Origin of the sequence: Sphingobacterium sp. MYb382, assembly GCF_037572665.1 — a bacterium.
Taxonomy (GTDB): Bacteria; Bacteroidota; Bacteroidia; order Sphingobacteriales; family Sphingobacteriaceae; genus Sphingobacterium.
Map to the genome: position 1 here is coordinate 643,584 of NZ_JBBGZT010000028.1, position 57,671 is coordinate 701,254.

General features: G+C 38.6%; 58 protein-coding genes, 2 tRNA genes and 3 pseudogenes (1 of these 63 only partly in view). 39 read left to right on the plus strand and 24 right to left on the minus strand.

Features of this window, described 5'->3' with window-relative positions; genetic code table 11:
• Position 1 precedes the first annotated feature (1 nt).
• Both WH223_RS17330 and WH223_RS17335 read left to right on the plus strand, forming a co-directional pair.
• Positions 2-637, plus strand: coding sequence for a P63C domain-containing protein (locus tag WH223_RS17330; protein ID WP_340049100.1), 636 nt, complete (start codon positions 2-4; stop codon positions 635-637).
• A gap of 316 nt (positions 638-953) precedes the next feature.
• Complete coding sequence (locus WH223_RS17335; RefSeq protein WP_340049101.1) at positions 954-2,213, plus strand: hypothetical protein; 1,260 nt, start codon at positions 954-956, stop codon at positions 2,211-2,213.
• Between the two features lie 241 nt (positions 2,214-2,454).
• On the opposite strand, the gene WH223_RS17340 is transcribed toward WH223_RS17335, so the two are convergent.
• From WH223_RS17340 to WH223_RS17350, 3 genes are all read right to left on the minus strand, one after another.
• Positions 2,455-2,712, minus strand: coding sequence for a tyrosine-type recombinase/integrase (locus tag WH223_RS17340; protein WP_445265622.1), 258 nt, complete (start codon positions 2,710-2,712; stop codon positions 2,455-2,457).
• Positions 2,713-3,074: 362 nt separating this feature from the next.
• A complete protein-coding gene (locus tag WH223_RS17345) occupies positions 3,075-4,151 on the minus strand; it encodes an AlbA family DNA-binding domain-containing protein (protein ID WP_340049103.1) in 1,077 nt (358 codons plus the stop codon).
• A complete protein-coding gene (locus WH223_RS17350) occupies positions 4,138-7,245 on the minus strand; it encodes a sacsin N-terminal ATP-binding-like domain-containing protein (RefSeq protein WP_340049104.1) in 3,108 nt (1,035 codons plus the stop codon). The genes WH223_RS17345 and WH223_RS17350 overlap by 14 nt, the downstream gene beginning before the upstream one ends.
• A 972-nt stretch (positions 7,246-8,217) precedes the next feature.
• Between WH223_RS17350 and WH223_RS17355 the strand changes: the two genes are divergently transcribed.
• The 3 genes from WH223_RS17355 to WH223_RS17365 all read left to right on the plus strand — a co-directional run bounded on the left by WH223_RS17355 (position 8,218) and on the right by WH223_RS17365 (position 9,655).
• On the plus strand, positions 8,218-8,463 hold the full coding sequence (locus WH223_RS17355) for an ISAon1 family transposase N-terminal region protein (RefSeq protein ID WP_340049106.1): 246 nt from the start codon (positions 8,218-8,220) through the stop codon (positions 8,461-8,463).
• A 27-nt stretch (positions 8,464-8,490) separates the two neighbouring features.
• Positions 8,491-9,213 (plus strand): hypothetical protein, encoded by a 723-nt coding sequence (locus WH223_RS17360; protein ID WP_340049107.1) that lies wholly within the window; start codon positions 8,491-8,493, stop codon positions 9,211-9,213.
• An 85-nt stretch (positions 9,214-9,298) separates the two neighbouring features.
• On the plus strand, positions 9,299-9,655 hold the full coding sequence (locus WH223_RS17365; protein ID WP_340049108.1) for a hypothetical protein: 357 nt from the start codon (positions 9,299-9,301) through the stop codon (positions 9,653-9,655).
• Between the two features lie 489 nt (positions 9,656-10,144).
• Here the strand turns inward: WH223_RS17365 and WH223_RS17370 are convergent.
• Positions 10,145-10,217, minus strand: a tRNA-Lys gene (locus WH223_RS17370).
• A gap of 136 nt (positions 10,218-10,353) precedes the next feature.
• A complete protein-coding gene (gene prmC, locus WH223_RS17375; protein ID WP_340049110.1) occupies positions 10,354-11,214 on the minus strand; it encodes a peptide chain release factor N(5)-glutamine methyltransferase in 861 nt (286 codons plus the stop codon).
• A 64-nt stretch (positions 11,215-11,278) separates the two neighbouring features.
• On the opposite strand from prmC, the gene ribD reads away from it, so the two are divergent.
• Complete coding sequence (ribD, locus tag WH223_RS17380) at positions 11,279-12,328, plus strand: bifunctional diaminohydroxyphosphoribosylaminopyrimidine deaminase/5-amino-6-(5-phosphoribosylamino)uracil reductase RibD (RefSeq protein ID WP_340049112.1); 1,050 nt, start codon at positions 11,279-11,281, stop codon at positions 12,326-12,328.
• A 7-nt stretch (positions 12,329-12,335) separates the two neighbouring features.
• Here the strand turns inward: ribD and WH223_RS17385 are convergent, their stop codons facing one another.
• Positions 12,336-12,716 carry a hypothetical protein gene (locus WH223_RS17385; protein WP_340049113.1) on the minus strand — a complete coding sequence of 127 codons (381 nt, stop codon included), beginning with the start codon at positions 12,714-12,716 and terminating at the stop codon, positions 12,336-12,338.
• A gap of 245 nt (positions 12,717-12,961) precedes the next feature.
• Between WH223_RS17385 and WH223_RS17390 the strand changes: the two genes are divergently transcribed.
• The 3 genes from WH223_RS17390 to WH223_RS17400 are packed head-to-tail and all read left to right on the plus strand — an operon-like array spanning position 12,962 to position 16,960.
• On the plus strand, positions 12,962-14,839 hold the full coding sequence (locus WH223_RS17390) for an Nramp family divalent metal transporter (protein ID WP_340049114.1): 1,878 nt from the start codon (positions 12,962-12,964) through the stop codon (positions 14,837-14,839).
• Between the two features lie 8 nt (positions 14,840-14,847).
• Positions 14,848-15,636 carry an SDR family oxidoreductase gene (locus WH223_RS17395; protein ID WP_340049115.1) on the plus strand — a complete coding sequence of 263 codons (789 nt, stop codon included), beginning with the start codon at positions 14,848-14,850 and terminating at the stop codon, positions 15,634-15,636.
• A gap of 46 nt (positions 15,637-15,682) precedes the next feature.
• The gene (locus tag WH223_RS17400) at positions 15,683-16,960 is read left to right on the plus strand and encodes a DUF2851 family protein (protein WP_340049116.1); all 1,278 of its coding nucleotides are present in this window, start codon (positions 15,683-15,685) and stop codon (positions 16,958-16,960) included.
• Here WH223_RS17400 and WH223_RS17405 read toward each other — a convergent pair.
• Positions 16,957-17,610: an ankyrin repeat domain-containing protein gene (locus WH223_RS17405; protein WP_340049117.1), complete on the minus strand. Its 654-nt coding sequence runs from the start codon at positions 17,608-17,610 to the stop codon at positions 16,957-16,959. The two genes, WH223_RS17400 and WH223_RS17405, sit on opposite strands and share 4 nt — an antisense overlap.
• Before the next feature lie 428 nt (positions 17,611-18,038).
• Between WH223_RS17405 and WH223_RS17410 the strand changes: the two genes are divergently transcribed.
• The 8 genes from WH223_RS17410 (at position 18,039) to WH223_RS17445 (ending at position 24,541) form a co-directional block, all read left to right on the plus strand.
• A complete protein-coding gene (locus WH223_RS17410) occupies positions 18,039-18,605 on the plus strand; it encodes a UbiX family flavin prenyltransferase (RefSeq protein ID WP_340049118.1) in 567 nt (188 codons plus the stop codon).
• A 211-nt stretch (positions 18,606-18,816) separates the two neighbouring features.
• Positions 18,817-20,085 carry a dihydroorotase gene (locus WH223_RS17415; protein ID WP_340049119.1) on the plus strand — a complete coding sequence of 423 codons (1,269 nt, stop codon included), beginning with the start codon at positions 18,817-18,819 and terminating at the stop codon, positions 20,083-20,085.
• A 3-nt stretch (positions 20,086-20,088) separates the two neighbouring features.
• On the plus strand, positions 20,089-20,757 hold the full coding sequence (locus WH223_RS17420) for a hypothetical protein (protein ID WP_340049120.1): 669 nt from the start codon (positions 20,089-20,091) through the stop codon (positions 20,755-20,757).
• A gap of 8 nt (positions 20,758-20,765) precedes the next feature.
• Entirely contained in the window at positions 20,766-21,395 is a 630-nt protein-coding gene (locus WH223_RS17425; protein WP_340049121.1) for a DUF4199 domain-containing protein, read from the plus strand.
• A gap of 104 nt (positions 21,396-21,499) precedes the next feature.
• Positions 21,500-22,450 carry a glycosyltransferase family 2 protein gene (locus WH223_RS17430; protein WP_340049122.1) on the plus strand — a complete coding sequence of 317 codons (951 nt, stop codon included), beginning with the start codon at positions 21,500-21,502 and terminating at the stop codon, positions 22,448-22,450.
• Between the two features lies 1 nt (position 22,451).
• A complete protein-coding gene (locus WH223_RS17435; protein ID WP_340049123.1) occupies positions 22,452-23,447 on the plus strand; it encodes a glycosyltransferase in 996 nt (331 codons plus the stop codon).
• Positions 23,448-23,504: 57 nt separating this feature from the next.
• The gene (locus WH223_RS17440; RefSeq protein WP_340049124.1) at positions 23,505-23,771 is read left to right on the plus strand and encodes a hypothetical protein; all 267 of its coding nucleotides are present in this window, start codon (positions 23,505-23,507) and stop codon (positions 23,769-23,771) included.
• 2 nt (positions 23,772-23,773) lie between these two features.
• Positions 23,774-24,541, plus strand: coding sequence for an MBL fold metallo-hydrolase (locus WH223_RS17445; RefSeq protein ID WP_340049125.1), 768 nt, complete (start codon positions 23,774-23,776; stop codon positions 24,539-24,541).
• A 76-nt stretch (positions 24,542-24,617) separates the two neighbouring features.
• On the opposite strand, the gene WH223_RS17450 is transcribed toward WH223_RS17445, so the two are convergent.
• The 5 genes and pseudogenes from WH223_RS17450 to WH223_RS17470 form a co-directional block, all read right to left on the minus strand.
• Complete coding sequence (locus WH223_RS17450) at positions 24,618-25,301, minus strand: 2-C-methyl-D-erythritol 4-phosphate cytidylyltransferase (RefSeq protein ID WP_340049127.1); 684 nt, start codon at positions 25,299-25,301, stop codon at positions 24,618-24,620.
• 38 nt (positions 25,302-25,339) lie between these two features.
• Positions 25,340-26,842: pseudogene (gene putP / locus WH223_RS17455) on the minus strand (sodium/proline symporter PutP).
• Between the two features lie 56 nt (positions 26,843-26,898).
• On the minus strand, positions 26,899-29,934 hold the full coding sequence (locus WH223_RS17460; RefSeq protein WP_340049128.1) for an SMC family ATPase: 3,036 nt from the start codon (positions 29,932-29,934) through the stop codon (positions 26,899-26,901).
• 2 nt (positions 29,935-29,936) lie between these two features.
• Positions 29,937-31,163 carry a metallophosphoesterase family protein gene (locus tag WH223_RS17465; RefSeq protein ID WP_340049129.1) on the minus strand — a complete coding sequence of 409 codons (1,227 nt, stop codon included), beginning with the start codon at positions 31,161-31,163 and terminating at the stop codon, positions 29,937-29,939.
• 78 nt (positions 31,164-31,241) lie between these two features.
• Positions 31,242-31,529 carry a SelT/SelW/SelH family protein gene (locus WH223_RS17470; RefSeq protein WP_340049130.1) on the minus strand — a complete coding sequence of 96 codons (288 nt, stop codon included), beginning with the start codon at positions 31,527-31,529 and terminating at the stop codon, positions 31,242-31,244.
• 253 nt (positions 31,530-31,782) lie between these two features.
• Here WH223_RS17470 and WH223_RS17475 point away from each other — a divergent pair, with 253 nt between their 5' ends.
• Positions 31,783-32,469: a carboxylesterase family protein gene (locus tag WH223_RS17475; protein ID WP_340049132.1), complete on the plus strand. Its 687-nt coding sequence runs from the start codon at positions 31,783-31,785 to the stop codon at positions 32,467-32,469.
• Between the two features lie 101 nt (positions 32,470-32,570).
• On the opposite strand, the gene dapA is transcribed toward WH223_RS17475, so the two are convergent.
• From dapA to WH223_RS17495, 4 genes are all read right to left on the minus strand, one after another.
• The gene (gene dapA, locus WH223_RS17480; RefSeq protein WP_340049203.1) at positions 32,571-33,452 is read right to left on the minus strand and encodes a 4-hydroxy-tetrahydrodipicolinate synthase; all 882 of its coding nucleotides are present in this window, start codon (positions 33,450-33,452) and stop codon (positions 32,571-32,573) included.
• A 22-nt stretch (positions 33,453-33,474) separates the two neighbouring features.
• The gene (gene ligA / locus WH223_RS17485) at positions 33,475-35,499 is read right to left on the minus strand and encodes an NAD-dependent DNA ligase LigA (protein ID WP_340049133.1); all 2,025 of its coding nucleotides are present in this window, start codon (positions 35,497-35,499) and stop codon (positions 33,475-33,477) included.
• A gap of 124 nt (positions 35,500-35,623) precedes the next feature.
• On the minus strand, positions 35,624-36,655 hold the full coding sequence (locus WH223_RS17490; protein WP_340049134.1) for a glycosyltransferase family 2 protein: 1,032 nt from the start codon (positions 36,653-36,655) through the stop codon (positions 35,624-35,626).
• On the minus strand, positions 36,652-37,518 hold the full coding sequence (locus WH223_RS17495; RefSeq protein WP_340049135.1) for a lysophospholipid acyltransferase family protein: 867 nt from the start codon (positions 37,516-37,518) through the stop codon (positions 36,652-36,654). The genes WH223_RS17490 and WH223_RS17495 overlap by 4 nt, the downstream gene beginning before the upstream one ends.
• 75 nt (positions 37,519-37,593) lie before the next feature.
• Between WH223_RS17495 and WH223_RS17500 the strand changes: the two genes are divergently transcribed.
• Positions 37,594-38,202, plus strand: coding sequence for a WbqC family protein (locus WH223_RS17500; protein ID WP_340049136.1), 609 nt, complete (start codon positions 37,594-37,596; stop codon positions 38,200-38,202).
• Positions 38,203-38,274: 72 nt separating this feature from the next.
• Here the strand turns inward: WH223_RS17500 and WH223_RS17505 are convergent, their stop codons facing one another.
• Positions 38,275-39,123, minus strand: a complete 849-nt coding sequence (locus WH223_RS17505; protein ID WP_340049137.1) for an alpha/beta fold hydrolase — start codon at positions 39,121-39,123, stop codon at positions 38,275-38,277.
• A 167-nt stretch (positions 39,124-39,290) separates the two neighbouring features.
• Between WH223_RS17505 and WH223_RS17510 the strand changes: the two genes are divergently transcribed.
• Positions 39,291-39,364, plus strand: a tRNA-Arg gene (locus WH223_RS17510).
• A gap of 144 nt (positions 39,365-39,508) precedes the next feature.
• Here WH223_RS17510 and WH223_RS17515 read toward each other — a convergent pair.
• From WH223_RS17515 to WH223_RS17525, 3 genes are read right to left on the minus strand one after another with little or no spacing between them, the layout of a single operon-like run.
• A complete protein-coding gene (locus WH223_RS17515; RefSeq protein ID WP_340049138.1) occupies positions 39,509-40,492 on the minus strand; it encodes an ISAon1 family transposase in 984 nt (327 codons plus the stop codon).
• Entirely contained in the window at positions 40,485-40,838 is a 354-nt protein-coding gene (locus WH223_RS17520) for an ISAon1 family transposase N-terminal region protein (protein ID WP_340046147.1), read from the minus strand. Before WH223_RS17520 ends, WH223_RS17515 begins: the two co-directional genes overlap by 8 nt.
• A gap of 40 nt (positions 40,839-40,878) precedes the next feature.
• Complete coding sequence (locus WH223_RS17525) at positions 40,879-41,037, minus strand: hypothetical protein (RefSeq protein WP_340049139.1); 159 nt, start codon at positions 41,035-41,037, stop codon at positions 40,879-40,881.
• Between the two features lie 317 nt (positions 41,038-41,354).
• Between WH223_RS17525 and WH223_RS17530 the strand changes: the two genes are divergently transcribed.
• The gene (locus WH223_RS17530) at positions 41,355-41,624 is read left to right on the plus strand and encodes a hypothetical protein (RefSeq protein WP_340049140.1); all 270 of its coding nucleotides are present in this window, start codon (positions 41,355-41,357) and stop codon (positions 41,622-41,624) included.
• Positions 41,625-41,655: 31 nt separating this feature from the next.
• Positions 41,656-42,177 (plus strand): hypothetical protein, encoded by a 522-nt coding sequence (locus WH223_RS17535; protein ID WP_340049141.1) that lies wholly within the window; start codon positions 41,656-41,658, stop codon positions 42,175-42,177.
• Between the two features lie 109 nt (positions 42,178-42,286).
• Here WH223_RS17535 and WH223_RS17540 read toward each other — a convergent pair whose 3' ends face one another.
• Entirely contained in the window at positions 42,287-42,919 is a 633-nt protein-coding gene (locus WH223_RS17540) for a 4'-phosphopantetheinyl transferase family protein (RefSeq protein ID WP_340049142.1), read from the minus strand.
• 697 nt (positions 42,920-43,616) lie between these two features.
• Here WH223_RS17540 and WH223_RS17545 point away from each other — a divergent pair.
• From WH223_RS17545 to WH223_RS17605, 13 genes are all read left to right on the plus strand, one after another.
• Entirely contained in the window at positions 43,617-45,332 is a 1,716-nt protein-coding gene (locus WH223_RS17545) for a thiamine pyrophosphate-dependent enzyme (RefSeq protein WP_340049143.1), read from the plus strand.
• Positions 45,333-45,346: 14 nt separating this feature from the next.
• Positions 45,347-45,835, plus strand: coding sequence for an MEKHLA domain-containing protein (locus tag WH223_RS17550; RefSeq protein WP_340049144.1), 489 nt, complete (start codon positions 45,347-45,349; stop codon positions 45,833-45,835).
• A gap of 428 nt (positions 45,836-46,263) precedes the next feature.
• Positions 46,264-46,422 (plus strand): hypothetical protein, encoded by a 159-nt coding sequence (locus WH223_RS17555; RefSeq protein ID WP_340049145.1) that lies wholly within the window; start codon positions 46,264-46,266, stop codon positions 46,420-46,422.
• Between the two features lie 18 nt (positions 46,423-46,440).
• Entirely contained in the window at positions 46,441-46,809 is a 369-nt protein-coding gene (locus tag WH223_RS17560) for a hypothetical protein (protein ID WP_340049146.1), read from the plus strand.
• Positions 46,810-46,900: 91 nt separating this feature from the next.
• Complete coding sequence (locus WH223_RS17565) at positions 46,901-47,260, plus strand: hypothetical protein (RefSeq protein WP_340049147.1); 360 nt, start codon at positions 46,901-46,903, stop codon at positions 47,258-47,260.
• Positions 47,261-47,516: 256 nt separating this feature from the next.
• The gene (locus WH223_RS17570) at positions 47,517-47,723 is read left to right on the plus strand and encodes a hypothetical protein (RefSeq protein WP_340049148.1); all 207 of its coding nucleotides are present in this window, start codon (positions 47,517-47,519) and stop codon (positions 47,721-47,723) included.
• Positions 47,724-47,977: 254 nt separating this feature from the next.
• Positions 47,978-48,691: a hypothetical protein gene (locus WH223_RS17575; RefSeq protein WP_340049149.1), complete on the plus strand. Its 714-nt coding sequence runs from the start codon at positions 47,978-47,980 to the stop codon at positions 48,689-48,691.
• Positions 48,692-48,856: 165 nt separating this feature from the next.
• The gene (locus WH223_RS17580; protein ID WP_445265627.1) at positions 48,857-49,249 is read left to right on the plus strand and encodes a YWFCY domain-containing protein; all 393 of its coding nucleotides are present in this window, start codon (positions 48,857-48,859) and stop codon (positions 49,247-49,249) included.
• Positions 49,250-49,357: 108 nt separating this feature from the next.
• Positions 49,358-49,822 (plus strand): hypothetical protein, encoded by a 465-nt coding sequence (locus tag WH223_RS17585; protein WP_340049151.1) that lies wholly within the window; start codon positions 49,358-49,360, stop codon positions 49,820-49,822.
• Positions 49,823-49,960: 138 nt separating this feature from the next.
• Positions 49,961-50,134, plus strand: coding sequence for a hypothetical protein (locus WH223_RS17590; RefSeq protein ID WP_340049152.1), 174 nt, complete (start codon positions 49,961-49,963; stop codon positions 50,132-50,134).
• Positions 50,085-51,023 (plus strand): hypothetical protein, encoded by a 939-nt coding sequence (locus tag WH223_RS17595; RefSeq protein ID WP_340049153.1) that lies wholly within the window; start codon positions 50,085-50,087, stop codon positions 51,021-51,023. The genes WH223_RS17590 and WH223_RS17595 overlap by 50 nt, the downstream gene beginning before the upstream one ends.
• 524 nt (positions 51,024-51,547) lie before the next feature.
• A complete protein-coding gene (locus WH223_RS17600) occupies positions 51,548-51,856 on the plus strand; it encodes a hypothetical protein (protein ID WP_340049154.1) in 309 nt (102 codons plus the stop codon).
• A 179-nt stretch (positions 51,857-52,035) separates the two neighbouring features.
• Positions 52,036-52,485 carry a hypothetical protein gene (locus tag WH223_RS17605; protein WP_340049155.1) on the plus strand — a complete coding sequence of 150 codons (450 nt, stop codon included), beginning with the start codon at positions 52,036-52,038 and terminating at the stop codon, positions 52,483-52,485.
• Positions 52,486-52,564: 79 nt separating this feature from the next.
• On the opposite strand, the pseudogene WH223_RS17610 reads toward WH223_RS17605, so the two are convergent.
• Positions 52,565-52,879: pseudogene (locus WH223_RS17610) on the minus strand (helix-turn-helix domain-containing protein); the annotation flags it as partial.
• Between the two features lie 387 nt (positions 52,880-53,266).
• Here WH223_RS17610 and WH223_RS17615 point away from each other — a divergent pair.
• Positions 53,267-54,310, plus strand: coding sequence for an RHS repeat-associated core domain-containing protein (locus WH223_RS17615; RefSeq protein ID WP_340049156.1), 1,044 nt, complete (start codon positions 53,267-53,269; stop codon positions 54,308-54,310).
• A gap of 13 nt (positions 54,311-54,323) precedes the next feature.
• The gene (locus WH223_RS17620; protein ID WP_340049157.1) at positions 54,324-54,776 is read left to right on the plus strand and encodes a hypothetical protein; all 453 of its coding nucleotides are present in this window, start codon (positions 54,324-54,326) and stop codon (positions 54,774-54,776) included.
• On the opposite strand, the gene WH223_RS17625 is transcribed toward WH223_RS17620, so the two are convergent.
• Positions 54,756-55,214, minus strand: coding sequence for a helix-turn-helix domain-containing protein (locus tag WH223_RS17625; RefSeq protein WP_340049158.1), 459 nt, complete (start codon positions 55,212-55,214; stop codon positions 54,756-54,758). The two genes, WH223_RS17620 and WH223_RS17625, sit on opposite strands and share 21 nt — an antisense overlap.
• Before the next feature lie 484 nt (positions 55,215-55,698).
• Between WH223_RS17625 and WH223_RS17630 the strand changes: the two genes are divergently transcribed.
• Positions 55,699-56,454 (plus strand): hypothetical protein, encoded by a 756-nt coding sequence (locus tag WH223_RS17630; RefSeq protein ID WP_445265623.1) that lies wholly within the window; start codon positions 55,699-55,701, stop codon positions 56,452-56,454.
• Between the two features lie 8 nt (positions 56,455-56,462).
• Positions 56,463-57,071 carry a hypothetical protein gene (locus WH223_RS17635; RefSeq protein WP_340049159.1) on the plus strand — a complete coding sequence of 203 codons (609 nt, stop codon included), beginning with the start codon at positions 56,463-56,465 and terminating at the stop codon, positions 57,069-57,071.
• Between the two features lie 371 nt (positions 57,072-57,442).
• Here the strand turns inward: WH223_RS17635 and WH223_RS17640 are convergent.
• Positions 57,443-57,671: pseudogene (locus tag WH223_RS17640) on the minus strand (IS256 family transposase); it runs 1,003 nt beyond the window's last position.

The window sequence follows — 57,671 nt, forward strand, 5'->3', positions numbered from 1 at the left end:
TATGGCGAAGAATATCAAAAAAAAATACCTGGACCGTAAAGAGGAAAAGACTAGTCAGAGTATCGATCTAGACAAAGAAGGGCTTTTACAGTTCTTGTTTGATTCAACAGAGGCTTTTATTCATGATAAAATTAAGGATAAGAATCTGGATCGCGAAAGTGAAAAGATACTACTAACTGGAGGACTAATAATTGATTTATCGGAAATCAGAAAGAATCTCGATACATATTTTACTGTTGAGGCTACTATTTACGAAAAGCGCTTTCCACAATCTTTTTATGATGAAATATATCGATTAAATAAGTGGCCAATACCTAAGAATAAAACTATGCGTAAATATATCGTAGCGAGGTATACCAATGAAATTATTTATATGAGGTTTACTAAAGACGGTTTATTGAAATTGCAGGCCTTAAATCCCTATTCTCAAACTTTCATGCGTTCATATAAGCATTTTCAATTTTTAACGGATAATGGAAAGATGATGTTAAACCAATTTATATATGAAGCTACTGAATGTATGATGGAGTGTACAACTTGGTATGAATTCAGATTGAAGTACGGACAGAAATATAATCTTAACGTACAGATGAGATTATTTGAGGATGGATATAATTTAAATGATATGGAAAGTTAATTGAGGATTATAAGAGACGATAAACAAATACAAAATAAAAAACTCAGGAAGATCCTACCCAACCTGAGTCCTTATATGTTTTTACTTTGTCGTCAAATCAATCAGCTATGATTAAAAAGAAGATTAGTAAATGGTGTTTCTATTAAAACGGTGCAAAGGTATGATTTGTTTCATCTAGTGCCAAAAATATTCCTAATTCTTCTTCTGATTGATTTCATAGTCGCTTTATAGCGAATGCTGTGAATTCACAAGATATTCATGGTTAGTCATCTGTGTCTTTTGTAATGACTTTTTTTTACATTTAAATTTATTAAAAATGGAAACAAGAGAATATTTTGTTCAGCGCCCTATACGTTTAGCTGAACTAGGAGAAGGAAAAGGTTACGTTTCATCGGTAGACCTTTTAGCACTAATAAAAGACGAAGAAGTTAAGAAATATATCATAAATAAGTATGATTTGAAAGAGTCTGTGAATATAGAATTGCCAAAAATTGATTTATTTACTGCCATTGTTGCTAGATATGTTGCTAGATTTAATACGCAACGACTTGAGGTAACTGAAGATAATGTCACCACTTCATTCTTGGACAACGAAGAAAAAGATGTGTTGTTTACGTTACAAAATGGAACCTTGGATGGTCTAGAAATAGATGAGTTAAATGCGGTTGCACTGTATGATTCTATACGCTTGTTCTATGACAATAGAAAATTAAGTCAATATATTACTTATTTAAGAAAGGAAATACGGGATAAGGCGCTTTTGAAAGCTGTAAATCATTCTTGGGAACAACGATTTTTAGAAGAAAGGGCTACTCCGGCTAGTAAGAGTTTTAGACTTTTATATGATAAGGTTGAAGAACAATATTATGTCAAAGCTATAAATTCGGAAAAATTCCGCGAATATGGAGTTGGTGAGACCTTTGTTGTGGCAATTCTAGAGTTAGCAAAGTTAGCAAAGCAGAAAGGCAATACATTCTTTGTTAGCTCGTTCGCAATAAGTGAGTCTAAGATAGATATTATTTTAAGGAGCTCAGTTGATAAGTTCATTTCAAAATTAGGTGTAGTTTATCCATCAATCACGATTCGTAATGATGATCAAGGTAATGCATCTTTTGGCTTATATAGTTCTTTAGAGTTCAAGTTAGCCAATATGGATGACGATGGGAAACTGCATCTTTTTCCAAATAAGAAGTTAGAACAGATTGAAACAAATAAAACATATACCCATACAGTCACTACTCAAACCTTCGTAGATAGTTATAAGCAAATCGAAGAATTTTTCATGGATGTAGAAAATTTTGAAGATAACTTCTACTTTATGAAGGAGGCAGTAGAACCGGACCAACTGAGGGCTAAAATTGCGGAAAAAGTTCTTAGTGATCGAAGCCCGTTTAAAGGTATTAAAGAGCTTAAAGACTTGTTTGATCGTGGGACAACATCTCATGTAGATAATTTAGCGACACTTTTGAAATTATGCGGTCGAGCAGAGTTGATCGATATGAATTTTGATCTCAAGTTTCAATTGCGTTATTTAATATCTAATGTGTTGTTGTATGGTAAAAATGGAATTGATTGATAATTAAAATTCAGAAAAGCTAGTCAACTTTCTTATTTTGAATAAGTTAGTATGTGTTGGATTGTGTCAATTCACTCCTTTCTTGTCCTGAATATTGTTTCAAAAATATGAGGCTTATTATTTCATTCTAAATGAGTGTAGATTTATAACTTATAGTTTTCAAGAATTACTAAAGCTCTTAGTCTAAAAATTATTTAGCCTAAGAGCTTTACAAGATCACCTTGCCTCCCTAATAAGCCCCTTACAACTTTTTCTTAAGAACGGCCATATCCGCACTAACTTTTTGATCTAGGACCTTGGCATAAATTTGTGTTGTTCGAATATTGGTATTTTCAAGCATTTTAGATACACTTTCAAGAGGGACACCATTAAGTAAAGTAACCGTTGTAGCAAAAATATGCCTTGCAATATGTGAGCTTAATTTTTCTCTAGTAATCGTCCTCGTTTGCAACGAGGATGCTAGGGAATAGGGGTGCAAAGCCGCTTGATTCCTGCACACAATCGCTGAGCCTCCTACGGATCAGTTAAACTAACCTATGCTATCAAGCAATGGAATTTTCCAAAGTGAGTATGAAAGGTATTGTTTGACCATAAAGAAGAAGTAGGTTTGCAAATGTTATACACTTAAGTATACTAAAAATGCTGTCAGAAACGGCACTAAATAATAAAGTATCCCCGGAGAATACCTTAAATGCCCTTTACAGGGCATAAAACAAGAAAAGTGGGGCTATGCCCAACTTCTGCTTGCTCTAATAGATTCGGGAATCCAAATTGCACGAGTTGGAACACGTAATAATTCGATTTCTCTTATGTTTAACAAATAAATGAGCGGGGATAGCCCAGCCGAAGGATATGCTCTGATTAGAGTGTAGAAAGATTATATTTTGTGATTGCTGCAATATCCACCATGTTTGCAAGTCCCGAAAGATAATTAAGTTTCATCAACACATCTTCCGTACTTAACAAATAATCATCACCAACAGTAAGTGAACCACGGTAAGATTTCAGGAAATGCTCATCGATAATCCCGTTGCTATGCGCATAAAGATGACGTATCTGAAGAATGGATTCCACATCATTTATGTGTGCCGGATTAAAGACGTTAAGATCGCTAATCAATTTATTATCTTTAATAAATGTCTTGACACTTCCTTTTTTCATTTTGGAGATTTTATCTTTGGCATAAAACTTTATAAAATCTTCAATATCGGAACAGTTGAGCACCTGTTCTAAGGTAACCGTTGCAGGACCTTTCAACGTGTTTGGATTGGCAAGCCAGATTTCATATAAAAGATCTGATAGATAAATTTCAAAATTATCAACCACTGAAGAAAAAAGTATACGTGTAAGAATTTTTCCCTCGTAGGAATCTGTGGGTTTGTTAAGACCATTGGGATAAAGTAACATTGCAAGGTTATCCATGATTTTTAATGCCCCCTGATAATGTGCAATTACTCGAGACTTCGCATCGGTCATAATTGCTTTGTAACTAGTAAGCCGATTGTTTAACTCTATGAACTTAGGCTGACCGGCAGTATTAAAAGTAAATAACTGCTCGTCTGCGTCCATGGTCTTTCCTGCGTTCCTGATGTATTTTTTTCCTTCCAAAAGTATCTGGACGGGTGAAGAATGAACTGCTATTATAAAAACTTGTCGTCCTCCGAGATTATGAAAACCGTAATCTACGTGTGGCCTTGGTACTAAAAGATCAAGGGCTTTACTTGTTATCGCGCTAACATTAAAGTCAGAAGTTAATCCCATTATCTCATAACCATGCTTAAGTTTTTTTTTCGCACCAAACACAATATATCCTGCTTCGGTATTAGAAAAACCAGCTACTAATTGGGCTAATTGACGGGAGGGAGCCAGAATTGGACGCAGTTCAAGTGAAGCACTACCCTCATTCAATAATTCTTCGATGCGTTTAGTTGATACCATCAATAGGGATTCTGTTTATACCTGTAGTTTGCAATATTCGGCCTAAGGTAAGGCGAAAAGGTTTATTCTTACCATCATCGACCCAAAGTTCTGCGTTATCAAGGTCAAGTGTTGCTTTTTCAGAAGGATAAAAAAATAACACTTCCCCATTATCACCTGGTCGAAATACTATATGGACATTTACAGTACCTTTTGTTATTCCAGCGAGTACGGTCGGTGCAATCAGCTCTATAAATTCTGTATTATACTCTTCGCTTTCTTTTAAATATGTTGTGATATTTAGTTTTGCGCGTTCAATTAGTTCCTGCGCTCGGTCAAACATCATTGTCGTTGGCATGGAGTAATGCTTAAAAATGTTTGCGGTAACCTCGGATCCCATAAGCATGTTGTACTCTTCCTTTGTGGTAATGCCCCAACTTGCAAGAATTTCAGTTGTTATTTGCTTTATTTCCTGTTCCGGTCCGGTACTGTCAGGTATATTTTTAGATATTAATTTGCGCAATTGTTCCAGTGATATTATGTCAAGTTCATTCATAAGTTGTTTTATATCCTCGGCTTGTTTCATATTATTGGCTATTTCCTCGTCATTATAAAGCTTGTGCTTATGGTTGTATAAATCTGAAAATAACGCGCTAGCGAGTTCCGGATGTTCTATAAAGTACAGTAACAGCAAGCGACATGCCTCTTTTGTTTCTTCAGAACGCGGACGTATTGCGGCTGCAGGTACGATCCTGGAGCTTATTTCTATCCCAACTGCTTGAGGGGTCATAGTGCGTGTTTCAGGAAGCTCAAGATAAATAGCCGTGTCCAAAAGCATGGCTTTTATATCATATCTTAATTTTTCTGCAATTATTTTCAATTGCTCCGGAATCTCGCCATCATCAAGATTTAAGGCATCTTTGATCTGGAAATTACCATGCTGGTCTGGAAGAATTGGTTTCTGGGTAAGGTTCAACAGTCCTTCCATATCATTAGTTACTAGAAAATCTACAACGTTGTTGAGGAAGGTTAAAGACTTTGTCTTGTCCTTGAAAAAATAAGCTGCGCTAAAATCTTCAATATTTTTCTTATCTGCTATATTCGCTACAATAGCTCTGATTTGAATTTTATCTGCCTCTTTCCATATGTCTGCGTTGTGACTGACGAATTTTTTCTCTCGTACTACAGTAGGAAACATTATTTCCGAGAAGTCGTAGAGTTGGTTTCTACGGATATTTTCACGATCGTCAGAAGGAAAAAGTGACATTAAATAGTCACACGTAGAATATTTTTGGGTTGGGGATATGTTACTTCCGGTAAGAAGAAGGTTCATTTCATCAATATAACTTTGTTCAGAACTTAAGGTGAATTTTACACGGATACCTGTATATACTTTTTCTGATATCAGCTGGCCTCTTACATTTGTACCCAAAAGATATAGAGCATCTTTTATTTCCTCTTGAATAGTGCGTTCCCTATCGAGTTTTAAATCACTCTTTGCTAAGAAAACCCCTGACTGATTTGGTAGAACGGAATATTTCCCTGCGATTACATCGTCTTCGAAACTTTCATCTAAACTCATTGCCTTATAGAAATTGTTCAGCCACGCTAAAGGATCTATTTTTTGTTTAAGGAAAGTTTGAAGGTTTTCAAGATTACCTGCATTCTCAATCTCACGAGCGAGCACTGATAAGGTGATAGATAAACTCGGCATCCAAAGTACTTTTACCCATTCATTGATTTCTTCAAAAAGAGGGAGTGTATAAGAGTATTTGCTAAGTTCCCAGATGCTTTTGCGGATTTCATCGCTAACGCCGTTTGGAAAGAATACAATAGGATTATCTGAATCATCCAAAATAGCTTTTTTTCCCGAGGAAGTAGTAATAAGTGGTGAGGTTAAAATAGTCCGCCTCAATGACTTTAATATTACTTCATCGAACCAAGGCTTTGACAACCAGTCGGATGATGTTGCAGTATGCATTTTGCATATCTCATAGAGGTTCATCCAGTTGTTGACCACAGCGTAGTTAAGTAGCTTTTGAAAGAGTAAAATGGCTTCATCCATTATATCCTCATTATCCTTTACTCTTTTGTCATCCTTGTCCGTTAGCCAGATCCCGTTCCTGGGTTCATTGATATTAAAGTCAGGACAATTTAAGATTACCGGGAAAGGAAAATCATGTGATCCCACTAAAGGGAAGTCGCAAAACAGTCGTGGTGTTAATTCGTTAAAAGGTTTTATTCTTATTTGTTCGTTATCACGAAATATTTCCAATGCTATTGCTGCTCTGCTACCACTAATAACAACTATACTTCGCGTTGGACTAACAGCATCTTTGCCGATATCCTCTGTGATTGTAATTTCTTCGATCCCATCATCTAATGTGTGCCTTTGTGTAACCCTATATACAATATTCTCATGGCTTATCGAAACCTGTGCGATTTCATCAGTAAAGGCCAGCGTATAAGGTAATGAGATATGTAGGTCTGAAATCCCTTTTTGAGCGGTAGCAATTTTTTTATCCTGTAAATAATAGATAAACTTCGTATTATACCGGGCGGTATCAAATTCAATATATTCCTTTTCCGAATTTAGTAAATTACTAACGGCATCCAAGGATTTACTAACCGACTTCAAAACTTCTTCTGGATCAGTAGCACTTCTATCTAGCGTTATACAGAATTCCTTATATGGGAGTGCTTCTTCTTTTACAACCCCATATACTTCTACTTTTTCAGATAACAGATGTGTGCTCAAAAAACCTGTGCCAAATTTGCCTGTCGGTCTCTTTTTTACACCCTCTACTTTTTTTCTTTTCTTGGAAGAGACTTGGTGGATCAGAGAAGTGATATTATAACTGCTAAAGGGCTGTCCGTTATGTTTAAATGTTAGAGTTGCATTATCATGCCCCTTATTATAATCTACCTCCACAGAAACGGGCTTGTTATCATAGGAAACATCCTTTGCATTTTGCAGCAGTTCCCAAATCCAGCGCCTGGCGGCATTTTCGGTATCGCCGAGGCGAAGTTTATCCATCAAGTCAATAATTTTTGTAGCGAGTAACCCTTCAGCTGCTCGGCCTCTTGAATCTTTTAGTATTTCTGCGTAGTTCATGTTTGTTGGTTAATCAGCTGCAAGATAATATTTTTTACAAACAACGTATGTCTTGGTCTGTAGGGAAATTACCAAATTTTTTAAAATGTTAACAATAGGTCGTAAGAATATTTGGACACATCACTATCCATGGATATTATTGGAATTACTTTATTAAATCTGTGGATGATTGACCGTTAAACGTTTATTCCCCCCCGTCGTCTATGATTTACCAAAGGCGGATTCAACTTATCAATGTAAACCGTGGTGCTGCGTATGTAAATCGAGGGTTTTATTTTCAATATCTTACCATACTGGACCAATGGGTATTCAACTTCATTTCAAATAATGATGTTACTGTTTATACAGAGGTCGGCAACGATATTAAAGAAATAGGAAAAAAACTGGGATTTACCCAAGTCAAGTGTTTTTACGTCAAGTTTCAGCTTTACAACAAGAACTTGAGAAACGAAATACTTATTTTTTTTGTGCAATATTTACAGGAGAAGGAGGAAAATCCGTCTGTGGAATTCCATTTCCTGACCAATACTTCTTATAGCAAGCAGCGAAAGATTACTCCAAAGATGTATGGATGAACAAGGTCCTATGGAAATAGAACTTTTCGAAAAACGCTGTGACAAGGTAGAAGAGATATTAAATAACGAGCTCAAGCTTATCATGGGACAGTGACTGTATAAGAAATTACTGACCACAAAGGATCTGGAAGACATCAAAAAAGAATTTATAAGTCTTATTGAATATTTTAAATCATTCGTTCTAATAGAAGATTTTGTAAAGAAAATAAGATGATACTTTGCAGCGGAAAATCCTGAGAAACATATCAATTCGTTACAGAACAAGATCCTCTCAGGCCTAGCGTATCCCCACTTTAATAGTAGACCGCCGAAACTGCTTATGGAAGTCCTGGATCATACGGAATTCTTGGGGGGTAAATTTAATTATTGTTAGTTTAGCGTTTTAAATAGTTATACTTTGCAAGACGCTGAACGTAAACTTCTGACTTTATTGATGCCCGAAGGGCTATTAGAATATTCTGATATCATGGATGTTGTCTCAAAAGACAACGAACTTCATATTTATCTCGATGAAAAGAACATAGCTCCTTCAGGTTATGAAAATGCTAAATTAGAATCAAAAGGTTTTATGCCGTCCGCTGAGATTAAGGATTTTCCTGTTCGCAATCAGAAAATTACACTTCATATTAAACGGCCAAGGTAGTCCAATGGAAACAAAAAGCAAACAATAATGATGAAATATTTCCTGATAATATTAAGCGTCTTATTTATAGATAGCTTGTTTGCACAGACTCAAAGAGGAGGCTACTGCGGCTGTAAATCAGCGGATCACTATGTCTCAAAAGACAAAATGATTCGAAAGGATATCTATGCCATTACTAAAAAGGATTCAAGTAATATAATTGTCTCTATTATTAACCCAACCAAGGATACGCTGTTCCTTTTTAGTAGTTATTTGTACCCCCAATTCTATGGTTCAAAACACCTACACAAGGTCAATATTAGAGCGCATATTTACAACGTTTCTTTTTTATCTATTATACCTCACCTTTTCGTGAAATATGCAGATAATATAACAGGTGATCCTATCATGGGACAAAATCAAGTTGTCTATGATTTTATTAAATTACCGCCTAACTCTAAACAAGATATTAGCATCAATGTCAGTGTTCTAACTGAACGGGTAAAAGAAAACAACAATGTTTCTGAAGATTACGATGTCAAAAAACTGCATAAGTATACCAAAGACATCCCTACAAAGTATCGGATGGCTAATTTACTAAAATCAAAGCTGCATAAACAATTTGAATTTGCTATATACCAATCAGTAAATCTATTATGTGATCAAATGTCATTTTATACAAATGAGTACGCATTTGATCAACAATCCAAAGCGTTTAAAATACTCACGGTTCCTTTCCAATTAAACGCTGCTGTTCAGAACAAAAAATGATTGGGTTATCAGTGTATGAAATGTATGTTCTTTGGACTCGTTTATAGATGAAAAATTTATTGTGAGTGATAATTAAAGTAAGGAAATGATAAAAAAATATGTGTTGATGGTATTTGGATTTTGTGCAATTCTTTACATCATAATTGTGAGCAGGATAATTAGCCCAAGCTCCTCGTCAGGTCTATGGCATATGTATATACCTATCCTATTAGTTGTGTCAGCCTTTTTGTTTGGTGTTAAAAAATATAGATATATTCAGATCATCAATTCATTATGTATTAGTTTTATTTTATACGGAATTTTATTCTTATTGGTGGAGCGTGCAGGTATATCGACCGGTTGGAATGGCTTAGGAGCAATCATGTATGCTTTTTATGCAATGCTAATTACTCTAGTAACTAATTTGATTTGGTGGATTAGAAAAGATAAAAAATCCAATTAGTAGTTTCACCGTTTTGTTCCTATTGATTCTTTGGATTGAAATACTCTATTTTTAAGTAAGCTTTGGTTGCAAAAAAGATAATAGAGAATAGCGTTTGTAACGCTATTTTAAATAAGATCCCGCCGGGGTTTACTCAGTCCCGCTACCCCAAACTCTACCCTGAGCGAGAAAGTTGGCTCAGCCGATCGGTTCCCGCACACATTGCTTGAGCCTCCTCCGGATCGAACCCAGTCCATCGCTTCTGTTCTCATCCCGAGGGAAAACAAAAAAAGCAAATTCGTTGGAGTAGGATAGTAGATCCCGCTGAGGTTTACTCAGTCCCGCTACCCCAAACTCTACCCCAAACTCTACCCTGAGCGAGAAAGTTGGCTCAGCCGCTCGATTCCCGCACACATTGCATGAGCCTCCTCCGGATCGAACCCAGCCCAGCGCTTCTGTTCGAATCCGGCGGAAAACAAAAAAAGCAACTCTTTTGAAGTTGCTTTTTTGTGATCCCGCTGGGATTCGAACCCAGGACCCATACATTAAAAGTGTATTGCTCTACCAGCTGAGCTACAGAATCTTTTTACTCTTTTTTCGAAATGTCTTTCGTTGTTTGGAGTGATGCAAAGGTAGGAAAAACCTTTTAAATAGCAAATATTATTGCGTTTTTTCTTGCATTAAGCCACTAATTGGCTGTTTTTCAGTTTGAAAAATTATCATCTTTTTAGCTTGGCGGATACCATTCTGTCGACACCATTGATATCTTGAAGGAGATTTACGTCTGTAAATCCTTTTTTCTGTAGCAAATCGACCATCTCGGGGCCTAGATATTGGTTTATCTCGAAATAAAGAGAGCCGCCATCACTTAAATGCACCTTTGCAAGGTCTGCAATAGCAGCATAAAAAATAAGTGGCGCATGCTCTTCAACAAAGAGGGCGCTATGCGGTTCATAGTTCAGCACATTGCTATGCATCTGCTCTTGTTCTTTCGGTGTAATGTACGGCGGATTGCTAACGATGATGTCATAGGTTTGGTCTGCCTGGAAAAAGCTCTCCCATTCCAAAACATCGGCAAGGATAAATTCAGCGTCCGCATCCAACGCCTTGCTGTTGCGGCGCGCCACGGCAATAGCTTCGGGAGAGACATCCAAGGCGGTAACTGCATACTGAGGCAGCTGCTTCTTTAGGGTTAATGCAATGCAGCCCGATCCGGTACCGATATCTAGTAAGGAGCCTTGTTTTCCTTTGTTCTCCTTGACGATAAGCTGCACGAGCTCTTCCGTCTCTGGACGAGGAATTAAGGTGTGCTCATTGACGGCAAAGGTATAGCCATAAAAGTCGGCCTTGCCTAAAATATGCTGTATCGGTCGACCTTGGCGAAGTTCAGACAAGGTGGTTGTAAAAGATGCTTCATCGTCGGCAGAAACATTTTCCTGCTGTAGTAAACCATAGTGAATCGCAGCTTTTCCCGTCAAGGAAGAGAAAGTCATCAGAAAGAGTTGTTTAGCTTCATCGGCTTCATAAAGATCCTGAAGAGCCTCCCGATAGTCTTCGGCTATGGTTTTGTAATTTTTCATGCTACAAACATACAAAAGCGACGTACACTTTTAGAATTCTTTACTAAATACATATGTTTGTAACATGTTAAGGGAAGAAAAATACATGCAGCGCGCTTTGGATCTAGCCGTTTTGGGAGCAGGTACCGTGAGTCCGAATCCGATGGTTGGAGCCGTTATCGTTTATAACGACCACATTATTGGGGAAGGGTACACTTCGCCTTATGGCGGTCCACATGCGGAGGTGAATGCGGTGCAGCAGGCTATCGCGCGCTTGGGCGAGGAGGAAGCTGTTCGATGCTTTCCGCAATCTACCATCTACGTGACATTAGAACCTTGTGCGCATCACGGAAAGACGCCCCCTTGTGCCGATATGCTCGTGCGCTACGGCTTTAAAGAGGTTGTGGTAGGCTGTCAAGATCCTTTTGCTAAAGTAAATGGTGCTGGCATCCAAAAGCTGAAAGACGCTGGTATTGCCGTTCGTGTAGGCATCCTTGAAGACGCATGTCGCTTTGTAAATCGACGTTTCTTTACCAAGCTGAAAGAATTTCGTCCTTACGTCATCTTGAAGTGGGCCGAAACTCATGACGGTTATTTCGCACCAGAAGAGCAGGAGCAGCAGTGGATCAGCAATAAGCTGTCTACGCAGCTGGTACATAAATGGCGATCTGAGGAAGATGCCATCTTGGTCGGCACGAGAACGGCGCTAATTGACAACCCTAGTTTAACGAATCGTCTGTGGACAGGAAAAAGCCCTAAGCGAGTACTTATCGATAAAAATTTACAAGTAGATCCCACATCAGCTATATTTAGTGATGACGTCGAGACGATTGTCTTCAATGCGCTGCAAAGCGATTGGAAGGAAAAGAAAAAACTTATCGAACTGGAGAACTTCGATTTATATTTACCTCAAAATATACTTTACCAGTTGTATTTGATGGATGTGCAGTCCATCATTATCGAGGGTGGAGCGAAGACCTTACAAGCCTTTATTGAGGCAGGGCTATGGGATGAAGCTCGCATATTCGTGGGCTCGGAAGCTTGGGGAAAGGGCATAAAAAGCCCTCAGTTGCCTGTAGATGCTTCTCAAACTCAAAAAGTAGGAACGAATACCTTACGCTATTTCTATCGGTAGGTAGGCGTTAGCTTGTTGTTGGCGCTTCTAATAGCTCCGTAATATAGCCTAATATCTCATGTTCCGAATGCCCATTTTCAAGCATCGAAAAGGTGAGATAAGTGGCGTAAATTTCTGCATTAAAAACTTGATGCTTGTCCTCAACAATCGTATCTACCGTGCTCTCGCGTACATCAACACCCACGTGGCGTAGCTCATTGTGAAGGTTTGTTGCTATCGTTTGATGATCTTCGCCAGAAGCAAAGCCCGCAATAATATGTAAGATTAGCGTATCCATGATCTGGGGTGGGATTTGGGTAGCTTTCTCTCCGAGAGATGCGATGTCAATACGTGTTTTTGCACTATGGACAATTTTATCCCATATCAGGTATTCTGTTTTACTGTGCATAATTTTAGCGTTTATAAGTAGAACTAAGATAACGAAAAGCGCTGTATTAAAAAAAGTTATTTTTTTATACCCCGCTGAAGTTGCCGAAAAGTAGGTAACGGAAACAAAAACCTATCCTCCGATGTTAAATTCTAATTAGCACTTCAAATTTGCCGTTGAAAACATAATTTCTTTAGATTAAAGGTGCAAAGAATCAGGCTTTTTGTTTACATTTGTTTGCTGACTAATATAATATTGTTAGAATAATGAAACAAAAAGAGCATCAACATAAATCATTGGACGATGTGCACGGAACAGTGGAAGTGCACAAAGGAAAATCTAAATTTCGTCGTGTATTAAGTTTCTTTGGACCGGCTTACCTGATTAGTGTAGGCTATATGGACCCCGGCAACTGGGCGACAGATTTGGCGGGCGGTAGTCAGTTTGGCTATACACTTTTGTGGGTCTTGTTGATGAGTAACCTGATGGCTTTATTGCTGCAAAGTTTATGTACGCGCCTGGGTATTGTGCGCGGAAAAGATTTGGCGCAATGTAACCGAGAGACCTATCCAAAGCGGATGAATTTTGTGTTGTATGCGTTGGCAGAGCTCGCTATTGCAGCTTGTGATCTGGCCGAGGTAATTGGGATGGCCATCGGCTTGAACTTGCTATTCGGTATCGATATTATTTGGGGGGTGTTGATCAGCTTTGTGGATACCTTCTTGCTACTTTATTTGCAACGATTGGGGATGCGAAAGATGGAGCTTTTTATTGTGGGCACCGTTACGGCTATTGGTTTATGTTTCTTAGTGGAAATGTTCTTCGCACAACCTGATTTGGGCGAGGTAGCCAAAGGGTTTATCCCTTCTTTACCCAACCATGCCGCCCTCTATATAGCCATCGGTATTATTGGGGCTACGGTCATGCCCCACAACCTCTATCTACACTCGGCTTTGGTGCAAACACGAAAAATTGAAAGAGACTCCAATTCGATTAAAAAAGCCCTAAAATATAATTTCTTTGATAGCGCTATTGCGCTGAATTTAGCTTTCCTCGTGAATGCGGCGATTTTAATTTTGGCGGCAGCCGTATTTCATAAAAGAGGCATGCATGATGTGGCAGAGCTGCAAGATGCATATCATCTTTTGGGAGCTACCTTAGGTACGGAATGGGCACCTAAGCTCTTTGCGATAGCCTTGATTTTAGCAGGACAGAGCTCAACGATTACCGGTACCTTGGCCGGGCAAATTGTGATGGAAGGCTATCTTCGTTTACGTATTAGTCCTTTGTTGAGACGTCTATTGACGCGCTCTTTGGCGATTGTACCAGCGGTAATCGTAATTGTTATTTATGGCGATAAAGAGGTCGGGCAGATGTTGATTTTCTCGCAGGTGCTATTGAGTATGCAACTGGCCTTTGCGGTGGTGCCTTTGATTCACTTTGTGAGTGATAAGGAGAAGATGGGGGAGTTTGCCATTGGTTTAAATACAAAGATTTTAAGCTGGCTAATAGCTTTGATTATTTCAGTGCTTAACTTCCAGTTGGTTTACCAAGAGGTGACTACCTGGATGCAGGAAACCGACAACCTGCTGTTACAATTTTTAATATTGGCGGGTGCTTTCGGTCTTTTGGTGCTATTGGTGATGACCCTCGTTTATCCGTGGATTTTAAAACGTAAGCCAGCGATGGTAGGCGTCCATAACAGCTTTGATGAGCTTGAATTTAAGGAAGCAGGGAGCTTTAATACGGTGTTGCTGGCGCTTGATTATTCACGCTCCGACGAAAAGGTTGTCAGCCAAGGTTTGCGCCTCGACCCTTCACAATGCCAATTGGTGTTGACGCATGTTGTAGAAAGCGCAAATGTAACGTATATTGGTGAGCAGACGGATGATTTTGAAGCGCGTCAAGATTATGAACGACTAAAAAAATATGCAGACTTCTTCCTAGAAAAGGGGTACCAAGTACGTTTTGAGTTGGGCTATAAGCATCGGGTGACGGCTATCAAAACTTTGGTAGAGAAATATGAAGCCGATTTATTGATTGTGGGTAGTCACGGCCATAAAGGGTGGAAAGATGTCGTCTTTGGTGAAACAGTAAACAAGTTAAGACATGCCGTTAAGATTCCGGTTTTAATAGCGCAATAAATAGCAATATGGAAATTTCATTGAAAGGAAAAACGGCCTTAATTGGCGGTAGTACAGCAGGAATTGGTCGTGCTATAGCACATGTTTTAGCACGTTGCGGAGCATCTGTGCTGCTTGTCGCTCGGAATGAGGACAAGCTGAAAGCAACGCTCGCAGAGCTTGATCATAAGCAAGGGCAGGAGCATAGCTATTTAGCGACTGATTTTAACGACTTTGAAAACCAGAAAGCTAAAATCGCAGATTTTTTGGCCGATCGCCCGATAGATATCTTGGTGAATAATACGCAGGGGCCTCAGGCGGGATCTGTGGCGAACAAAGATGGAGCTGATTACCAGGAAGCTTTTAACTTGTTGTTTCAGCATACGGTTTACCTTACTGGTTTGGTGCTTCCTTATATGCGGGCGGAAGGCTATGGTCGTATCATTAACGTGTCGTCCATGACCGTGAAAGAGCCGAGTCCTAGTTTGATTCTCTCCAATACCATGCGTACCGCTTTGCTCAGCTGGGCTAAGTCCTTATCTGTAGATGTTGCGGCCGACGGAATTACGGTGAATTCGGTGTTGACTGGATTTTTTGATACCGACCGCTTAAACAGTTTGATGGAGATGCAAGCGGAGCAGTCCGGCAAGCCTTTCGAGGAGGTGCGTGATGCACGTATCGGTAAAATTCCTGTAGGTCGTCTTGGCGATCCGCTCGAATATGGCTATTTGGTGGCATTTTTAGCATCGCCTTATGCGGCCTTTATCAACGGTACAGCCATTCCGCTCGATGGAGGTGCTAGTGTCGGCCTTTTATAGCAGGTAAAGGGCTTGATAATTCGCTCTTTTTTAAGTAGCTTTAGGTATGATTGCAGAAGAATTCCTACATTTCGTCTGGCAATTACGGCTTTTTAACCAATTAAACCTATTTAGCCAAGCAGGCGAAGTTATCCGTATAGTACATCCCGGTCGGCACAATAAAGATGCTGGTCCCGACTTTCTACATGCCGTTGTTAGCATCAATGACTGGGAGTGGCATGGCCATGTAGAGATGCATGTGGATGGAGCCGATTGGAATCGCCATCAGCATCAAAATGATACAGCCTACAATAATGTCGTTCTTCATGTGGTCATGCATAATCCCGTGCCTGTTTGTCGTGCCGACGGAACCTTTATTCCTACGCTGGTATTAGCCGATTATCTAGATCCCAATTTAATATACCGCTATGCGGATATGATGAAAAGCCTCTCGTGGATACCTTGTGCGGCCCAGCTACCTACCGTGGAAGCTATTCATAAGTTCCAAACGCTGGATCGTGCTTTGCTGGGACGCCTCGAGCAGAAAGCGCTATTTGTGGAAGGCTTGTGGAAAGAAACACTCGGCGATTGGGAGCGCACCTTGTTTATGATGTTGTGCCGAGCTTTTGGCATGAAGGTGAACGCTGACGTGTTTCTAGACTTTGCCAAAGACTTGAATTTCGATTTATTACGCAAATATCATCATCATCAGTTTAAGTTGGAAGCGCTATGTTACGGACAGGCGGGGCTGTTGACCGGAAAGCTGAAAGATCCCTATATATTGAGCTTGCGCGAAGAGTATCGCTATCTGCAGCAGTTACATGGGCTGAAGACGCAGGTGGAACTCAACTGGCGTTCTATGCGGATGCGTCCATTTAACTTTCCTGCTTTTCGGATGGCGCAATTGTTGGCTTTGTATGCTCGTTATCCTTATTTCTTCCAGCGGGTCATGGATGCGACGGCGCTATCGCAATTGACCGTTCCAATGCTCGCCATTCAGGCGTCAGCCTATTGGGAAGATCATTTTTCTTTTGGAAGGAAGGCGCCACATCATGCCACAAAGCTGACGAAGTCATTTGTGGAACACCTAACGATAAACGTCTTTGTGCCGCTTGTTTATACTTATGGCAAAATTGTAGGAGAGGTGGATATGCAGCAGCGTGCTTTAGACTGGCTCATGGAGATGCCTGCAGAAGATAATAAGATAACACGGAAGTTTGTGGCTATCGGAATGCCTATAGAAAAGGCTGCCGACTCTCAAGCGGTATTGCACCTGCATGCACAATATTGTTTAGCGAAGCGCTGTCTCCACTGTGTTGTCGGCAACGCTCTACTAAAACCTTAGCCTACGCGAAGAATTTCGGCTATTTCTTTATATCCTTTGTCTTGTGCAAGGTCTGAAGCATAAAAGCCGTTGTCTGTTTTCACTTGGATGTTAGCTCCATTTTCTAAAAGGACAATAATCATTTCTATATTTCCCTGCTGCGCAGCGATGTGTAAAGGCGTTATGCGTGCATTTTGGGTTACGTTAACTTCTGCACCCGCTTCAATAAGCATTTTCCCTATCCGATCATATTGGCCTGTTATCGCAGTATGTAGTGGGTAAACCTGATAACCATTCTGTGACGGGATATTAGGGTCGGCATGAGCAGCTAATAGTAGTCGCACAACGTCCTCCTGTCCGAAATGCGTAGCAATGCCTAGAGGGGTGAAGCCATGTGAAGATACCTCATCGATAACATCAGGTTTCTGTGCAATCATCATCTCCACCTGCTGCGTAAACCCGATAGCACAAGCTTCGTGAATCGTAATCGTAGTAAGGTGATTCAATATTGTTTTTATGACCTGATCTTTATGATAATAGCAGGCTAAAAGTAAAGGAGATATTTCATGACTGGTTTTTTCACGTAAAAGCTCGGGATGGTGAACCAGTAAGATCTCCAAGTCATGATGGTTTCCAGTTTCAATGTATTCTTCTAACTTCAGTAAGCTCATCCGTATAATCTTTGTTACTAATTAAGTAAAAAAATACCAATAGTTATTCGAATGTTAATAATATTCATTTTGTTAAGAAGTTAAGGCCTTGATTTACAGTTGTTGAATATCAATAAATTTCAAACGTAAATTCTTGTAGCGACAAGCGCTTGTAGTCGGACTACTACAAGTAATAAAAAGTAGCTATTAGTAATTTGCCTATCCTAATAATTAACTTATTTTTGTAATGCCCTCCCCAAGGGCATGTTTTTCATAGGTAGATGTAGGGTCGAATACTTCTTATTCGGCCCTTCTTTTTTTTATTGATTTTCAATTCATTTTTGTCCCTTTATTTTATGCTTATTTAGGATGGCTGAGGTTTTTTGCGCAGTTCTACGCAAAAGAAATAAAGGAATGAGCCTGCTTTTTTGTATTTTTGTGCAACGAATATGAAGCAAAAGAAGAAAATAGTTGTAGCCGTTACCGGAGCTAGCGGATCGATATATGCCAAAGTGTTACTCGATAAATTAATCTTGCTTGCCGACCAAGTGCAGGAAGTAGGAGTGGTGATGTCTGATAATGCGAAGGATGTATGGAAATTTGAACTCGAGAATGAGGCCTACAAAGATTATCCTTTTACGTTTTATAATAAGCATGATTTTATGGCACCTTTTGCTTCTGGGTCTGCTAATTATGAAGCGATGATTGTTGTTCCTGCTTCTATGGGTACCTTAGCACGTATCGCACATGGCATCTCTTCCGATTTAACAACGCGTGCCGCGGATGTTATCTTGAAAGAGCGTAGAAAGCTTATCATGGTGACCCGTGAGACGCCTCTGAGCACCATTCATATTCAAAATATGCAAAGCGTAACACAGGCTGGAGGGATCATCTGTCCGGCAAGTCCGTCTTTTTATAGTTTGCCGAAAAGCTTTGAAGAGCTAGCTGCTACGGTTGTCGATCGGGTTCTTTCCCTTTGTGATATTCAGGTAGATAGTTTTTCTTGGGGCGAATAATGATAAAAATAGCGAAATTCAAAGAACGGTATTAATTAAATTTTGTACATTTGTTCTTCAATGAAACAGCTCTCAAAAATGGTTGATTACAGTCAATATTTCATTGGTTTTTCGCTCGAAAAAGGGGAATGCTGGTTTCATAATTTTCGAATTCCATCCTATTTAAGGTTTAATCTGAACTTGCTGACTTTAAAATATTTACATCGTATTTATGAATAATGTATTAATTTCTTCCGCTAGACTAGTGTTGCCTGGACATCAACAGCACGGAAAAATTGTAGATATCCGTATTGAACAAGGACAAATCCGTGAGATTGCCGATAAAATTAATGCGAACACCGACCAGTTACAGGTGATTGATGCCCAAGGGGCCATCGTGACGGCTGGTTTTTTTGACCTGAATAGTAATTTTGGTGAGCCAGGACTGGAAACCAAAGAAGATATCGCAACCGGTACGGCAGCAGCAGCAGCGGCAGGTTTTACCGAGGTAGCGATCCACCCGAATACAAATCCTCCACTACACAGCCGTTCTGAAATTGCACTAGTCGTTAACACGGCTAAAGGTAACCTCGTGAATGTGTTTCCAATCGGTAGCTTAAGTAAAAAGCGCGAAGGAAAAGAGCTTGCAGAGTTGTATGATATGAAAACGGTAGGTGCAGTAGCGTTTAGCGATGGTAATCATAGTGTACAACAAGCCGGTTTAATGGGGCGTGCGCTTCTTTATGCTAAAGGTTTTGATGGCTTGATTATCTCCTTTGCAGAGGATGAATCTATCAGTGGTGGCAACCAGATGAATGAAGGTGAGATGAGTACCTACTTAGGTATGAAAGGAAAGCCTAATCTTTCGGAATCATTAATGGTATCCCGCGATTTACATTTAGCGGAATATAATGAAGCTCCTATTCACTTCACGACTATATCTACCGCTGAGTCAGTAGATTTAATCCGCGCAGCGAAAGCTAACGGTCTGGCTGTAACATGTGATGTGGCGGCACACAACTTGGTGTTGACGGATGATGCGGTAAGCACCTTCGATAGCAACTTTAAAGTAAATCCTCCATTGCGTACCAAAGCAGATGTTGCGGCATTGCTTGATGGAATAAAAGACGGAACAATTGACGCTGTTGTTTCGCAGCACACACCACATGAAGTAGAGTTTAAAAAGGTCGAGTTTCATATCGCTAAGGATGGCATTATTGCTTTCCAAACGGTATTACCTTTCTTAATTCAAGCGGGTTTTACTGCGGAGCAGATTGTCGATAAACTGGTTGTAGGACCACGTAAAGTATTAAAAAGAGAAGTACCTAGTTTGACGGTAGGTGAAGCGGCTAATTTAGTTGTTTTCCACCCTGAAAAAACATGGACTTTTGATGATAAAACGAACAAGTCACGCTCGGCAAATAGTCCATTACTAGGACAGACATTGACGGGTAAGGTACTTGCTGTAATTAACAATAATCAATTCATTGAAAACAAGTAAACGATGGAAGCTAAAGTAAAAAAAGCATTTGAAGCCGGTATTAAGGCCTATGCTAAAGCTGAACAATTGGATGGTGCAGCCTTCGCGGCAGCTTTGGCACCAGTATATGCCTTAGAAAAACCTTTCTTAGATAAAGCAGCCGCTTTGGATGCTGTTTTTGATGATAATCAAGGATTTGAAGAACTTCGCGAAGTATATTTCGATCTATTGATGATCAACTTCTTTGCCGAAGATGTACAGAAATTAGAAGAAGATTATTTGGATTCTCCTGAGTGGGAGGCTATTGAAGAAGAAACTATCGATCGTGGTACAGAATTATTAAATATATTTTTATACCTTAGAGAGTGCGCTGACGATGAAATCGAGCCTTCTTTAGACGACTACTTGAAAGAGTTCTTGCTTGTAGAAGAAGATGAATTTCAAGATGAATATGCTATCTATGAGAAAATAATCGCTAACCAGATTCTAGTAGATAGTAGCTTCGCTGAAATCAGTAAGGTAGCTAAAACATTGACGCACGAGGATGAGTTGAAAGAATTGTTCTATGCTGTAATGAGTTTCTTTAATGAGCCAGCACCTTCTGAAGGTACATTAGCTACGTATGAAGAGGCTGCAGAGAATAAAGCTTACGACACCGCTATTTACCAAATTATTGTAAACTTTAATAAATAACTTGTTTTATGAATCAAGATTTAAACGCTGACTTTCCTGCCGAGGAGATTAAAAAAGAAGGAATTAAATATGGGGTATACCTAGGTATCATCTCTTTGGTTGTTAGTATCGTATCCTTATACGTTTTGGGTAATGCAACAAATTTTAAAGTCGCTTCTATCACTACAGGTGGTATTGGTTTTGTCTTAATGATTGCACTATCTTCTTACTTCGCTGTATTATTGCGTCGTGTAGCAGGTGGATTTTGGTCGTTCAGCCAGGCTTTGAAAGGTATCTTTACGTTTTTAGCGATTTCTGTTATTATTTCGAGCTTAGGTTCAGCAATCTTTGGCTTGGTTAATCCAGAACCTCAGCAAGTTGTATTCGATAAGACGATTAACTTCACTATCGAAACGATGGAGAGCGTAGGCGCAGATGAGGATCTTATTGATAAACAAGTTGCTGATTTAGAGAAAACAAGAGACGAGATGAGAAGCTTCTCTATCGGTCAAACGTTAAAAGGATTAGGTGTAAACTTAATTATGTTTTTCGTTCTTGCACTTATCTATGCAGCGGTTTTAAAAAGAGAAAAGCCTGCTTTCCTACGTGTATCAACAGATGAGAACGGTAATTCAACGATAGAGAAAGAAGAAATTTAAGAATAATTTATTAAAAAAGGGTTGTCACGAGCCTGCATAACAACGAGGAGCTTCGGCTGCCTCAGCGGAGCGGATGGTGACAATCCTTATTTTTTTTAGCATATATGGATATATCGGTTGTTGTCCCTTTGTATAACGAAGAGGAATCCTTACCAGAATTAACAGATTGGATTCGTCGTGTGATGAATCAACATCAGTTTTCGTACGAGATTATATTAATCGATGATGGGAGTAATGATACTTCATGGTCAGTGATAGAGAAACTTAAGGAGCAGCATGAGCAGATTTCTGCCGTTAAATTTAGACGGAATTATGGTAAATCTGCGGCTTTAAATGTAGGCTTTAGCATGGCTGAAGGTGACGTTGTTATTACCATGGATGCTGACTTGCAAGATAGCCCTGATGAGATTCCTGCTTTGTATGATAGGGTGATGAATCAAGGTGCTGACTTGGTGTCGGGCTGGAAACAGAAACGTTATGACCCCATTACAAAGACACTTCCTACGAAGCTTTTTAATGCTGCTACGCGTAGCATGTCGGGTATTCATAACCTACACGATTTCAACTGTGGCCTTAAGGCTTACAAGAAAGATGTCGTGAAGAGCATAGAGGTTTATGGAGAGATGCACCGTTACATTCCTGTATTGGCTAAATGGGCTGGTTTCTCTAATATTCAAGAGCAGGTGGTGCAACACTATCCGCGTAAGTATGGAACAACGAAATTTGGTGCTGGACGCTTTGTCAAAGGGTTTTTAGATTTAATGTCTATATTCTTTGTCGGTAAGTTTGGAAAACGCCCGATGCACTTTTTTGGCGCTATAGGCTCGTTGAGCTTTCTTATCGGTTTTGTGATTACATTTTACCTTATCGCGGAAAAGTTGATGAGTATTGCGAAAGGAACGGCCTACCGTAATGTGACCGATCAGCCTTTATTCTACTTATCGTTAGTTGCTATTCTGATTGGTACGCAGCTGTTTTTAACGGGGTTTGTGGCCGAGTTGGTTTCTCGAAACTCTGTTGATCGCAATAAATATCATATCGCCAAGATAATCTAACATGTTCTTTTCTATTATTATTCCCTTATACAATAGGCCTCAAGAGATTCGAGAGCTGTTAGCTTCTTTGGAGAAGCAATTGTATAAGGATTTTGAGGTTATTATCGTGGAGGACGGTTCTACTGTTCCGGCCGCTGATATTGTGCGTTCTTTCCAAGATCGTTTATATATACACTACTTTGTAAAAGAAAATGAAGGCCAAGGCTTTGCCCGAAATTATGGCTTTGCGCATGCTAAAGGCGATTACTTCATTGTCTTTGATTCGGATGTCATTGTGCCCAACGACTATCTTCAGCAGGTGCTTAAAGGCCTTGAAGTAGAGAAATGGGATGCCTTTGGTGGTCCTGATGCGGCGCATGACTCCTTTACCGTGATGCAAAAGGCTATTTCCTATTCCATGACGAGTCCTTTCACAACAGGGGGGATTCGTGGTAATAAGAAGCATGTCGGTCAGTTTCATCCGCGTAGCTTTAATATGGGCTTATCACGCGTTGTTTATAATCAGACACGCGGTTTCAAATTGTCTAGACGCTCCGAGGATATAGAGTTTAGTATTCGTATGCTGGAGGAAGGGTTCCGTGTTGGATTAATTCCGGATGCTTTTGTCTACCATAAGCGACGCACAAACTTGGTTCAGTTCTTCAAGCAGACATATTCGTTTGGTAAAGGGCGCATTGATATCTTTAAACTGTACCCGAAAGAATTAAAAGCCGTGCATGCTTTGCCTACGGTTTTTGTGCTAGGCTTATTTTGTTTAATCTTGCTTAGTCTCGCTAATGCATGTACCGCAGGTGCTTGTTTGCCCTTGTCTATATTGACACAAATAGGTGGTTTGTTTTTAGCGCTTTATACCGCTTTCTTGTTTCTACATGCATGGTCGGTTACAAAACACCTTTATGTAGCATGTTTAAGTGTACTGGCGGCTTACACCCAACTTATAGCCTACGGGACAGGTTTTATAGTGAATTTTGTACAGCGCATACTATTGAAAAAATAAAGCGCTGAACCTTCCTATAATGCTTTTAATTTTATAATTTGTTCAAAAAAAATAATCTTGATTTCATTTACACAACATAATTTAGGGAAACTGGAAGACCTTTTTAATGATTTAGGCTATAAACTGCGTTATGAAAAAGGATCCTTCCGCACGGGGGCTTGTTTAATTCAGAGTAATAAGGTGGTTATGGTCAATAAATTTTCTAATTTAGAGGTGCGTATTCAATCATTGATTCAATTGTTGAAAGAACTAGCTGTAGATGAAACTTTGCTAGACGATAAGAAGAAAGAGTTTTATAAAATCATAAAGAAGATAGGGGAATAGCGTTGAAAGTTACATTTTTAGGAACAGGAACTTCTCAAGGTGTGCCGGTGATAGCCTGCCATTGTGCCGTCTGTCAATCGACAGACCCTAAGGATAACCGCTTGCGTAGTGCTGTATTGATTGAATATGATGATCAGACTCTTGTCGTAGATACGGGGCCTGATTTCCGCTACCAGATGTTGCGCGCAAAAGTACAACACCTGGATGCTATCCTGATTACTCACTCGCATAAAGATCATATTGCTGGTCTCGATGATGTACGTGCTTTTAATTACTTTCAGCAAGAGGCGCTACCGGTTTATGGTTCTGTAGCTAGCCATGATGCGCTGAAGCGTGAATTCTATTATGCGTTCTCTGATTTTAAATATCCCGGTATTCCTCAGCTCGAGTTGAAAGAGCTATCCTCAGGTGTTCCTTTTGCAGTTGGTAAAAAGGAGATTATGCCTGTTGAGGTGATGCATCACCTGATGCCTGTATTGGGATTCCGTATCGGTAACTTCGCTTATATTACGGATGCAAAGACGGTATCTGAAAGCAGCAAAGCTTTATTGGAAGGGGTAGAGGTCTTAGTGATTAATGCGCTACAGGAAGAACCGCATATCTCTCATTTTACAAAAGACGAAGCATTGGCTTTCGCCAAAGAAATAAAAGCTAAAGAAACATATTTGACACACATTAGTCATCGCTTTGGTAAGCATGAAGCTATTCAAGCGAAACTTCCTGAAGGTGTTTTCGTAGCCTATGATCAGTTGGTGCTAACGATCGACTAAGGACATTTAAGGTTATATAAAAAAAAAAGAAGGATGGGTATGTCAATTGACGAATCCATCCTTCTTTTTTTGCTATTTATTTACCGAGCAGTAATGCGGCAATTTCCAAATCTTCTGGAAAGGTAATCTTCATGTTTTTCTGTTCACCGGGTATAATATGTATCGGATGCCCTAATTTTTCTACGACTGATGCATCATCCGTAAATAGCGGGCTCTCTGCTTGCGCAAAGGCTTCTTCTAAGAGCTCTAAGCGAAATGTTTGCGGTGTTTGTGCCGACCATACTTGCGTGCGATCTACGGCTTTATTTACGCTATTATCGCCAATACGTATGGAGTTGCTGCTGGCTAAAGCGACGATGCAGGCACCGTGCTCCCTTGCGCAGGCATACGATTGGTCAATCAAGGACGGACTTATCAAGGGGCGCGCTGCGTCATGGATAGCGATTAAGCTGTCTACTGCAGCATCTTGCGCTAGAATAAATTGAATTCCATTTTTGACGCTTTGAAAACGTGTACTGCCTCCTTCGATAATCTCGTGTTCTATTTCGAATGCATATTTAGCACATAAGGATTGCCAGTATGCACGCATATCTTTGTGCAGAACGAGTACCAACTTGACTTGGCTTTCGCTTTTAGCGAATTGCGCAAGCGTATGCATCAATACGGGTTTCCCGGCAAGCAATTGATACTGCTTGGGTATATCCAATCCCATTCTACTTCCCGTTCCGCCGGCCACTATAAGGGCATATTTTGTTTGCATACGTTATTTTATAAATTTAATTGTTCGTTGGCTATCGTTTAATTTTGCTGCTTCACTAACTTTTCTACTTCATCAAATTCCGCCTGTATACTCGGGTCTTCTTTTTTAGTTAGTATGGACACGATGATATTAACGGACAAACCTAGGATAAAACCTGGAATAATTTCATAGATATCTTTGTAATTATGCGGTAGGTAGACCCAGGCTAGTACCGTGATACCACCAACCAGCATTCCTGAAAGAGCGCCCCACTTCGTCGATTGTCTCCATAATAGCGCTAATAGTATAACAGGGCCAAAGGCGGCACCAAATCCAGCCCACGCATTTCCGACGAGGGCTAAGATGCTATCTTTTGGGTGAATGGATAAGATATATGCTATAATAGCAACAAGTAGAACCGATAGACGGCTGATGAGTAATAGGTTTTTTGGAGAGGCCTTTTGATTAATAAAGGCGTGATAGATGTCCTCGGTCAACGAGCTAGAAGTTACGAGCAGCTGAGACGATATGGTGCTCATGACAGCAGCCAATATTGCTTATAACAAGAAGCCGCCAATCAAAGGATGTAAAAGAATACGCGACAGATGTATGAAGATTGTCTCGGCGTGTTCCTTAGAGCCATCAAATAGGGCCATCTTGCTTGGATCAAACTGGTAGAGGTAAGCAATACCGACGAGGCCTACAAGCATCGCTCCACCAACCGTAAAAATCATCCAGGTGATACCAATACGTCTGGCTTTGGTAAGGTCACTGATCTTGTCTATCGCCATAAAGCGAACTAAAATATGAGGTTGTCCAAAATAACCTAAGCCCCAGGCGAGGAGCGAAAAGATACCGATGCTGGTTGTTCCCGAAAGGAGATGTAGATAGTTGGGGTCTTTTGCTTTGATGATGCTCATCGCATTGCTAACACCTCCGAGTTCACTGAATAAGACAATAGGGATAATGACTAACGCTAAAACCATAATCGTGCCCTGTACAAAGTCGGTTAAGCTTACAGCAAGAAATCCACCGATAAAAGTGTAAAAGACAACCACAAGGCTGGTAACTAATAGGCCGGTATGGTAGTCAATACCAAAAGCAGACTCGAATAGCCTACCTCCAGAAACCATTCCTGCAGCGGTGTATAAAGTGAAGAAAATCAGAATAAAAAGACTCGATGTTATCTTCAGTAATTTTGTCTTGTCTTTAAATCTGTTCTCTAAGAAAACAGGTATGGTAATGGAGTTGCTTGCCACTTCGGTATACGCACGTAGACGTGGAGCGACCAAGATATAGTTTAGAAAAGCACCAAGAGTAAGCCCTATAGCGATCCAGGAGGCAGAAATCCCTGAAATATACATAGCTCCAGGTAAGCCCATCAATAGCCAGCCACTCATGTCGGCTGCGCCAGCAGAAAGGGCCGTTACGGCCGGCCCCATTTTCCGTCCTCCAATCAAAAAATCATCTGAGTTCTGTGCTGACTTTCGATAAGAGTAAATACCAATAAGGATCATTAAAAGCATGTACGATCCAATTGAAATAAGTTCACTTGTATTCATAGATTTGTGTTTTCCGTAATTTAATGAATATTTAGCACAAGTGTCCTCTTAGGATTTTAGTTGTACTGCACCTGACTTCCTTTTTCTTTATCGTTTTTCACCGTTATAGATGAAGGGATACGCTCTTTTAATTCTTCCACATGGGAGATGATGCCTACAATTCTATTTTCTTTATGAAGGTACTGTAACGTTTCAAATACGGTGTTGATACTGTCTGTGTCTTGCGTTCCAAATCCTTCGTCAATGAAGAAGAAGTTACGGTCGGCTTTATTGAGTGCCTGTATATTTTCGGCCAGCGCTAAAGCTAGGCATAGAGAGGCTTGAAAACTTTGTCCGCCGGATAAGGTTTTGACGGATCTTTTAAATCCATTATTCAGAAAATCAATAACTTCAAATTCATTACTTTCATTGATTGTTAAGCTGAGGCTATTGCGCGTTAAGCGGTGGAAGCGCTCATTAGCAATACTACATAGGCGTTGCAAATGGATGCTCGATACATAGTTGACGAAGCCTGCTCCGCGGAATAGATTTTCTAATGTCGTCAGGTTGCTCTTACGTATGCTGAGCTGCTGGTAGTCTTCCAATAGTCTTTCCTTCTTCTCAACTTCCACTTGGAGCTGCGTGCATTCACTTTCTAAAGCTCCGGTACTGCGCACCTGTAGTTCTAGTTCTTCTTGCTTCAAGATGAAGAGCTCGCTTTTTTGTTTGAATTCCTCCTCACTATAGTTGTCGCCTTCAATGAGCTGTTGTAGTTCTTCAATTTTGTTCTGTACAAGCTGCACCTTCATCGCAAAATCTTGAATACGCTGACGAATTTCTTCGGTATTAAGGTTTTTCTGTAATACCTGCTGCACCTGCATGGTATCGTTGAAGCCGTGCTCATTCAGTAGGGCGGATATTTCAGCTTGTTTTTCCTTTTGGAGCTGTGCCAGTTGTTGAAACTGTTCTTTCGCCATATTACGCTCGGCATTGACGGCGGCAAGCTCGGTACGTAGCTGTTGCAGGACTTCATTGATGCTGATGTAGCTTTTTTCTAAGAAAGCCAATCGGTCTGCCACACGTTCTTTTTGCTCGGCTAAGGCTATTTCCGTTTTATTTTTGAAATCTTCTGCCTTCAGGTAGCGCAACTGCCCTAAGTTTTGGGCAATTAAGCTATCTAGAACGACAATTTTTTGTTCAAATTCGGCTAGGGAGCCTTTATATTTTTCTATTTTTCCTTGAACAGTGCTCAGCTGTTGACGCAGGTCTTTTATTTCTTGCTCTATGGAGCGTATGCGTTCTTCGGCAAGTTGGTTTTCCTGCTTGTAGGTTAAGAAAATAGATTTATCGGTCGGGGAGAAGTCGCTCCAACTGAATACGTCAAGATGTTGCTTTTGGCGATGCTCACTATCCGTCAATTTAACGTCTGCTTGCGCTGCTTGCGTCTGCTTGTCTTTGAGGCGTGTCGCCGATCGCGTCAGCTGATTGACATTCAGTTTCAGTTCGCTAATTTCCTTTCTGATATTATTTTTTTCTTGCTGTAACGACTGGCTTTTACTTGCGAGGTCATCAGAAACCATCGGTTGTGGATGATCTAAAGAGCCACACAGCGGACAGCTATGGCCGTCTTCCAAATTGTCGGCAAACTCTGCAAGTTTTAGTTGCACGTTTAGCTGCGTTTCCTCTTCTTGTAGTTGATGAAGGTATTTTTCTAGATTTTTTTCTTGTTCAGCTAGTTGCTCTTCCCAAGTCTCAAATAGTAAGTTTTGCTTCGTGAATTCTGCACCAATGCTTTCTATTTCTGCTACGTATAGCTTTTTGTTTTCTGCATTTTCAATGATTTGCGCCTTTAGCGTTTCATCTGTTTGGTACCAATTTTCAATGGCTAATAGTGCTGTAGTATCAGCCTTACCATTCTTTAATTCATCGAGGCCTAATTCCTTTTCAAAGATGCTTTTTTGTAATTCGGCTTCTTGAGCTTGTTCTTTTTCAACAACAGGTTTGCCATCTTGAACACGCTTGTTTAAGACGTTTAGTTCTTTGGCATGCTCTGCATTAGCAATAAGCAATTTAAGGTCTTCAACTTCGGCACGGAAGAATTCTAAGCGCTGAAAGTCATCAGCAATAGCTAACCACTCTTTTTCTTTCTGCTCCAACTGATGAAGCGTTGTGCGCTTTTTCGTCGTTAGTTGTTCAAGCTTGTAGGTAAGCTGTTCTTTATCCTTATTTAGTGTAAAAGCTACGTTTAGCAACTCTCGGAATACACGATTTGTATTTTCATAAACACGCAATTCATTATCGAGCTGCGTGATGCGTGCCTTATCTTGATTGAGCAGGGTAAACTCTTCTTGCTTGGCTTGTAGATTTAAACGATTCTGACGGTTGTCGGCCAATGTTTTGCATTGACTCTCCAATTGCTGCGTAATCGTCTTTAAATCCAGCAAAGCACGTTGAGCCGATTCTAGTGCTACAAGTTTCTCTTGCAGCTTCTCGACGCTCACCGTTTCAAAACCCGATAAGGCGCCCCTGAGGTGCTCTAGCTTGCTGTTGTTTGTGCGTTGCAGTACCGCCGTTTTCGGACCTAAATCAAATCTGTTGAGGTTGAAAATCTCTTTCATCATATAGGAGCGCTCTTTGCCTTTCAGCTCGAGAAACTCCTTAAATTGACCCTGCGGAATGATGATCGTTCTGCGGAAGTTGGCGTAGCTAAGGTTGGTAACTAAAGCGCCTTCGGCAGATTCCATAGGCACCCAGTTGTCACCAATCCACTCGTAGGAAAGACGCTCCAAGGTGCTTGTCTCCTCAAATTTCTTTTTGCGCTTCCATTGCGCTACAAATCGGAATTTGCGGTTTTCAAAGTTTAAAAAATCAAATACGATACAAGCGGCATCTGATTTCAAGTTAAGCATATTGTAGGTACGCTTTTCTTGTTTGTTGAGCCTTTCTGTTTCCCCGTATAGGGCAAAGCCAATAGCCTCTAATATGGATGATTTTCCAGAGCCTACATTTCCGAATATACCGAACAATCCGGTTTCGGTAAGTCTACTGAAATCTATCTCTTGCTTAGTTTGGTAGGAGTATAATCCTTCGATGCTTAAATATAATGGTAACACGCTTAATCCTCCGTTTCATTTGTTGTATGCATCACTTCTTTCAGTAAATCCATAATTTCTGGATTTGCGGTTTGCCCCATGCGATACACAAAGTAATCTTTAAATAGTTGATCGACATCTTGCTCCAAGTTGATGGTAGCTGTCGTTTCTTGTTGTTGATTGGCCTGCTCAATGACAGGGATAATGTGAATGATGCCATCGTGACTTTCCTGAATGCGCTTTAAATCTTTAGAGCTAATAAACTCATTCGTCACTAATGTCAATTCTACCAATGCATAAGGTGTTTCATGCAACCAGCTTACAGCTTGGTCGATATCGCTAAATCTCTTGCGATACAAAGGTCGTCCCGACTGTAAAGTAACAGGGCGGTAGTCTACAGGCTTATTGGGCTCCGCCTCGATGATAACAACCTGTTTTTGCTGACCAGCTTCCGAGAAGGAATAGGCCAAAGGGCTACTGGAGTAAACAACAGGTGCATCATGGCCTCCAATATTTTGAAAGCGGTGTAGGTGTCCTAGCGCTGTATACTGTATTTGTGAAGGAATACCATCACTGTAGACAATATCGGCATTACCAATTTTGATAGGCTTTTCACCTTCGGGTTCTTCCAAGATGGCTCCCCCTTGCTTTAGCATATACAAATGCGCAGTAAGGATATTGACGCCATGGCGGTCACAGAATGCATTCGCTGTTTGCGACCAATGGTCGTGTAATACCTGGTTTAGGGCTACTTCCTTTTGTGTTAACCCTAAATATTGTTTCAGTCGCTGTTCATTGGCGTAAGCGGTATGAACGATGCGTAGGGGATAGTTATATTTTGGGAGCCTCAGCTCTAAAAATCCTTTATCACTATTGACCAACGCGAAGCCATCTTCCAAGCTAAACGTAGGAACATGGGCCTGGGGCAGGCCTATAAAGATGATGCCACACTCACGTGCTAACGGATCTGGGGCGTCGATACGATCGGCGCTATCATGATTGCCGGCAATCGCGATTACTGGTCGCTTGCCTTGGTTGGATAGTTTTCGTAATGTTTTGTAAAGCAGCTCTACGGCTTCAACGGGTGGGTTAAATGTATCGAATAGGTCTCCCGCGATAATAACGGCATCGACCTGTTCATCATCTGCAATAGCGCAGATTTCAGCAAGCACTTGGCGTTGTTCTTCTAATCGGGAAAAGAAGTCTAATCGTTTACCTAAGTGCCAATCTGCTGTATGTAATATCTTCATAAGTGTTATGCTCCTCTATAGAACCATTGTCGGAACAAAATGTTCCGCGGTTCTTATTATTTCTATCCGAAATCAGCCTTATTCAGTAGACTTTTTATCAGAATGACCTAAGCTTTTTGTAGGGCAAGCGATATCACGTACTAGCTGCTTAAGTTCTTTGATTTCGGGGAATGATTTCTGCTCGACACGATCCCAAATAAGGGTATCATCAACATGAATGGTATAGCGACCACTTACCACACTTGGAACAAGCGTAACGCCGTAGATATCTTCAGCGAAAGTGGTGAGTAACTCCTGTGCCATATAGCTAGCACGCAGCAACCAGCCACACTTGGGGCAATATTCAATGCGAATCGTCGATTTCATTGAATAAATATACCATTCATCTCCCGAAAATGGAAAAGCTAGCTTAATAAAAACAGGATTTGCTTAACGTGCAAGGGATTAAAATAACGGTTATTTTCACAGATTAGCCGAGTAGGCTATATCTGTGAATAAAGAGCCTCAATTCATGATTCAATTGTGTTTTTATAAGATTGTCTAGGTTTTTCCAGCCTGTTTTAGTAAGTTTATATCCACAAGACTTCATTTTTATCCTAAAGAAATAAAAAACGTATTGATGATTAAATACATGCTTAGTCTATGTCTACTTTTTAGTGGCATAGCATACGCCCAACAAGAAGCCGTAAAAGGTAAAGCCGCTTATGATTTTTTGTTAGACACCATGAATTATAAAAAGGAAATACGTAGTCCTTTATTGATATTTCTGCATGGCAAAAGTCTTTCTGGCAGTGACCTCAATCGGGTGAAGCGCTACGGAGTGCTTTATGCGAAAAATAGAGGTATCGAAATTCCTTCTTCCGTAATTATCGCACCACAAACTTCTAATGGATGGGATCCTGATAAGGTAAAAGATGTATTGGACTATGCGTTGGCGAACTACAATATTGATCCAAGTAGGGTATATGTTTGTGGTATGAGCATGGGCGGCTATGGCACTTTAGACTTCGTCGGAAAATATCCAGACCAAGTGGCTGCAGCAGTGGCTATTTGTGGAGGTGGCAGTTTGAAGTATGCTAATAATTTAAGCACCGTTCCTGTTTGGATTCAACATGGAAGTGCCGATCGTGCCGTACCGGCTTCTGAATCTAAGAAAATATATCAGGCGATTAAAAAAGCAGACCCTGAGGCTGATGCAAAATTGACAATCATTCCCGGAGGAACGCACGGTAGCGTAGAGCGTCTTTTTCATAACAATGCTATTTACGATTGGATGTTTGGCAAACGTAAACGTGTAAAGTCATAAGGTATTTTTATAATTGATATTAATTTTTATATCACATAGTAAAGGCGGTCTATATAGACCGCCTTTACTATGTGATATCATGCTAGAACCGAAGTTGCGGCTTAGCCAATTAGGGCAATTTCTGCTTTTATAGCATCTTGGGTTGCCTTACCTACAGGAAGTAAAGGTAAACGTAAGCTATCATGAGCGATAACGCCTTTTTCTTGAAGAATATATTTTACACCACAAGGGTTCGCTTCGATGAAGCAAAGATCTGTGATACGTAGTAATTTATTATGAATAGGGCGAGCCGTAGCATAGTCGTCTTGCGCACAGTATTTCGTCAATGCTGTAACTTCAGCAGGGTAGGCGTTGCCCACTACAGAGATAATGCCGACAGCACCCAAAGCCATCATCGGAAGTGTTGCTGGATCATCACCCGAAATCAATAAAAAGTCGGCAGGCTTATCACGCATAATTTCGTTGAACTGAGCGAAGCTTCCTGATGCTTCTTTCGTTGCTACGATATTGTCGAAGTCTTTAGCCAAGCGCACTGTTGTAGCCGGAGATAGGTTGCTACCTGTTCTTCCGGGTACATTGTACAAAATAATAGGAAGCTTGCTGGCTAAGGCAATAGCTTTATAGTGCTGGTAAATACCCTCTTGTGTAGGCTTATTGTAGTAAGGTGATACCGACAAAATAGCGCAGTAACCTTGAATATCAAATTCGGCTACTTGGTTGGCAATTTCGTAAGTATTATTTCCGCCAATACCCGCAACCAAAGGGATGCGTCCATTCACTTTTTCCGAGGTAAACGTCCAGATTTGCTTTCGCTCCTCAGCCGTAAGGGTTGCCGTTTCGCCAGTAGTGCCTAAAACGACTAAATAATCAATCCCTCCATCGATTTGAAAATCGATTAGTTTTGCTAAGGATTCGAAATCTACGGTTCCGTCTGTGTTGAAAGGAGTAACTAATGCTACACCTGCTCCTCGAAGCTCATTCATGTTTGTTGTATTTACGATAAATTTAATTTGTTTCATTAATCAGTGCTAGTAGTTCTTGATCCGTTAGGATAGGAACTTGTAGCTTTTCGGCCTTCGCCAATTTTGAAGGACCCATTTTGTCGCCCGCTACTAGGTAGCTCAGCTTAGCGGAGATCGATGATACCATCTTCCCGCCATGCGACTCGATAAGTGCGGCCAATTGTTCGCGTGAGAAGTCAGCGAAAACACCCGATATTAAGAATGTTTTGCCGGCAAGGCTATTACCCGCAAGGATAACTTCTTTCTCCTCAATTTGGAAGTTCAATCCAGCAGCTCTTAGGCGTGCTAATTCTTCCATATGCTCTAGTTGGTGTAGGTAGTTGTATACACTCTCAGCGATACGCTCACCAATATCAGCTACCTCAGCCATATCTTGTAGGCTTGCGGATGCCATCGCATCAATATTTTTGAAATGTTGTGCTAATTTTTTCGCTATCGTCTCACCAACATGACGAATGCCCAGACCAAAGAGTACCTTTTCAAAAGGTTGTTCCTTTGACTGTTCAATTCCTGCTAGCATATTTTCTATGGATTTCTCTCCGAAGCGCTCTATTTGTTTAAGCTCATCACGATGTTCTTTCAATCCATAGATGTCCGATATTTTGCGCAACAAGCCTAGGCCGTAGAACGTTTCCATCGTCTCATTACCCATTCCTTGGATGTCCATCATTTTGCGGCCAATGAAGTGCTGTAATTTACCTACAATTTGCGGTCTACATCCATCTTCATTTGGACAGTAATGAACGGCTTCACCTTCTTGGCGAACCAGCAACGTGTCACATTCTGGGCAGTGGGTAGGGTAGTGAATCGGCACCGCATTCGGCAGACGCTTACTACTATTTACCTCGATAATCTTAGGGATGATCTCACCACCTTTTTCGACATAAACGGTATCTCCTTCATGAAGGTCTAAGCGTTCTATTTCGTTGGCATTATGTAGGGAAGCACGTTTTACCGTTGTTCCTGCTAATAAAACAGGTTTTAGGTTGGCCACAGGAGTTACTGCTCCCGTTCTTCCTACCTGATAGCTTACATGTTTTAATAGCGTTTCTACACGCTCTGCCTTAAACTTATAGGAGATTGCCCAACGTGGAGATTTGGCGGTAAAGCCGAGCTCTTCCTGCTGTGCATAATCATTTACTTTGATAACAATACCATCAATATCGTACGAAAGCTGATGTCTTGCGGTATCCCAATAGGAGATAAAGTTCCATACCTCGTCAATGCTTGACGCTAGTTTGCTATGTTCAGAAACTTGAAATCCCCAGTTTTTTACTGCCATTAGGCTATCCCAGTGGCTTTCAAAAAGCCTATTGCGGTTTTCTACATATAAGAAGTATAGGAAGCAATCGAGTGGACGTTTAGCCACTTCTTTGGGATCTTGAAGCTTTATCGTGCCCGAGGCAAAGTTGCGCGGGTTCGCATATACTTGTTCATCCTGCTCTTCACGTTGCTTATTTAAGCGCAGAAAAGCAGCATGATGCATGAAAATTTCACCACGTATTTCAAAGCGCTCTGGATAGTCGCTTGCTTTCAATTGATGCGGAATGCTACGAATCGTCTTTACGTTATTCGTTACATCATCGCCCTGTGTGCCATCACCACGGGTAACGGCACGAAGAATTTTACCATTTTCATAGGTAATAGAGATGGAAAGTCCATCAAATTTAAGTTCACAAACATACTGCACCTGATCCCCCACCACTTTGCGAACACGCTCATCAAACTCTCGCAGCTCTGTTTCACTGTAGGTGTTACCTAATGAAAGCATAGGCCACTGGTGGCGTACGGTAGCAAACTTCTGTGTGCTGTCGCCACCAACCTTTAGCGTTGGAGAGTTTGGGTCTTGGTATTCGGGGTATTGCTGCTCTAAACTTTCCAATTCTTTCAGCTTGATATCAAAGTCGTAATCCGAAATAGTGGATTGCGCTAAAACATAATACTGATAGTTGTACGCGTTTAGTTCCTGTGTAAGTTTTTGTATTTTTTCCTGAATAACTGCCGACATAATGGAGCGAAATTACAAAATAAATAGGCCTTTGTTAAATTAAAAACCAATATTTTGCTCAGTTCCGCAAACTCCCGAAGAATATATGTCTGTTTATTTAAACGAATATTCGATAGTATTTTGTTTACTGGAAATTTTCGCCATCTAGTTCGGAGAATTTTCGGATTTTATTCATGTAAAAATCCCAAACTATCGAATTTTTATATAATCCTTTTTTGTTCTCTTTGACAGAAAATGATTTTCGTTTTTTTGCGTTTTTGAAAAAATTCAGGAAGAAATATTGATGTGCACGGCTCACCGCCCAGGCATCTTTAGGTTTTCTTTCTAATAAAAACTTGATCAATGCGGCAAAGTCTAACCATAGTCGTGAAAAAATTACCCAGAAAACCCGAGAGAGGGGAAGGTTTTTCTGTAGCATCATCAGGTTGTTTCTGAAATTTAAATAGGTCTTTTTAGGATTGCTTGTATTGAGTGTGCCACCACCAACATGGTAGACCGTTGATGCTCCAACATAGGCTATGCGGTAGCCCATTCTTTTCAGACGCCAGCAAAGGTCAATCTCTTCCATGTGAGCAAAGAAGTCGGCATCGAAGCCTTGTGCTTCTTTCCACGCCTGTGCTTTTATAAAGAGCGCGGCGCCAGTAGCCCAAAATATCTCTTGGTTATCATTATACTGACCCTTGTCGGTTTCCATTTCATTGAAAAGGCGACCACGGCAGAACGGGTATCCATAGGCATCAATATATCCGCCTGCAGCTCCAGCATGCTCAAATAAGGTTTTGTCGTGGTAAGCACGAATCTTCGGTTGTGCTGCAGCGACTTCCACATGTTCTTCCATATACTGGATGACAGGTTCTATCCAATTTGGGGTGACCTCTACATCAGAGTTTAGCAAAACATAGTAGTCGGCTTCTACAGATTTTAGTACTTCATTATAGCCTCCGGCGAAGCCGAAGTTTTGACTATTTTCAATGATGCGGATGGATGGATAATTTGTTTGGACAAACTCAATAGAGTTATCTGTCGACGCATTATCGCCGATAATAAATTCAATATTTTGATATGTGCTGTTGTATACCGAAGGGAGGAATTTTTCTAGAAAAAAACTACCATTCCAATTCAATATAACCACAGCTACTTTAGGTGTTTGCTTCATTTTCTACGTTTTCTTTTCCAACGACGGTGAGACCAAAGCCAGTATTCTGGCGTTTCGCGAATCATCTTTTCCGTGAAATTATTGTGCAGATGGGTTATTTCGTGCAGACCATATTCATCTGGGTCTTCTACTAACGTCGTGAATTTACAAAAATAATGCCCCCTTTTTTCTTTTCTTCCAATATGGCAATATAAAATAGGCTGTTTTGTGAGGCGTGCGATACGCTCTGTGCCTGTGTAAACCAACGTATCTTGGTTCAAGAACTCCATAAAATAATCGGAATCTTGATAGGTCGGCGTTTGGTCGGCTACAAACATACTGATGTGCGGCTGTCCTCTTAATTTCAGTATATGACGTAAGATTTGCTTCATCGGCACCATCGTAGCGCCAAAGCGGCTTCTCAAGGCATTGTATACCTCATTGAAATCTGTATTGTTTAGCGGCTTGTAGATGATTAATTTCGGGAATTCCGTCATCAATGATAGCCTGTGTATGCCGAGTTCCCAATTTCCGTAATGGGCAGTCACCCCAATTACAGCTTTTCCTTGCTCAAAGTGGCGGTACACCTCTTCCGGATTAAGGAGCTCCACACGCTTAATGACGCTTTCCTTACTGATTGTTTTCATCTTGATGGATTCAACAATTAAGTCGGGAAAGAACTTGTAGAATTTCTTCGCGATTTCTTGACGTTCGCCCTCTGATTTCTCAGGGAATGAATTTTTTAAATTTTCGAATACAACTTTTTTACGATAGCCGACTGCATAGTAGAGTAGGACATACAAAAAGTCGGATAGGAGATACAATACCCAAAAAGGTAGTAAGGATAATATATAGAGTAATGCAGAGATTAGTTTTTGCCTCATGGATACGGTTAAATTCCTCGACGATTGTACAAATATGCTTTATTTAATTACTTTTGTTCAAAAATAGTGAATTCAATGGAATCAAAGCTGCTTTTGCCGGCATTTTATTTAGCCCCAGTATCGTATTTTCATGTTATCAAAGCACATGAGTCTCCGATTTTGATCGAGCAACATGAACATTATCCGAAACAGACTTTTCGTACCCGTACACGTATTGCAACGGCAAATGGTGTGTTAGAGTTGTTTATTCCAATACAACACGGTCGTAAGATGCATGTTCCGTTCAAGGATATACGTATTAGTTATGACCACGATTGGCAACGTCTACATTGGATGAGCCTAGAGGCTGCCTACCGCAGTTCGGCTTATTTCGAGTTTTATGAAGACGATTTTGCACGTTTCTACCAGAATAAGTTTGAATTCTTACTGGATTATCAAGTGGAGCAGCTACAGCTTATGTTGAAATGCTTTAAGCTTGACCGAGAAATTGGCTTGACAGATAGTTATGAAAAAACGGATGCTGAAACTGACTACAGACAAATTATCCATCCGAAGAAGGATAGTGTGTGGGCTAATCCAAAACCGTATTATCAGGTTTTTGAAGAGAAAAATGGTTTTATAGCTGATGTTAGTGCTGTTGACTTACTTTTCAATCAAGGACCACAAAGCAAACTATATTTGTAGCATTACTAGGCTATTTTAAAAGCTCGTTTTTCAAAAACGAGCTTTTTTATTTTATAGACTATCGGTGTTTTTCTACGCTTCTACAACGGATGCTGCAGGAATAGCTGCAAGGAAGTCGTGCAGCAGGCTATTAAAGACCTCTGGCGCTTCCAAATTGGGTAGGTGACCACAGTCATCCATTTCTACGAAACGGCTTCCTGGAATCTCTTTTGCCAAATATTGCATATCTGCCAAACTAACGATACGGTCTTCTTTTCCTCGTATGACTAATGCTGGGCACTTAATCTCGGGAAGGACCACACTGGTATCTGTTCTTGCCGCAAGAGCGAGTAGGGTAGCGCATATACTGTTGATGCTGTTTCTACGTATGCTACTTTTAATTAGGGCTATGGCCTCTGATTCTTTTTGTAGGCTTGCCGGAGCGAATACTTTTTCGACAAAGCCGATGGCAAATGGACGACGTCCGTGGCTTAGCACGGCTTGTATGCTGTCGAAACGCTTTTGTTTGCCTGCATCGTCATCAGCCTTGCTCTGCGTAGCACATAGCACAATACCTGCAATACGCTCCGGAAATAGTTGATAGCAGCGTAAGGCGATATAGCCACCCATGGATAAGCCGCAGATAACGATGTTGTCGAGGTTTAGGTGTTTTACAAATGCTCTTAAATCTTTCGCAAAAACGTCGATAGAGAAAAATCCATGTCCGCTGGTGCTATTCCCATGCCCTCGGATATCTAAAGCGATACCGGTGCAATTATCAGGAAGGGCGCTGAGTTGTTGACGCCACATATTTTTGTTGAAAGGGAAACCATGCAGGAAGATGATGGTTTTTTCAGGTTGCGTTGCTGCTTTTTTGATATGATAAGATAGGCTTACATCACCAATTCTAAGTTTGTTACTCTTAATTAAACGCTCTGCCATCTTTTTATAATTTATTTTGTGAAATTTAATTTATTTTGAATCAGCAATATAGCGATAAAAGTGCGTTTAAACTGCTTTTTTTTGATAAAATAGTTTGCAGAATTGAAAAAAGTAACGATATTTGCATCACCAAAAACAACGAAGGTTGTTTGAAAAAACAAGAAGATGCGCTCATAGCTCAATTGGATAGAGCATTTGACTACGAATCAAAAGGTTAGGGGTTCGACTCCCTTTGAGCGCACAAAAAGCCACCATCAGGTGGCTTTTTTGTTTTAGCCCGATTTCCCCTGATTTTCAGTTTTGTTATGTGAAGGCATTTTCAAAATTGTTGGTGTTCGATAGGCTTCATTTCGGATCAAGTTGAATTCTTGGGGGGCATCTTTTTTTAAGCATACAATTTCATTACGCGGTATAAGAAGAACTTCGTGTCTCTAACACCCCTGAATATTGCTCTGAAAGCTTTCAGCTTAGCATTAAAAGACTCCGCGGCAGCATTTGTACTCCTATTACCAAAGTAGTGAAGGATATTTGGGTGATGTGCAGCAATAGACCTTGCAACACTTTCAAAAGATTCTATCCCTGCATTCTCGGCTTGATGATGCCAAAGCGCGAGTTTGGTTAACGCACCTTCTTTACTCTTGCATTTATTAAAGATATCGCCCAATGCTAGCGCTAAATCATACGCTTTCTTAAGTCTTGGAAAATGTAAGAAAAGAAGCTCTGCACGGTGCTTCTGGCTCTCAGACCACCCAGAAGTGTGTTTAAATAGCAAATATCTTGATCTCGCTAATAATTGCTTAAGCGTATCTCCGTTAGCTAATATCTCTGCAGCATAGTGATTCCCTTCTTTACGCGCCTTGATAATCTTTCGACTTTCATCATCCAAGACCGCCCAACGATATTTAATGCGCAGTTCCTGAACAGCATCATAGGCTAATTTCTGCACATGGAATCTATCTATTACTCGTTTAGCATTACTAAAACATCTGCGAACAGCTTTAGCCATATTAGGAGCCATATCCATCGTGACTTCCTTTACTTTATTTCTTAATCTAAGTGGTATACGCTCTAAAACATGAATAATATCTTCAGACTTAGTTCCTTTTATGGTAGCCAAGATAGTCCCTTTTCTTCCTTTAGCAGCTTTACTACTTACAATCGTATAGAGTTCACCGTTACTGAAGCTCGTTTCGTCAATACTTAACTTTTCTGTTGTATTCTCAGGGAAAATAGTCCAGTATTCTGCATGAGACTTTTGATTCCAATCATGAAAGTCACTAAGATGGTTTTTATAGTGCTCCTGGAGCTGTTTTCCATCTAACTGGAAGAAAAGACCTAATAGATGAGCACTAATGGGATAATTATCCAAATATCCCCTTTAAAAAAAGCCCGAACTCTGTAGTCATTCGAGCCCCTTCACGCACCAAGTTCCAATCTCTAGTAATGATTTTTCCATCAGCTAGAACTGTCCAACGTCGGCGTTTAATATGAAGTGTAACTTTCTGAGTGCGAATAGGAAAATCCTTAATTTCAGCGGATGGCATAAAACCTTTTGATTCTAATTTAGCATTTTCATAACCTGAAGGGGCTATGTTCTTTTCATCGAGATAAATATGAAGTTCGTTGTCTTTTGAGACAACATCCATGATATCAAAATATTCTAATAGCCCTTCGGGCATCAATAAAGTCAGAAGTTTACGTTCAGCGTCTTGCAAAGTATAGCTATTTAAAACGCTAAACTAACAATAATTAAATTTACCCCCCAAGAATTCCGTATGATCCTTCATTTCGATAGTACAGATTATTCTCGTACACAATTTTGATGAATTCTTGCTTCTGTAAGGTGTCCGCTTCTTCAAATACTTTTCCTGAATTTTTTAAGTAAACTAGCTCTTGTGATAGAAGTCTGTTCATAATTTTTATGAGGTCTGAAATAAAATAGTATTGACAGATAAAGTTTTACTAAGATTTTGTCTGGCAATACAAAAGTTTAAAGTGAATTGAAAATTAGTTTTTCCATAAATAAGCTTGAACTTTTGAAGAAGGAATTACTTTAATAACTCGACGGAGTTTAAAAATACCTCGCCATTTTTGGTAACGGATTTATAAGGTGTAAGAACTGAAAGTACATACATTTTGCTGCCAATCAAAATCATTTGAATAGATAACTGGTTTTTACTTATCCCGGTTATGTAAACATTGAGTTTGAACAAGCAGTGTTTAAAGATATTATGAATGGGTATGCTACGGCTTTAGGAGCTTCGTCGAATAGTACTATTAAAGATAATTATTCAGATTGGATTGTTGCTTTAACTCAAGGCGGAACAAGTTATCCTAATGTATCAGCGATTTCTAATTTCGAAAATAACTACTTCAGTTTTCTAGCAGAATTTAATGCCAGTGACCCTAACTATGGAAACGGAACAGTCCTTACTAATCTGAAACAGGAAGCGTTAAAAGCTATATTCAACAGTTTGGTTAAAGAAAATTGTGGAATGTAACATATTTAAGCGTCTTTTAATTAAAAATATTATGAAAAAGTTTTTTTTGACATCTGTTATTTTATTTTCGATGTCTATTATTTTGTTTGGGCAGAATAAATTTATCTCTGGTAATATGAGGATAGAGAGCAATATGTATGAAGTTAGAGTCAGCGATATGTCCCCAATTATAGGGATATCTAATCTTTCAAAAAATGTTAAAAACATCCCTCAACCTGTATATAAATCGGAATATGACCCTCTTCCTATTCGTGAGCGGGATGTGCGAGTAGATACAACTTTAGCAAGGACTTTGATAATTGAAATTTTAAAAAATAAACTTCCAGCATTAAAAGTAAATAAAGATTTTATTATGGTGAGTTATATTTTCTATCCGGATGGCAGAATAATGAACATAGATTATATTTTGCCTCTACGCACTATAATAACACCAAAAGAGTTGGATAAGATAGATCAATCCTTACGAAAAAAAATTAAAGTACATCTTACAGGTAATGAATATAAGGCTTTTCCAGCAATACATTACAATGCACAGAAGAGAATATATTTTTAGAATGTAGTTTTCGGTTAATATACTCAAAATAAGGTTATTTATGAAAATAGCCTAATCTGGATTATTTTTTACTAGATTCCGGCAGAAGTTATTCTGTCGGAATTTTATTTTAAATTACTATATGGTATAATTTGATAGCTGAAGCTGCATTATTGTAAGCGATATGTAATTTGCAGTCATCAAATAAATTAAGTTGCCGAAGTTGCCACTGTTTATGTTTCAACTTGCCTGCTTTGTTTTGCAATTTGACATCTGCTAAGTTGAGATGCAATCCTCTTCCATCTGCTTTGATAATCGCCTCCTTGGCTGTCCAGTAGTCAAAAAAAAGGCTCTGTGGATCCGAAGCATTTTGTATGATTGTCCATTCATCTTTGTGGAAATAATTTTGGAAGTCTGTCAAATTAATAGGTTTGATTTCTTCTATATCTATACCCAGCCTATTATTTTCCGAAATAGCCACTGCAATATATGAACCTGTATGTGTGATGTTAAAGTCAAGCTCTTGCTTCAAATGGGGTCTACCCCAGTGGTCAGCCTTTATTTCGAAGTTAAAATTGTTTCCTATTAAGCTTTTTAAACCTTCCCATAATAACACTTTGCCAACGAGAGATGCGGATCTATAATGCCGATTTTTTATAGACAAAATCTTCCTTTGTTCATTTTTAGGGAACGAGCTGAGCAAGTCAACAAATTTAGTGTCTGTTAAAGGTAATGGTAGCGCTGTATAATAAATCGCGATCATTTTTGTTTATAATGCTGTTTAGAAAAAAAATGTCTATTTAAAGGTAATCAATTGTTGTTGATTCTTGGTTTTGAATATTAGTGTTTTATGCACATGTGTGGGCGAACCTTGTTTTAATTCAATCGGAATACGGAGTAAAGCATTGTAAAAACGATTTTTTAAGTAGTCACAATCTCAGCCCATCCAAAAACAGTAATAAGGGATATAATTGTTGGATTTCATCCTGTCTATGCGCACAAAAAGCCACCATCAGGTGGCTTTTTTGTTTTAGCCCGATTTCCCTTGATTTTCAATTTTTTATGTGAAAGTATTTTCAAAATTGTTGGTGTTCGATAGGCTCCATTTTTAGAGTACAGATTATTATCGAACACAATTTTGATGAATTCTTACTTCTGTAAGGTCTCTGCTTCTTCAAATACTTTCCTTAAATTTTTTAAGTAAACTAGTTCTTGTATTAGTTGATATACTGGGATTTATGTTTTGTTGCGTTGTTCTATTTGTATGTTTGTTTTAAAAAAGTGCGGGGTATTTTTGACGTTTTTGTTGATGCTTTTTATAGTTAAGTGTTTTAGTTTTTACTAAATAGGAAACTTTTTTAACAAAAAGTTATTTTAATACTTGATAGCATCTTATAGGTTTATTCCATTTATACGGAATAAAGTTAGTGAAGCAATAAGCGTTTTAAATATAGCTAATTATGAATAAAGAACTTGTTATAGTTGATCATCCATTGACTCAATTATTATCCCTAATGGGGATTAACTCATATGTGGGAATGACAGGAGGTGGAGTCATTCATCTTCTAAAACACCTTAACCCGATAACAAATATAAATCAACCGAAAGGCTTTTTCACGATGAGCGAATATGCCTCAGGATTTGTTCCTTTAGGTTATTACTTAGCTAGTAAAAAAATCTGTGCGGCCGTTGCAACTACCGGTGCTGCCACTAAATTGTTGACATGCGGACTTAGCGATGCAAAGCTGCACAATATTCCAGCTGTATACATTGTGCCTACCTCAGAAAAGGATAGTTGGGGACTTAATCCGCTACAGGATAGTTCTCCTTATGGTAACAATATTTTAGGACAGCTTTTAGCGGAATTACCTGAATCTACATTTCTACTAGATCGTGACTTTTCACCAACAGAAGATTTGCCAAAGATTTATCGTGCACTAAGTGAGAGACAACCCATCGTGTTTGTATTAACTAAATACACCGAACAGATTAATTTTGACTTTTCTATGTTTCCGCAGATTAATACGCCCTTAATAGATACTGAGATTATTAAAATACATCAGTTTCAATCAATACTGCGTGGTGCCACGTTTGGTAAAAGATTAGTTATTTTAGTAGGCGAAGAGATGAATCAGTATGAAAATGCCAAAGAACTGACAACCTTGTTAAGCGACACTTTGCAAGCTGAAACCATATGGAGTATAAATGGTGCCAATGCCGTAAGCCGAAATAATAAGTATGGATACGGATATGTGCTATTCGGGGGTAATGATAAAGCGGTTGATATTTTCAATAGCTTAGGGAGTAATGACGTACTATTGTTGTTAGGAGCTTGCTCGGATGAATATACAACCAATATGGATAAAATTGCAGCCTCTCACACATTTTATCTCGGTAGTAATACAAATAAATACGGACTGTTTGAAAACTCTAATAGGCATCTTACGGAAGGGAAGTATGACGAAATTCGGGGACATATTCCTACAATATTAAATCATATGATACAGGAAGCTAAGAAAATAGCTTACAGAAATATTCCTGGTAAGCAAGCACCAAAAATGCTCAATAATCAACCTTACCAATCTGCCAGAGCTGGTTATGTGGATATGGTAGCGCTTTATCACAAGCTAGACGAAAGCTGGTTACCTAACTCCATCGCCTTTGACGATGTTTGCCTAGCGTATAAAGACCGTCAATATGTTGTACAGCGACCGAATGATAACATTGAGTTCTATTCGCTCTATCGGGGGTCAGCTATGGGAGGAGCTTTTGGTGCAGCAGTTGGGGCTAAAATGGGAGCGCCCGAGAAACAGGTTTATTGCTTTACGGGGGATGGATGCTTTAGGTTGTTCTGCGGTTCTATGGGCGAAGTTGCCGATTTTGGGATAGTGCTTTTTGTATTAAATAACCAGGTTTTGGGAATCGTAGATCAAGGATTACTGAAGGTATTACCGAACACAGAGGTTTCCAATTACCACGCGAGTCTTCGAGATCTAGATTATAAGAAGATTTCGGAAGGATTTGGATGGGATTATTTATCGCTAGATTCTGACTTGAATAATTTCGCAGAATTGGAACAAGCTATTAGAACTCGTTCTACACGGTCATTGTTGGTAGAAATTCCTGTTGACCCTAAACAAATGCTGGGTAAAAATCAGCGATTAGCTAATCTTTAAAATTTTTATAAATAATGGATTCGAAACTAATTCAATTAATTGATCAAAGTTTGCATAGACTAACCCATTGTAATCTACCAGCTCCCAATAACATACAGGATCGTATTTGTTGGATTAAGCATCAGGCGCCTTATGCTTTACTAGCGCATGATAAAGACGCTGAGCCCAAGTTCATCTTTGCAAATGATACTGCATTGCATACTTTCGGATATAATGAGGTGGAATTTATTGGTATGCCTTCCAAAAATAGCGCTTCCCAAGAGCATCGAGTTGCGCGATCATTAAAGCTTGCTGGTGCTGCATCTGAAAAAATTATTTTCGGTTATCAGGGAGTTCGGGTTAGCAAGAGTGGTGTATCATTTCCAATTTACGGGGGCATTATTTGGAACATACAATATCATGATGGTAGGCCGCTGGGACAGGCGGCGATCTTTTGGCCAGAGGATTGCAAAAGACCAGAATGGTATAATTGCTTGCTGAGCTTAGAGCAAGATCATCCGTAAAATAATGAGGACTTGTATATCTATATTGTTCATTTAATTATTTGTAATAGCAACCCTTCCCGTGTTTTTGTGCCAAGGTTTTTCAGAAAATTCAGACAAAAAAAGCGTCCATAAAACTTAGCAATAATCTTTGAGCAGGTCGACCCACAATCCATTTCATCTAATTGATGTTCTGTAAGGAAAATTTTTAAACATAGGTTATTGTTGATTGAGTTTGTGATTGCAAATTTAACGGAAGAAATTGTATAGATACTAATAAAAGAAACGAAGTTAATTGTCTGTGATAAGTTAATGCCTTAGTAATTAAAATTTAATGTTTCGATAATTATAGTTAAGTTTTTATTTTAATATCTTGGCATAGCTGTATGCAGGGGCACTATTGGAAGTGGTAAGGCACGGAAAAATAATGGATTGTAATGATGGTGGGCATGGAGGATGAAATTGAGGTATACCAATTAATGTATAATCTTGAAGCTGGTGCAAATGGTCAACCAGAAATTGCTACCGAAGAAAGTATTAAAGCTAAAAATTCTGATATATATGATGATCTGCCAGCAAATGGGGGGAAGTTGTCCTATTCATGGTAAAAGTTAATCACAAATAATATGAGAAAAGTACTTTTATTGATTTTATTGTTTGCTACATGCCTCAGTGGGTATTCGCAAAAAATAAAAAAAGACCAAATTATAGAATCTCCCTCGGATAGTTTATTTACATTGTTCGTGAAAGATATATATAAGGCTGTTCAACAGAATGCTGCAAGACAGAAAAAACATGCATTTGTTTCAAATAAATGGCCGAATTATGTGTTTCTATCAGTTGCTCCTATGAATATTTCTCTTGAGAGTCTTAATAAATATAATTTATATGATTTTGAATCCATAAGTATAAAATTTGATCAACCTTGGTCTTTATATGGTGCAGGAGTGCATTTTGGTACCGTAATTTTGTTTCCAAAAAATAAGCTTAAATAGCTTTTTAATTTAAGAATGGTCACTGTGCAATATTCATGGAAATAATTTACTATTGGGTTTTAAGTGGTTTGATATTATTTTAAAAGACGTTATGAAGAAAATGTGGATTAGTGCTTTATTTTGTTCCATAACTTTTTATGGGTTTTCACAAAGTTTTAAAAAAGTTTCTGTTAGAAAATCATCTGATAATGGGCTGTTATTAAGTATGGTTAAAGATGTACAATATGCTGTGCAGCAAAATGAAATGAGGCAACAAAAACAAAACAATAAACAGTTTGTTCCGGTCGAGTCTATTTTTATAGAAGGATTATCTGTATCAATGCCTATTGATAGTTTGTACAAGTATAACCTGAATGATTTCGAATCTATAGATATCAAAATCGCCAAAGATAAGGAGCGAAAAGTCATTATTGTTTTGTGTCCGAAGAAAGCTTTTGTTTTGAATCCCTGAAATAGGTAACTGGAAATTGTTAAAAAAGGGATGAAGCCAGCTTGAAAAAGTAGTTAGCTAAGCAAAAATAGATACCATAGTGCGTAAAAGCAGCAATGGAGGTATTTATGGTATGACTTTTATAGATCATCTGGCTTGCAGTGTTTGGAACGGTTCAAATCTCGGCAAGGAATTTTCCGCTAATGCTTTTAATGATAACTGGAATAACATCGCTAAGTCTCAAACAAGATAAGTAGAATCTGCTCTATCAAGGCCTGTGTATTCAAATCAACTAGAGGATTTTGATGAAGAAAAGACGCATCAGCTATTTGAATTTTTGAATGCAGATTCTCTTTATGATAGGTCTGAAGATAGTCTTATTGATGGATTAGGTGGCACACTTCCTCAAACACAAGGAGAGGATTACCAGGAGATAGATTTTGCGATTCGCATGAAAAGGAAAAAGTATCGTCCAAAACAATAGTTACTAATCTGTTGTTCTATAAGGGAATTTTGTACCTTGTGTTTTTGAATTTTTGAATGCAGATTCTCTTTATGATAGGTCTGAAGATAGTCTTATTGATGGATTAGGTGGCACACTTCCTCAAACACAAGGAGAGGATTACCAGGAGATAGATTTTGCGATTCGCATGAAAAGGAAAAAGTATCGTCCAAAACAATAGTTACTAATCTGTTGTTCTATAAGGGAATTTTGTACCTTGTGTTTTTCAATCCAAAATGTTAGAAAACCTACCTTTATTTGTTTCCATTGTTTTTATACTAGCAACTATATTAACATTACTATTAGTCTTCTGGACAGTTAAAAACTCCACTTCTTTAAAGGTTCGGGGATACGCCTCTGGAATTTTAGTTGCCTTAGTAATATGGTTGATTATTCAAGGTGTCTTGACCCTTAATAATGTTTATAGCGCATTTCCTAATTTTTTTCCGCCCACAATTTTACTATTTGGTATACTGCCCGCTCTTATTACCGTGCTAATTTTGTTTGTAAGCAAAACAGGTCAACGTTTCATGGACAGCCTAATGCTCACAAATCTAACTTGTATTCATCTGGTTCGAATTCCTGTTGAACTTGTATTATACTGGCTCTTTTTAAATAAATTCATACCTGAACTAATGACATTTGAAGGCCGGAATTTTGATATCATTGCTGGTTTGACAGCACCAATCGTTATTTATTTTGGTTTGATTAAATCTGGAGTTAAAACAAAGGTGGTTTTACTATGGAATGTAATATGCCTAGGGCTTTTATTAAACATCGTTGTCAATGCTTTTTTATCCGCCCCATCTCCAGTGCAAAAGTTTGCTTTCGATCAACCCAACATAGCTATTTTGCATTTTCCTTTCAGCTGGTTGCCAACTTTTATTGTTCCAGTTGTTTTGCTTTCTCATCTAATTTCTATTAGAAAACTAATAAACAGCCGTGGCTAAAAAAACACCTCAGGCTTAATTGACCAATTACAACCATTCGCTTCCATTGCCGACCAAATGAAACAGGTTGGTTCTTCTTGTTATTAGGTTCGCCCTTGAACATTAAAACTAATGACAATGCAAACAGAGGACGATCAAAGAGGATTAGCCAAAATAATGGCATTTATGCACGCTGTAAGTATTCTACTCGTACTTATGCATCTTTACTGGTTCTGCTACGGGTTCTTTATAGATCGTGGTTGGACAATGACGCTACTAAATAGAATATTAGGCGGTTTCGAGCGTACGGTTGGATTATTTTCACATCCACTGTATACCAAGCTATTTGCTGTACTATTACTTGCTCTTAGCTGCCTAGGTACAAAGGGCGTTAAGAATGAAAAGGTAACATGGTCAAAAATCTTGCTCGTATTAGGAATGGGCTTTATCTTGTTTTTGGTAAGGCTTTTTTTATGTAAGAACGTTTGCCAAAATTATAAGTATGTAATTATAAAATATGTGGCTTTTACGAGTCTAAACTTTATTTATAACGCTACTTATTTTTATTTACTTAAATAGTGTTATTTCTTAATAGTGAATATGGCTGTTTTTTAGGTAAATAATTTTACAACATAATTTAATTAACCAGTTATTCTGTTAAATATTAATAAGAAAAACACTTTTATTATGGGTAACAATAAATCGCAAAAACCTAAATTTTCCAATCCTGAAGAAAGGAACATTGAAGATTTAAAAAACTTGTTTGTTGACATTAATCAACGTAGATTAATAGATAAAAATTTACCACCTGCTCCTCGTGCTGTATTTCGAAAGCAACATGGCATAGCGATAGGTAAATTTATTGTTCTACCTCCTTCAGAATCACTTAAAAGGTTTCAAGACCAAGATCTAGGTATTTTTCCATGCATTCAAGACTTGCTTCATAATAAATTTCCCAGGCTTAAAACTAATATTAATCAAATATTTGGAGGCAATACCAATAATATAAATTTTATTGGTATTGAGTATACCGACCTAGATCTTGATGGAAAAACCTATCTTAGCAATAAAGATAATACAAATTATACGATGGGTCTTGATTCGACCCTAATGAAAAATGCAACAAAAAAATATTTAATTGCAACAATCTAACATGAAACACTGTATGCTTTTTTATTCGCAGAAGAGCATAGACCTGGTTATCAATTTAGATGTTTGTGTATCGGTATTCAATCAGTAGATATAGGTGGAACAGTTAAATATCAAGCACATGATTTACATCACTATTTAATGAAACAATATATTGATGATATTAAGGATACAATTTTATCATTTAACCCAAATTTTCCTGTGGCTGATGCCCTTTCTCTTGCTAAATATGGTATAGTCCCATTAGAATATACAATCAACTTAAATGAAAAAATATCTAATTCAAACAGTGATGAACAAAAGTGTCCTAATTAGTTTTATTCTATTGCTTTTCTCACAGCTAGTTATTGCAAAGACAAGTTACTTTTTTCTAGACCTTGACAACGATATAGAATCTTATTCAATAAATGCATATACCCTAAATACGAAAGAACTTTACAATATTGATAAGGAAGTGATTCTTTATAATATCAGTGTAAATTCAAAAGGGAATTTACACTCTAGTCAATACAACAATTTGATTATTTTATTTAGTGTATTACCAACTTTTGATGAAAGTAATTCGCTTTGGATTGAGCTTAATGATTTTCCATCTACCTTAGATTTAATATCTTTTAAGGATTTATGCATTTTAGCGGAAAATCGAATATTGGGCGCAAATAGTCCATATTTTCATCCTAACAATTATCAAGTGATTACAAAGAAAAATGGTAAATATTTTAAATCAAAAAATGCATTTGTACAATTTTTCTTAATTGAAGATCTACCTGTAGAGTTGAATGTTCCAAAATCAACTATACAACTTAATCAAAACCATATTTCAATCTATGAAATGGAAAAAATTCATGATAAATATAATCTGAACTATTCTCCATTTAATCCATTTGATTACAGCAACCTATTTGACAATAGATTTGAAAGGTTTTACCTTTCTAAAAAATTGACTATACAAGGAATGAATGCTTATAAATTTTGGAGCTTTAAAGCATGGAATAGTGAAATAGATGATTTAGACTGGGATAGAGGTGTTGATAGATTTATTTATATTCCAGGGAAGGGAATTGTGGCAGCATCACTAGATTTTTATTTTAAAGATCCCTTACCAAAAGCATATCCTAGATTACCACGAAGAGCTATAGACAATCAAACCTTTAAAAATAATGTAATATCTGAAAAGGTTATGTTGGCAGAAGAGTTAAAATAAGAGATAATCAAATATCTTTTTCTTTTAATAAATGACACTTTGCTAAAAACGGTGTTAGTGTTTTAAAATAAATTTAAATAGAAAAAACAATTGATTCAACTCCAGAACTGTTTTTACAAAGCTTAAGAAAGAAGAAGAGCTTAATTTAATAGCTTTGAAAACTTCATGTTTTGGTAGGCTACAAAAACAAGTAAGTCTACCCCTTTAAATCGGGATAGATACTCAAGTTATTTATACAATGCTGATTTATAGCAGACTGTAATATGAACTGTGTCAGCGGAATAAGTTAATAAGATTTTTTATATTTAATTATTCAAACGACATGGTCACGAAAGAAAAGACCCCATTAGATTTTTCATGAGTGGTTGTTAGTGGGCTCCGTGAGGAAGCTATGTAAGGTCTTTAGGAGGGGAATAATTTAGTTTGTTTGATTTTGGAATATTTTCTGACACAAAACATGGAGCGGTGTATTTAGGTACATCTAAGGATGGTACGGAGTATAGGTTGGAGGAAGTACGATTAGGGTGCAAGAGATATTTGTAAATGCTCCAAAGAGAGAACCGGTTTCGGGTTTTTGGGGAAATGTGTATCATATATGGAGTGGTGGCCATCATGATGGTTTTCAGTATGACAGACAAGGTAATCCTTTAGGGTTTAGTCCAATTATGGGTATGCCTCCTGATTTTAGCTTCGCCACAAAGCCGTTAAAGATACTAGAATTGGCTAAAGATGTAAGGAGTTTGCTGAAAATCGATAAGGAAACTGTTAAAACAGCCGGTAACATAGCTAAAAATGCAAAAAAAATGTTTCCTGACGATATAGGTAAATTTTAAGGTGCAGGCAAGGATTGGCATAAAACATCAGCAAAAACCAAGTTCTTAAAACAGTTTAAAAAGGAACTCAAAGGTGATACAAATGCTGATTTTTATATTGATAAGACGACAAAAGAGGTTTTTTTAAAAAGTAACAAATCCAATAATTGGATTAATACTGAACAAAAATTTGAATAAAGATGATTTATAAGTATGAGTTTTCAGTTTCGGGAGATCATTTTTGTCCTGAAAATCTTATTAAATTAATAGGTGATGAATTTATAGTTGACTCCTATTTTAAATCGGATGACAGGAAAGTGAATGGAGAGGAATACGGTTACGGAAGTATCTCGTTTTGGCATCCTCAAAAATATGCTACAGAAGAGGTGGTGAGGGATTATGATAGGTCTTTTGTAGACTTTGTTGAAAGAAATTATTCTCTGTTCACAGAATATGGTGGTGACGATTTTCAGTTTTTTGTTGAGATTTATTATGATGGAGGTCAATGTAACTTTGAAATTTTTGATAAAAGGTTACTAAAAAAACTAGGCAGTATAGGTGTGTCAGTACCGGTTAGTGTGTATTCGTTAGAAGTACAAGAAATCTTAAAGTGGGAAACCGAAATCAATGACGCTTGGGGGCGAAGTTAGGATTGTTCTTCGCTTGATCCAGCCGGTTATATAATATAATAACAACAAAGCCCAATCTTTATCGGATTGGGCTTTGTTGTTATTGCGCATATGTTTTCCTGGCCTTGTAATCTCTTATGAGCGCATCAAGGACAAGGAAGACCTGTTTTTTGTCATCTTCCGGCATGACGGATATCTCCCTGATCCTACCAAGTGTCGCCGAATCCAGTTTGGTATCGGTCTTACCGGAAAGGTAGTCGAGCGATACATCAAGTACGTCGGCCAGCTTGGAGGCCACTTCCACCGAAGGCGTCACCTCGTCACATTCGTAACGGCCTATAATGTTGCTCGATGTCCCCACTTTCTTGCCCAGATCGCCCTGCGAGAGCTTCTTTGCCTTCCTTAATGCTATGAGTCTCTGTCCAAAAAAATATAAAAATGAATGATGTAAGGATAATTACAAAAATAATATCATTGGGGTTTTCATTACAAAACTTCAAGAGTTAGATTCACATATATACAGTATCAGTATAGCGGGAATCAGCTTCTTTCGGTTAGTAATCTAGTTCAAGGAAGTTATGAATATGACGCCAATGGTAATGCGAAGAAAGACTGCATGGGCTTTAAGTTGACGTATAATCATTTGAACCTACCTAGTAATGTGGTGACTAGTGCTGATGCTCCCGTTGTTAGTTACACCTATGATGCATTAAGCAATAAAATGCAGAAAATTTCGACGCATGCTACAAATAACCGTAACTATGTTTGAGTTATTGAGTATAAAAGTGATAATAGCATTGATTTGATTCATACTTCGGAAGGTACCGCTTTTAAAACTTGTAATGCTTATGTGTATCATTATAATCTACCAGACCATCTAGGCAATGTGCGTGCTACAATAAGGAAAGTCGGAACTCAAGCGGAAGTACTCCAGAAGGATGACTATTATCCTTTTGGGAAACAGCGTAGTCTTCTTGCAGGAAGTATTGAAAATAAGTATCTTTATAATGGGAAGGAAAAACAAGCTGAGTTAGGTGGGCAGTATGACTACGGGGCAAGATTTTACGATGCTGAAATTGGGCGATGGAATGTGGTGGATCCGCTTGCGGATCAATATAGAAGATGGTCTCCTTACAATTATACTATGAACAATCCGATCCGTTTTATTGATCCGGATGGGATGAGAGTTGGAGATTTTTTTGATAAAAATGGCAATTATTTAGGTACTGATGGATTAGATGACCAACGAAATTATATCTTAACCAATAGGACAGATGTTGATTTAGTTAAAAATAACACTAAGCAAAATCAGACAACCAGTGTTTCTAATCTATCATCTGTTACTGAAATTCCAAGTGATGTGACATTAAAGGAAAGTTTGAATGTTTTAGGACGTACAGTTGCAAATGGAGGGCTTAGAGAGGAAAGCTCGGTCACTTTAAAGAATGGTCTGGTTGCAAGAGGTGAAACAGGCCCGCTACCCACAATCTCTAGTAGCGGAGTGCAAACTGCGGCAGCAAAGCTTCCGTCATTACCAGGAGGATATGGGTCAGCTGAGGCATCCATCCACTCTCATCCTACAACGGTACAAATTGTAGGAACTGGGCCTATGGCTCAAATATATCCTCAATCTGCAAGTACTCCCTCAAGTACAGATAATACAACCTTTAAGCAGTTTGGTTTTAACGTTATCGTTGGACCTCTTGGAACATTAAACGGTGCTTCCTTGGATGCTAACGGTAAAGTTACACCTACTAGGCCTAATGGAGTTGTGATATATGACCGTAACTCTAATCCGATTATTGAATTAGGAAAAAGGGTAGTTGAAAAGATAATAGGAAAATAATATGAGAAAGTTGATGAAGTTAGCACTTATTCTAATCATGTTCTATGTAGGAGAACTTAAAGGGCAGAATATTGCACGAATTAATGCGATCATATGTTTAGATGGAGAGATTGTGAAAAAAATTTATTCTCCTAAGCTAGAAGTATTAGATAAGGGTGATCTTAAGAGGGACATTGGTCTTGGGTATTTTCCTGGGAATATCTCTATAGACAGTAATGATTATAGGCTTTTAAAATCAAAAGACAGCTTCTCTTTAATCTTTTCAATGCAGGCTATTGGAGGGGGGGTACAAAATTATGAAGTTGAAGCAGGAAAAGATTGGTTAAATTTGGATTATATAATAGTGAATATCTATAATACTGATAACAAAAAATACAAAAATAAATTATATCCTCTTCCAGGACGGAAGTATACATACGAGCTTGAATATCCAGGGGGGCAGATGTTAAGGCCGAGAAGAAAATAGAAATAAAACAACAACGCCCAATCCTATAAAGATTGGGCGTTGTTGTTTTATTTGAGTATCGCCTGCATCTTGCTTTTGGCGAGGAATGTCGAGCAGTGCAAATACTTGCTCCTTTTCACTTTCGGTGAGCTTTTTAATATCTACAACGCGGGCGATGCTCTTTAGCTTTGCTGCTTTGATAAATGCGTTAATAGTAGCGAATATATGTACCCTGTCCTCCTCATCGAGCCCCTGCACCTCTTTTAACAGCTTAAGCATCTCGTTGTCGATCTGTTCATACTCGCCGTCCTTGACGAGATAGTCGAGCGTCACGCCCAGTGGCTCGGCCATCTTGGCAGCCACGTCGATGGAGGGGATGTTCTCGCCCCTTTCGTACTTGCCTATGATATCGCGGGATGCGCCGTATATGGAAGTAATCAGAACATTGATTTGATTCATACTTCGGAAGGTACAGCTTTTAAAACGGGTAATGCTTATGTTTATCATTATAATCAGCAAGATCACCTAGGGAATGTGCGTGCTACAATAAAGAAAGTCGGCAGTCAAGCGGAAGTACTCCAGAAGGATGACTATTCACGTTTTGCTTATTCCATAAGGTGTTCATGAGCTCCCTGTGGTCGGTTATTCACTTATTGTTCTTTTTTTAAGGTGTTCATGAGCTCTCTTCGATCGGTTATTATCCTTTTGGGAAACAGCGTAGTCTGCTTGCAGGAAGTATTGAAAATAAGTATCTTTATAATGGGAAGGAAAATCCGCTTGCGGATCATGAGTACCAATAGAACCTTTTCGTAACGAATAATCAAGCCGAGTTAGGAGGGCTGTGCGACTATATATTAATTAAGGTATACAAGAACTCCTGACCGTCGGTTACGGAGCAAGGTTCTACGATGCTGAAATAGGAAGGTGGAATGTGGTGGATCCGTTGGCTGAGAAGTATCTAAACATATCGCCATATGTTTATGTAGCTAATAACTCGCTAAGATATATTGATCTTGACGGCAGGGAAATAAAAGATCCTGATGATATTGTTGAGAATTATAAAAAACAACTTACTACTAATCGGGATGCTTTACAAGGAATGATAAACAGTGGTGCTATTGGATCGGATATTGGAGAAAAACTTATATTTTTTTATAAAAGTGCTTTAGGCGAAATATCTAAGTTGGAAAAGTCAGATCAAGTATATACTATATTTTCAGACAAATCAAGTAAAGAAGGTACAATGAGTTATGATATGGCTTTAGGTGAGATTAGAATAGGCCTTGGGGATCATAGTATTGGTCTGGTTGGTCACGAATTGAATCACGCATATCAATATGAAAATGGAGATATCTCATTAGTTGTTGACAATTCTGCATATGGACAATTATATGATATCACCGATGAAACTAATGCGTATAACAGAGAACGTGCTCTAGGAACAGGAATACAGTTTTTTCAAACTCCAAACACTCTTTTAGATGGATATCCGTTGAAAATGAGTGATAGTGACGTTCGAAGATTAGGTAATTCTATTAGTCCACCAGCGTACCAAACTTTACCAAATGGACCAATTGATATTAATTCTAAGGAAGGAAAAGCTTTGAGGCAACAAACTAGACAAGCAGGTCGTTTAGGAATTCCTGTAAAAGAGGTTTACAAAGGTTGGCAGAAAGATTATCAAAAAGGGAGAAAGTAATAATTTGTATGAAAAAAAAAATAGAAATATTTTTAGCATTATTGTGTTATCCTTTGTTTACTTATTCACAAAGGATGTCTAATAATCTGTATGCGTATCAGGCATCTCATTATTATGAAAGTATAGATTTACTTGATAACGGAAGCTTTGTCTATTATAATAAGTCAGAATTTATAAAGACTGAAATAGAGGGAAATTGGCAATTACGGAGTGATAGTATTCTTGTATTGGATAGTTGGCCTCAAAGGACTAAAATTATTACATTTGAATCGCACAAAAGAGATAAAAAAAACATTTTTCAAATACGGAATACAAATAATCATCAAATTCATTATAATCTATATTTAATAACAAAAGATAAAGATACTTTAGAATTTAAAGACCAGTTTGATAAAACCACTGTATTAGGAAGTTTTTCTTCATTTTATATCGTGGATACTAAAGGCCAATATTCTCCTACTTATAAAATAGTTGGTTCAAAGTCTAACTTTTTTGACGTAATGATAGAAGAGAAAAGAGTTTTTGAAAATGAGTATTGGAAATATTATGGAGAATATATAGTTCCGCTTGGAATAAATCGAAGATATTCAAATTATAGATTAATCAAAAACAAATAATTTTAAATAGCGTTTGTTATCAAGTTTATCCAATTGGTTAATCAGATGTAGTTTTCAAAATTAGTTTTGTTTCCCAAAGTAATTTCTTTAGGAACATTTTTTTCTCGTTTAGAATCTGTTCGATTGAAAGGTAAAACAAAACTCGATAGTTTTGAAGAGACTAAGCTGTTCTAAAAACAATAAGGACCTTATTTTGGGAAGATCAAATTTTAACGATTTCTTTAGTGTTACGTCCAAGCCTAAAATTTTTAATTTAGCTTTGACTATGTGAATTATAGCGAATCACGTTAAAGGAAAATGTAAGGAGTTGTACAGATATGTTTATCTAGGGAGTGTAACACGAACTGTGTCATTGGATAATTAACCTAAACCTAAAATCCTTTATCGAGTTTGAGCCTATCACCAAATTTAATGTAAAGTTGGGATATGGTCAAGCCCCAGTTATGCATCGGCATTGTCCACTTTTTAGCGATATCCTGAATTATCAGAAACATTAACTTCATAAGAGCTTGCTCCGAACTGAATGCACCCTTAGACTTCGTGATTTTACGGACCTGACGGTGGATTCCTTCGATAGGATTAGTGGTGTAAATAATCCTG

What these genes read in the sequence shown, in the direction of transcription:
- WH223_RS17330 (WP_340049100.1), top strand. Translation starts at nt 2, where the DNA reads ATGGCGAAGAATATCAAAAAAAAATACCTGGACCGTAAAGAGGAAAAG.
- WH223_RS17335 (WP_340049101.1), top strand. Translation starts at nt 954, where the DNA reads ATGGAAACAAGAGAATATTTTGTTCAGCGCCCTATACGTTTAGCTGAA.
- WH223_RS17345 (WP_340049103.1), bottom strand. Translation starts at nt 4,151, where the DNA reads ATGGTATCAACTAAACGCATCGAAGAATTATTGAATGAGGGTAGTGCT.
- WH223_RS17350 (WP_340049104.1), bottom strand. Translation starts at nt 7,245, where the DNA reads ATGAACTACGCAGAAATACTAAAAGATTCAAGAGGCCGAGCAGCTGAA.
- WH223_RS17360 (WP_340049107.1), top strand. Translation starts at nt 8,491, where the DNA reads ATGATGAAATATTTCCTGATAATATTAAGCGTCTTATTTATAGATAGC.
- WH223_RS17365 (WP_340049108.1), top strand. Translation starts at nt 9,299, where the DNA reads ATGATAAAAAAATATGTGTTGATGGTATTTGGATTTTGTGCAATTCTT.
- prmC (WP_340049110.1), bottom strand. Translation starts at nt 11,214, where the DNA reads ATGAAAAATTACAAAACCATAGCCGAAGACTATCGGGAGGCTCTTCAG.
- ribD (WP_340049112.1), top strand. Translation starts at nt 11,279, where the DNA reads ATGTTAAGGGAAGAAAAATACATGCAGCGCGCTTTGGATCTAGCCGTT.
- WH223_RS17385 (WP_340049113.1), bottom strand. Translation starts at nt 12,716, where the DNA reads ATGCACAGTAAAACAGAATACCTGATATGGGATAAAATTGTCCATAGT.
- WH223_RS17390 (WP_340049114.1), top strand. Translation starts at nt 12,962, where the DNA reads ATGAAACAAAAAGAGCATCAACATAAATCATTGGACGATGTGCACGGA.
- WH223_RS17395 (WP_340049115.1), top strand. Translation starts at nt 14,848, where the DNA reads ATGGAAATTTCATTGAAAGGAAAAACGGCCTTAATTGGCGGTAGTACA.
- WH223_RS17400 (WP_340049116.1), top strand. Translation starts at nt 15,683, where the DNA reads ATGATTGCAGAAGAATTCCTACATTTCGTCTGGCAATTACGGCTTTTT.
- WH223_RS17405 (WP_340049117.1), bottom strand. Translation starts at nt 17,610, where the DNA reads ATGAGCTTACTGAAGTTAGAAGAATACATTGAAACTGGAAACCATCAT.
- WH223_RS17410 (WP_340049118.1), top strand. Translation starts at nt 18,039, where the DNA reads ATGAAGCAAAAGAAGAAAATAGTTGTAGCCGTTACCGGAGCTAGCGGA.
- WH223_RS17415 (WP_340049119.1), top strand. Translation starts at nt 18,817, where the DNA reads ATGAATAATGTATTAATTTCTTCCGCTAGACTAGTGTTGCCTGGACAT.
- WH223_RS17420 (WP_340049120.1), top strand. Translation starts at nt 20,089, where the DNA reads ATGGAAGCTAAAGTAAAAAAAGCATTTGAAGCCGGTATTAAGGCCTAT.
- WH223_RS17425 (WP_340049121.1), top strand. Translation starts at nt 20,766, where the DNA reads ATGAATCAAGATTTAAACGCTGACTTTCCTGCCGAGGAGATTAAAAAA.
- WH223_RS17430 (WP_340049122.1), top strand. Translation starts at nt 21,500, where the DNA reads ATGGATATATCGGTTGTTGTCCCTTTGTATAACGAAGAGGAATCCTTA.
- WH223_RS17435 (WP_340049123.1), top strand. Translation starts at nt 22,452, where the DNA reads ATGTTCTTTTCTATTATTATTCCCTTATACAATAGGCCTCAAGAGATT.
- WH223_RS17450 (WP_340049127.1), bottom strand. Translation starts at nt 25,301, where the DNA reads ATGCAAACAAAATATGCCCTTATAGTGGCCGGCGGAACGGGAAGTAGA.
- WH223_RS17465 (WP_340049129.1), bottom strand. Translation starts at nt 31,163, where the DNA reads ATGAAGATATTACATACAGCAGATTGGCACTTAGGTAAACGATTAGAC.
- WH223_RS17470 (WP_340049130.1), bottom strand. Translation starts at nt 31,529, where the DNA reads ATGAAATCGACGATTCGCATTGAATATTGCCCCAAGTGTGGCTGGTTG.
- WH223_RS17475 (WP_340049132.1), top strand. Translation starts at nt 31,783, where the DNA reads ATGATTAAATACATGCTTAGTCTATGTCTACTTTTTAGTGGCATAGCA.
- dapA (WP_340049203.1), bottom strand. Translation starts at nt 33,452, where the DNA reads ATGAATGAGCTTCGAGGAGCAGGTGTAGCATTAGTTACTCCTTTCAAC.
- ligA (WP_340049133.1), bottom strand. Translation starts at nt 35,499, where the DNA reads ATGTCGGCAGTTATTCAGGAAAAAATACAAAAACTTACACAGGAACTA.
- WH223_RS17490 (WP_340049134.1), bottom strand. Translation starts at nt 36,655, where the DNA reads ATGAAGCAAACACCTAAAGTAGCTGTGGTTATATTGAATTGGAATGGT.
- WH223_RS17495 (WP_340049135.1), bottom strand. Translation starts at nt 37,518, where the DNA reads ATGAGGCAAAAACTAATCTCTGCATTACTCTATATATTATCCTTACTA.
- WH223_RS17500 (WP_340049136.1), top strand. Translation starts at nt 37,594, where the DNA reads ATGGAATCAAAGCTGCTTTTGCCGGCATTTTATTTAGCCCCAGTATCG.
- WH223_RS17505 (WP_340049137.1), bottom strand. Translation starts at nt 39,123, where the DNA reads ATGGCAGAGCGTTTAATTAAGAGTAACAAACTTAGAATTGGTGATGTA.
- WH223_RS17525 (WP_340049139.1), bottom strand. Translation starts at nt 41,037, where the DNA reads ATGAACAGACTTCTATCACAAGAGCTAGTTTACTTAAAAAATTCAGGA.
- WH223_RS17530 (WP_340049140.1), top strand. Translation starts at nt 41,355, where the DNA reads ATGAATGGGTATGCTACGGCTTTAGGAGCTTCGTCGAATAGTACTATT.
- WH223_RS17535 (WP_340049141.1), top strand. Translation starts at nt 41,656, where the DNA reads ATGAAAAAGTTTTTTTTGACATCTGTTATTTTATTTTCGATGTCTATT.
- WH223_RS17540 (WP_340049142.1), bottom strand. Translation starts at nt 42,919, where the DNA reads ATGATCGCGATTTATTATACAGCGCTACCATTACCTTTAACAGACACT.
- WH223_RS17545 (WP_340049143.1), top strand. Translation starts at nt 43,617, where the DNA reads ATGAATAAAGAACTTGTTATAGTTGATCATCCATTGACTCAATTATTA.
- WH223_RS17550 (WP_340049144.1), top strand. Translation starts at nt 45,347, where the DNA reads ATGGATTCGAAACTAATTCAATTAATTGATCAAAGTTTGCATAGACTA.
- WH223_RS17555 (WP_340049145.1), top strand. Translation starts at nt 46,264, where the DNA reads ATGGAGGATGAAATTGAGGTATACCAATTAATGTATAATCTTGAAGCT.
- WH223_RS17560 (WP_340049146.1), top strand. Translation starts at nt 46,441, where the DNA reads ATGAGAAAAGTACTTTTATTGATTTTATTGTTTGCTACATGCCTCAGT.
- WH223_RS17565 (WP_340049147.1), top strand. Translation starts at nt 46,901, where the DNA reads ATGAAGAAAATGTGGATTAGTGCTTTATTTTGTTCCATAACTTTTTAT.
- WH223_RS17575 (WP_340049149.1), top strand. Translation starts at nt 47,978, where the DNA reads ATGTTAGAAAACCTACCTTTATTTGTTTCCATTGTTTTTATACTAGCA.
- WH223_RS17580 (WP_445265627.1), top strand. Translation starts at nt 48,857, where the DNA reads ATGCACGCTGTAAGTATTCTACTCGTACTTATGCATCTTTACTGGTTC.
- WH223_RS17585 (WP_340049151.1), top strand. Translation starts at nt 49,358, where the DNA reads ATGGGTAACAATAAATCGCAAAAACCTAAATTTTCCAATCCTGAAGAA.
- WH223_RS17590 (WP_340049152.1), top strand. Translation starts at nt 49,961, where the DNA reads ATGAAACAATATATTGATGATATTAAGGATACAATTTTATCATTTAAC.
- WH223_RS17595 (WP_340049153.1), top strand. Translation starts at nt 50,085, where the DNA reads ATGAAAAAATATCTAATTCAAACAGTGATGAACAAAAGTGTCCTAATT.
- WH223_RS17605 (WP_340049155.1), top strand. Translation starts at nt 52,036, where the DNA reads ATGATTTATAAGTATGAGTTTTCAGTTTCGGGAGATCATTTTTGTCCT.
- WH223_RS17620 (WP_340049157.1), top strand. Translation starts at nt 54,324, where the DNA reads ATGAAGTTAGCACTTATTCTAATCATGTTCTATGTAGGAGAACTTAAA.
- WH223_RS17625 (WP_340049158.1), bottom strand. Translation starts at nt 55,214, where the DNA reads ATGAATCAAATCAATGTTCTGATTACTTCCATATACGGCGCATCCCGC.
- WH223_RS17635 (WP_340049159.1), top strand. Translation starts at nt 56,463, where the DNA reads ATGAAAAAAAAAATAGAAATATTTTTAGCATTATTGTGTTATCCTTTG.